This window comes from Bacillus sp. ms-22 (genome assembly GCF_009759805.1).
In the GTDB taxonomy this organism is placed as follows: domain Bacteria; phylum Bacillota; class Bacilli; order Bacillales; family Bacillaceae; genus Bacillus; species Bacillus xiamenensis.
On the sequence record NZ_CP046653.1, the window covers coordinates 288358 to 346028 of the forward strand.

General features: G+C 41.8%; 53 protein-coding genes, 3 pseudogenes and 1 riboswitch (2 of these 57 only partly in view). Of the genes and pseudogenes, 34 read left to right on the forward strand and 22 right to left on the reverse strand.

All coding sequences use genetic code 11. From position 1 onward, the window contains the following. The 5 genes from GPA07_RS01580 to GPA07_RS01600 all read right to left on the reverse strand — a co-directional run. On the reverse strand, positions 1-1025 hold the 5' portion of the coding sequence (locus tag GPA07_RS01580; protein WP_008359933.1) for a Rap family tetratricopeptide repeat protein. The gene continues 154 nt to the left of window position 1, outside the view; the window shows 1025 of its 1179 coding nt (coding positions 1-1025); it begins with the start codon at positions 1023-1025; the stop codon falls past the left edge of the window. A 658-nt stretch (positions 1026-1683) separates the two neighbouring features. Beyond that, entirely contained in the window at positions 1684-2445 is a 762-nt protein-coding gene (locus GPA07_RS01585; RefSeq protein WP_008359929.1) for an ABC transporter ATP-binding protein, read from the reverse strand. A 13-nt stretch (positions 2446-2458) separates the two neighbouring features. Then, positions 2459-4786 (reverse strand): ABC transporter permease, encoded by a 2328-nt coding sequence (locus tag GPA07_RS01590; RefSeq protein WP_157291919.1) that lies wholly within the window; start codon positions 4784-4786, stop codon positions 2459-2461. Further along, positions 4783-6036: an MFS transporter gene (locus GPA07_RS01595; protein ID WP_157291920.1), complete on the reverse strand. Its 1254-nt coding sequence runs from the start codon at positions 6034-6036 to the stop codon at positions 4783-4785. Before GPA07_RS01595 ends, GPA07_RS01590 begins: the two co-directional genes overlap by 4 nt. A 69-nt stretch (positions 6037-6105) precedes the next feature. After that, positions 6106-6756 (reverse strand): TetR/AcrR family transcriptional regulator, encoded by a 651-nt coding sequence (locus GPA07_RS01600; protein WP_157293131.1) that lies wholly within the window; start codon positions 6754-6756, stop codon positions 6106-6108. 133 nt (positions 6757-6889) lie between these two features. On the opposite strand from GPA07_RS01600, the gene GPA07_RS01605 reads away from it, so the two are divergent. The 6 genes from GPA07_RS01605 (at position 6890) to GPA07_RS01630 (ending at position 11307) form a co-directional block, all read left to right on the forward strand. Further along, entirely contained in the window at positions 6890-7081 is a 192-nt protein-coding gene (locus tag GPA07_RS01605) for a sugar diacid recognition domain-containing protein (RefSeq protein WP_232532091.1), read from the forward strand. Continuing rightward, positions 7078-8217: a glycerate kinase gene (locus GPA07_RS01610; RefSeq protein ID WP_157291921.1), complete on the forward strand. Its 1140-nt coding sequence runs from the start codon at positions 7078-7080 to the stop codon at positions 8215-8217. The genes GPA07_RS01605 and GPA07_RS01610 overlap by 4 nt, the downstream gene beginning before the upstream one ends. A gap of 93 nt (positions 8218-8310) precedes the next feature. After that, positions 8311-8649 carry a zinc ribbon domain-containing protein YjdM gene (locus tag GPA07_RS01615; RefSeq protein WP_008359915.1) on the forward strand — a complete coding sequence of 113 codons (339 nt, stop codon included), beginning with the start codon at positions 8311-8313 and terminating at the stop codon, positions 8647-8649. Between the two features lie 328 nt (positions 8650-8977). Continuing rightward, positions 8978-9907 (forward strand): ABC transporter ATP-binding protein, encoded by a 930-nt coding sequence (locus GPA07_RS01620; protein WP_008359913.1) that lies wholly within the window; start codon positions 8978-8980, stop codon positions 9905-9907. Continuing rightward, positions 9904-10854, forward strand: a complete 951-nt coding sequence (locus GPA07_RS01625; protein WP_008359910.1) for an ABC transporter permease — start codon at positions 9904-9906, stop codon at positions 10852-10854. The genes GPA07_RS01620 and GPA07_RS01625 overlap by 4 nt, the downstream gene beginning before the upstream one ends. A 24-nt stretch (positions 10855-10878) precedes the next feature. Further along, positions 10879-11307 (forward strand): DUF4064 domain-containing protein, encoded by a 429-nt coding sequence (locus GPA07_RS01630; RefSeq protein WP_008359908.1) that lies wholly within the window; start codon positions 10879-10881, stop codon positions 11305-11307. A gap of 244 nt (positions 11308-11551) precedes the next feature. On the opposite strand, the gene GPA07_RS01635 is transcribed toward GPA07_RS01630, so the two are convergent. From GPA07_RS01635 to GPA07_RS01665, 7 genes and pseudogenes are all read right to left on the reverse strand, one after another. Beyond that, entirely contained in the window at positions 11552-12880 is a 1329-nt protein-coding gene (locus tag GPA07_RS01635) for a CitMHS family transporter (protein WP_008360745.1), read from the reverse strand. A 296-nt stretch (positions 12881-13176) separates the two neighbouring features. Next, on the reverse strand, positions 13177-15243 hold the full coding sequence (locus tag GPA07_RS01640) for a beta-galactosidase (protein ID WP_157291922.1): 2067 nt from the start codon (positions 15241-15243) through the stop codon (positions 13177-13179). Between the two features lie 23 nt (positions 15244-15266). Beyond that, the gene (locus GPA07_RS01645; protein WP_157291923.1) at positions 15267-16475 is read right to left on the reverse strand and encodes a glycoside hydrolase family 53 protein; all 1209 of its coding nucleotides are present in this window, start codon (positions 16473-16475) and stop codon (positions 15267-15269) included. Between the two features lie 11 nt (positions 16476-16486). Beyond that, a complete protein-coding gene (locus tag GPA07_RS01650; protein WP_008360738.1) occupies positions 16487-17329 on the reverse strand; it encodes a sugar ABC transporter permease in 843 nt (280 codons plus the stop codon). 1 nt (position 17330) lies between these two features. Beyond that, a complete protein-coding gene (locus GPA07_RS01655; RefSeq protein WP_034739720.1) occupies positions 17331-18569 on the reverse strand; it encodes a carbohydrate ABC transporter permease in 1239 nt (412 codons plus the stop codon). 145 nt (positions 18570-18714) lie between these two features. Next, positions 18715-19981: pseudogene (locus GPA07_RS01660) on the reverse strand (extracellular solute-binding protein). A 172-nt stretch (positions 19982-20153) separates the two neighbouring features. Beyond that, positions 20154-21150, reverse strand: a pseudogene (locus GPA07_RS01665) (LacI family DNA-binding transcriptional regulator). Positions 21151-21321: 171 nt separating this feature from the next. Between GPA07_RS01665 and GPA07_RS01670 the strand changes: the two are divergent. Beyond that, positions 21322-22221 carry a LysR family transcriptional regulator gene (locus tag GPA07_RS01670; RefSeq protein ID WP_008360731.1) on the forward strand — a complete coding sequence of 300 codons (900 nt, stop codon included), beginning with the start codon at positions 21322-21324 and terminating at the stop codon, positions 22219-22221. 15 nt (positions 22222-22236) lie between these two features. On the opposite strand, the gene GPA07_RS01675 is transcribed toward GPA07_RS01670, so the two are convergent. From GPA07_RS01675 to GPA07_RS19050, 3 genes and pseudogenes are all read right to left on the reverse strand, one after another. After that, complete coding sequence (locus GPA07_RS01675) at positions 22237-23913, reverse strand: hypothetical protein (protein WP_157291924.1); 1677 nt, start codon at positions 23911-23913, stop codon at positions 22237-22239. Positions 23914-23995: 82 nt separating this feature from the next. Beyond that, entirely contained in the window at positions 23996-24406 is a 411-nt protein-coding gene (locus GPA07_RS01680) for a hypothetical protein (protein ID WP_008360727.1), read from the reverse strand. Positions 24407-24418: 12 nt separating this feature from the next. After that, a pseudogene (locus GPA07_RS19050) lies at positions 24419-25875 on the reverse strand (lipase family protein). A 155-nt stretch (positions 25876-26030) separates the two neighbouring features. On the opposite strand from GPA07_RS19050, the gene GPA07_RS01690 reads away from it, so the two are divergent. From GPA07_RS01690 to GPA07_RS01715, 6 genes are all read left to right on the forward strand, one after another. Beyond that, a complete protein-coding gene (locus tag GPA07_RS01690) occupies positions 26031-26534 on the forward strand; it encodes a DUF1433 domain-containing protein (protein ID WP_157291925.1) in 504 nt (167 codons plus the stop codon). Positions 26535-26631: 97 nt separating this feature from the next. Further along, positions 26632-27567 (forward strand): nucleoside hydrolase, encoded by a 936-nt coding sequence (locus tag GPA07_RS01695; protein WP_008360720.1) that lies wholly within the window; start codon positions 26632-26634, stop codon positions 27565-27567. A gap of 85 nt (positions 27568-27652) precedes the next feature. Next, positions 27653-28510: a MurR/RpiR family transcriptional regulator gene (locus GPA07_RS01700; RefSeq protein WP_157291926.1), complete on the forward strand. Its 858-nt coding sequence runs from the start codon at positions 27653-27655 to the stop codon at positions 28508-28510. Positions 28511-28693: 183 nt separating this feature from the next. Further along, positions 28694-30238: a gluconokinase gene (gene gntK / locus GPA07_RS01705; RefSeq protein WP_157291927.1), complete on the forward strand. Its 1545-nt coding sequence runs from the start codon at positions 28694-28696 to the stop codon at positions 30236-30238. A gap of 24 nt (positions 30239-30262) precedes the next feature. Further along, positions 30263-31591 carry a GntP family permease gene (locus GPA07_RS01710; RefSeq protein WP_008360715.1) on the forward strand — a complete coding sequence of 443 codons (1329 nt, stop codon included), beginning with the start codon at positions 30263-30265 and terminating at the stop codon, positions 31589-31591. Between the two features lie 110 nt (positions 31592-31701). Further along, positions 31702-32799: a DNA alkylation repair protein gene (locus tag GPA07_RS01715; protein ID WP_442859327.1), complete on the forward strand. Its 1098-nt coding sequence runs from the start codon at positions 31702-31704 to the stop codon at positions 32797-32799. A gap of 215 nt (positions 32800-33014) precedes the next feature. Here GPA07_RS01715 and GPA07_RS01720 read toward each other — a convergent pair whose 3' ends face one another. After that, positions 33015-34352 carry an amino acid permease gene (locus GPA07_RS01720; protein ID WP_008355661.1) on the reverse strand — a complete coding sequence of 446 codons (1338 nt, stop codon included), beginning with the start codon at positions 34350-34352 and terminating at the stop codon, positions 33015-33017. A 314-nt stretch (positions 34353-34666) separates the two neighbouring features. Between GPA07_RS01720 and GPA07_RS19085 the strand changes: the two genes are divergently transcribed. Next, positions 34667-35452, forward strand: a complete 786-nt coding sequence (locus GPA07_RS19085) for a PAS domain-containing protein (protein WP_232532095.1) — start codon at positions 34667-34669, stop codon at positions 35450-35452. A gap of 9 nt (positions 35453-35461) precedes the next feature. Next, positions 35462-36184: a methyl-accepting chemotaxis protein gene (locus GPA07_RS19090; RefSeq protein ID WP_232532096.1), complete on the forward strand. Its 723-nt coding sequence runs from the start codon at positions 35462-35464 to the stop codon at positions 36182-36184. Between the two features lie 40 nt (positions 36185-36224). On the opposite strand, the gene GPA07_RS01730 is transcribed toward GPA07_RS19090, so the two are convergent. Then, a complete protein-coding gene (locus tag GPA07_RS01730) occupies positions 36225-37208 on the reverse strand; it encodes a Gfo/Idh/MocA family protein (RefSeq protein WP_008355656.1) in 984 nt (327 codons plus the stop codon). 143 nt (positions 37209-37351) lie between these two features. Continuing rightward, positions 37352-37711 (reverse strand): MerR family transcriptional regulator, encoded by a 360-nt coding sequence (locus GPA07_RS01735; protein WP_008355654.1) that lies wholly within the window; start codon positions 37709-37711, stop codon positions 37352-37354. Positions 37712-38018: 307 nt separating this feature from the next. Between GPA07_RS01735 and yidA the strand changes: the two genes are divergently transcribed. Next, positions 38019-38831 carry a sugar-phosphatase gene (gene yidA / locus GPA07_RS01740; RefSeq protein ID WP_008355652.1) on the forward strand — a complete coding sequence of 271 codons (813 nt, stop codon included), beginning with the start codon at positions 38019-38021 and terminating at the stop codon, positions 38829-38831. 35 nt (positions 38832-38866) lie between these two features. On the opposite strand, the gene GPA07_RS01745 is transcribed toward yidA, so the two are convergent. Then, positions 38867-39874, reverse strand: coding sequence for a helix-turn-helix transcriptional regulator (locus GPA07_RS01745; protein ID WP_071168335.1), 1008 nt, complete (start codon positions 39872-39874; stop codon positions 38867-38869). A 125-nt stretch (positions 39875-39999) separates the two neighbouring features. Here GPA07_RS01745 and GPA07_RS01750 point away from each other — a divergent pair, with 125 nt between their 5' ends. The 7 genes from GPA07_RS01750 to GPA07_RS01780 all read left to right on the forward strand — a co-directional run bounded on the left by GPA07_RS01750 (position 40000) and on the right by GPA07_RS01780 (position 47282). After that, entirely contained in the window at positions 40000-40707 is a 708-nt protein-coding gene (locus GPA07_RS01750; RefSeq protein ID WP_157291928.1) for a class I SAM-dependent methyltransferase, read from the forward strand. Continuing rightward, on the forward strand, positions 40704-41792 hold the full coding sequence (locus GPA07_RS01755; RefSeq protein ID WP_157291929.1) for a saccharopine dehydrogenase family protein: 1089 nt from the start codon (positions 40704-40706) through the stop codon (positions 41790-41792). The genes GPA07_RS01750 and GPA07_RS01755 overlap by 4 nt, the downstream gene beginning before the upstream one ends. A 178-nt stretch (positions 41793-41970) precedes the next feature. Further along, the gene (locus tag GPA07_RS01760) at positions 41971-42846 is read left to right on the forward strand and encodes an aldose 1-epimerase family protein (RefSeq protein ID WP_008355645.1); all 876 of its coding nucleotides are present in this window, start codon (positions 41971-41973) and stop codon (positions 42844-42846) included. 60 nt (positions 42847-42906) lie between these two features. Further along, on the forward strand, positions 42907-43851 hold the full coding sequence (locus tag GPA07_RS01765; protein WP_008355643.1) for a DNA-binding transcriptional repressor DeoR: 945 nt from the start codon (positions 42907-42909) through the stop codon (positions 43849-43851). Positions 43852-43935: 84 nt separating this feature from the next. Beyond that, the gene (gene deoC / locus GPA07_RS01770) at positions 43936-44607 is read left to right on the forward strand and encodes a deoxyribose-phosphate aldolase (RefSeq protein ID WP_008355642.1); all 672 of its coding nucleotides are present in this window, start codon (positions 43936-43938) and stop codon (positions 44605-44607) included. A 167-nt stretch (positions 44608-44774) separates the two neighbouring features. Then, positions 44775-45956 (forward strand): NupC/NupG family nucleoside CNT transporter, encoded by a 1182-nt coding sequence (locus tag GPA07_RS01775; protein WP_008355640.1) that lies wholly within the window; start codon positions 44775-44777, stop codon positions 45954-45956. Positions 45957-45980: 24 nt separating this feature from the next. Beyond that, positions 45981-47282 carry a pyrimidine-nucleoside phosphorylase gene (locus tag GPA07_RS01780; protein ID WP_157291930.1) on the forward strand — a complete coding sequence of 434 codons (1302 nt, stop codon included), beginning with the start codon at positions 45981-45983 and terminating at the stop codon, positions 47280-47282. A 51-nt stretch (positions 47283-47333) separates the two neighbouring features. On the opposite strand, the gene GPA07_RS01785 is transcribed toward GPA07_RS01780, so the two are convergent. Beyond that, positions 47334-47891, reverse strand: coding sequence for a VanZ family protein (locus GPA07_RS01785; protein ID WP_157291931.1), 558 nt, complete (start codon positions 47889-47891; stop codon positions 47334-47336). Between the two features lie 27 nt (positions 47892-47918). Then, positions 47919-48209: a hypothetical protein gene (locus tag GPA07_RS01790; RefSeq protein ID WP_008355635.1), complete on the reverse strand. Its 291-nt coding sequence runs from the start codon at positions 48207-48209 to the stop codon at positions 47919-47921. Positions 48210-48437: 228 nt separating this feature from the next. Here GPA07_RS01790 and GPA07_RS01795 point away from each other — a divergent pair, with 228 nt between their 5' ends. The 6 genes from GPA07_RS01795 (at position 48438) to GPA07_RS01820 (ending at position 53249) form a co-directional block, all read left to right on the forward strand. Next, positions 48438-48881: a MarR family winged helix-turn-helix transcriptional regulator gene (locus tag GPA07_RS01795; protein WP_051009096.1), complete on the forward strand. Its 444-nt coding sequence runs from the start codon at positions 48438-48440 to the stop codon at positions 48879-48881. Between the two features lie 13 nt (positions 48882-48894). Beyond that, positions 48895-49533, forward strand: a complete 639-nt coding sequence (locus GPA07_RS01800; protein WP_008355631.1) for a nitroreductase family protein — start codon at positions 48895-48897, stop codon at positions 49531-49533. A gap of 24 nt (positions 49534-49557) precedes the next feature. Beyond that, a complete protein-coding gene (locus tag GPA07_RS01805; protein ID WP_071168342.1) occupies positions 49558-49851 on the forward strand; it encodes a putative quinol monooxygenase in 294 nt (97 codons plus the stop codon). 179 nt (positions 49852-50030) lie between these two features. Further along, entirely contained in the window at positions 50031-52412 is a 2382-nt protein-coding gene (locus tag GPA07_RS01810; protein ID WP_008355626.1) for an immune inhibitor A domain-containing protein, read from the forward strand. Between the two features lie 206 nt (positions 52413-52618). After that, positions 52619-52876 (forward strand): ORF6C domain-containing protein, encoded by a 258-nt coding sequence (locus GPA07_RS01815; protein WP_157291932.1) that lies wholly within the window; start codon positions 52619-52621, stop codon positions 52874-52876. 1 nt (position 52877) lies between these two features. Beyond that, entirely contained in the window at positions 52878-53249 is a 372-nt protein-coding gene (locus GPA07_RS01820; RefSeq protein WP_008355621.1) for a DUF1304 domain-containing protein, read from the forward strand. A 33-nt stretch (positions 53250-53282) separates the two neighbouring features. Here the strand turns inward: GPA07_RS01820 and GPA07_RS18565 are convergent, their stop codons facing one another. Beyond that, a complete protein-coding gene (locus GPA07_RS18565; RefSeq protein ID WP_186299675.1) occupies positions 53283-53447 on the reverse strand; it encodes a hypothetical protein in 165 nt (54 codons plus the stop codon). 256 nt (positions 53448-53703) lie between these two features. On the opposite strand from GPA07_RS18565, the gene GPA07_RS01825 reads away from it, so the two are divergent. From GPA07_RS01825 to GPA07_RS01845, 5 genes are all read left to right on the forward strand, one after another. Beyond that, a complete protein-coding gene (locus tag GPA07_RS01825) occupies positions 53704-54360 on the forward strand; it encodes a type 1 glutamine amidotransferase domain-containing protein (RefSeq protein WP_157291933.1) in 657 nt (218 codons plus the stop codon). A gap of 142 nt (positions 54361-54502) precedes the next feature. Further along, positions 54503-55627: a hypothetical protein gene (locus GPA07_RS01830; protein ID WP_157291934.1), complete on the forward strand. Its 1125-nt coding sequence runs from the start codon at positions 54503-54505 to the stop codon at positions 55625-55627. Between the two features lie 56 nt (positions 55628-55683). Then, a riboswitch (TPP riboswitch) is annotated at positions 55684-55787 on the forward strand. Between the two features lie 87 nt (positions 55788-55874). Continuing rightward, positions 55875-56561: a thiaminase II gene (tenA, locus tag GPA07_RS01835; RefSeq protein WP_157291935.1), complete on the forward strand. Its 687-nt coding sequence runs from the start codon at positions 55875-55877 to the stop codon at positions 56559-56561. Then, complete coding sequence (locus GPA07_RS01840; protein ID WP_008355611.1) at positions 56558-57157, forward strand: ECF transporter S component; 600 nt, start codon at positions 56558-56560, stop codon at positions 57155-57157. Before tenA ends, GPA07_RS01840 begins: the two co-directional genes overlap by 4 nt. Continuing rightward, positions 57132-57671, forward strand: the start of a protein-coding gene (locus GPA07_RS01845) for an ABC transporter ATP-binding protein (RefSeq protein WP_157291936.1). 1059 nt of this gene lie beyond the right edge of the window; the window shows 540 of its 1599 coding nt (coding positions 1-540); the start codon lies at positions 57132-57134; the stop codon falls past the right edge of the window. The genes GPA07_RS01840 and GPA07_RS01845 overlap by 26 nt, the downstream gene beginning before the upstream one ends.

Here is a 57671-nt window from a genome sequence, read left to right on the forward strand (position 1 = left end):
GAACCCAGATCTTCAAAGTGTTTGGCAGCTAATGCACTCAATTCACGGGCACTTTCAACATCCTTCAATTCTTTTAGAATGCTGATGTCATCGAAACAGGTTTGAGCTTTTTGGGATATGTCTTCAGTGAAATATAGGTGATAGAGAAAATTCATTTTTGCTGTGTAGATGGGGTTTTTCTCCATTTCTTGTTTTTGTTTGACCAATTCAAAATAATAGAGAGCTTGCGACCTTTCATCGATGGAGAGTAGCTCTTTTAGTAACATAAACATGGAGTGTTGGAAATAACAAGATGAAAGGTAGTCATCATCACTAAGAGCCTTTTCTAGGGCATCAATACATTTTTTTGATTCTCCAGCTTCGGCATATAGAATACTGATATTATGATAAAGCTGTGATGTTAGAAAATGATCGTTTAATCGATTTGAGATGTGTAATGCTTTTGTGTAGTAGTTCTCAGCTCTTTTGAAATCGCCAATATCCATGAAGTTGGTGGCGGCGATCACAAAAGCTGCTGCCAGTCTTCTTTCATAGCCATCATGACCTTTGAAAATATCAATAGCATTCTGAATATAGTGAAGTGAAATCAGGCTTTGTCGAAGCAGCATATATAGGTTTGCAACCTTCGTATGGAATTCGGCTACTTCTATTTCATCAGGAATGCTTTGTAGTTTTTTCTCGGCAATTTTAAATAGTCCGATGGCTGATGCATAGTCTCTGTTATATGAAGCGTAAAGGGCTTTGTATAGGTAAAAATAGTATTCAATTAAGTCGTTTGTTTTAGAAGGACATTCTAGCTCTGTCTGTTCATTCAGTTTTTTACCCCTTCGTTCATATAACATGAGCTTAAACTTGCCTTCCAGTAATGAATAGTAAGTCAAGACCTCCTGATTTTCTTCCATTTCTTGAAGTAATTCCTTTAATTCTGTGTAGATTGTCTTTGCATTGTGTACATCATGCTTACGAATGGCAATTCGCCAATCATTTAAACGGTTCCCCACCTGTTCAGCTGAAATGATCGTCATTCAAATTTCACCTCTTTAATATCCTTTCGCCTGTTTCAATAAAAAACGATATCACAATTTTTGGTAAAATATAATCGTTTCTGGGAGGTGATTGACAGGAGGTAATAAAAAGGACCTTATGTCATGAGATATACGATATTGTAATGGTGATTGATTGTTTGTACAAATGACTAAAATCTTTTTTTGAGAGTCTAAAAACGTGGAAGTTACAATTGTTTTTATGTTTATGTTCGAAAATACCATCTGTATATACGAAATAAAGCTATTTTAACTATGGGAGAAGAACAATGAAAGGTCGATCTAGAAGGGAAAATCAGTTATGATGTTGCTAGATCATTTTGGAAAAGAAACTGGTAATTGATGAGAAAGGTGAATAACCAATACAAATGCTAGCCTTTCAGAAAGGATGTTGAAATGAAAAAAAGGTTTCAAATATTAAACTGGAAAATGACAGTTGTGATTACGACGCTTTTACTTGTTTTAGTGACTCTTTATATCTCAAAGAGATACTTTTATAGCAAAGAAATTGAGTTGCTGACAGAATCTTGTCAACAAGCAGACGGCAAAATCATACTAGAAACAAATAGTTTGTCCCTGGATTACTCGTTTGAGTGTAAGGAAAAATAAAACAGGCAGAAAGTTGCCTGTTTTACACCAATTAAAACCCTAAATTTTGTAACCACTTGTTTAACACGGCCTCTCGTTTCTCAGCGTTGAAGCGATCGTATTTTCCTAAATTTAAATGGGATGAAATTTCACCGTCATTCATAAACAGAATTCTCTCAGAGCAAAGGGCGACTTTTGGATCATGTGTGACAAGCAGCAGAGTTGTTCCTTCAGAATGGATTTGAGAAAAAATATCCATGACTTCCTTTGTGGTACTTGAATTAAGAGCACCTGTTGGTTCATCGGCAAAAAGAATGTTTGGTTCATTCATAAGAGCTCGACAGATAGAGGCTCTTTGGAGTTGACCTCCTGATACTTCTGATAAATATCTATCAGCTAAATGATCAATATCAAGTTTCTCCATTAGATATTTAGCTCGTTCATTTACTTCTTTTCTCGGCTTTTTTTTCGCTAAGTAAGCTGCAGCAATAATGTTATCAAATAGATTGAGGTTTTTTAGTAAATGGCTGTGTTGAAAGACGAACCCCATCTCTGTTAAGCGCAAAGCTGTTAACTGTTTGTCTGTCATTTCTGATAGCAGTTGATCTTTATATTTGATCTCTCCTGTTGAGGCTGTCTCTATACCGCTAAGTTGATAAAGCAAAGAGGTTTTTCCGCACCCTGAAGGTCCCATAATGGTGACAAATTCTCCGGGTTTAATCGATAAGTGAATATTTCTAAGAATAGTCTGTTTTTGTCCTTTTAATGAATCAATTTGCAAAGACAATTGCTTCGTTTCAATTAATTGTTCCATGTGAAACATCTCCTTATGAAAGTGTATGACGGCTCATTTTACTAGAAAAAAAGGACTTCAATAACCACGAGATTACAGCTAAATTCACAATAAACAGCCATAGCGGATACACGACCGATACCCATTGCGGGGCTAACCAATGAAGGCTTGATGCTCCTAATGATGCTCCGCCTACACTCATCAACGCCGGACCAATGGTGTGAACAGTGATTGTTCCAATGAAGGCGCCAAAAGAAAGAACGACGATAAAACTTGTTAAGTATTGATATGTTAAATCCTTTTTAGAAAAACCAATCGTTCTTAACATGAGATTACGATTTAAGTCTTTTGCCCTTAACATGTGCAGAAACATCATGAACATTAGGCTGGCTGTTCCAAAAGCTGCGATTGTTGAGTATAATGCAATCACCTTTACTAGAGATGCTGTGCTTCCTATTGTTTGATGAACATATTCTTTCATATCTGTTACTTTTGCAGGAGACATATTTGCTGCAAATGCTGCTTTTTTTTCTGCGATATTTTTTCCTTGTTTTAGTTGTATTTGAATGGTTTTCCAAAGGGATGCTTGAGGAAAAGGCTGAGATAATGCTTTAGCTGTTTTCCCTCCGTTGGTGACATCTTGATAAATGCCGGTGACTAATCTTTGAACTTGCTGTCCATTTGTAGAGAGAGTGACTTTTTCTCCTATCTTTTTCTGAAGTGAGTCAGCACTCAACACCGATAAAGCAATTTCTTCCTCCTTCAACGGTTCCCTTCCTTGTAAATAGGTGAGAGGGAAAGCAGACAGGTCACCTGACTCTAAATAGAGCGTTTCTAATGTATTCTCCATTGTTTTGGACTGTAGAGAAGTTGTTTCATATACAGCAGATGTGCGAATATCTAAATCTTCGCGAATCATAGACTCGATTTTATTTGTATTTTTCTCTAAATCATTTCCTTGCCGTATATCGATTCGAAGATCACTTTTTCCAGAGCCAAGATATGTGATGAAATCCGGTGATTGCAATGTATGCCATAACTGAATCGGCATCAGCATTAAAAATGTACAAAGTGCGATGATACAGATAATCGTTGAATACATTTTCATTCGCGAGAACAGATCTTTCAAACCAAACCAAAGGTTGACAGGGAGGAACATGTTTCTATTGAGATGCATAGGGATTAGTTTTTTATGACTTGGTGAAGAAATGCCACCTTGAAGTGCCTGAGCTGCTGATATTCGGCCAAACTTTCTTAGGACAGCATAGCTGAATGAGATGACGATTATTGCCGTCAAAATAGACACGAAAAGCGGAATCAACTGATGAGTAAAAGATGGATGTTTCCCCATATACCGCTGAATATTGGCCGTAAACAAATCACCAAATATCAGCGTGAACAAATATCCTGCTATACACCCTATACAGGCAAGCACAGCATACTTCCCAACGTATAATTGTTTGATTTTTGATAAAGGGATGCCTAGTACTTTTAAGATCCCAATTTCACGTTCATCCTCTTCTATAGCGGCAGTCATAGCCAGACGGAGAGAGAGGAGGGAAATGCTAATAAGCAGAAAGCAAACAAGAAGGAGAATGGCGATCACCATACCATCTGTCAGAGCATTCAGCATGCGAAGCAGGGGTAATGTGACAGCTGGTCCCTGTTGTGGCAGCTCAGATGATTGATAGAGTGATTGAAAAGCATCTGCTTGCGCAGCATCATGCAGTAAAAATTCAATCAAGTACTCCTTCTTTTGAAACACTTGATTCAGTGCCGCCCAATCCGAATCATGCAGAAGAAATCTCTTTGAGCTGACAAGACTTGGATTCATTTGGGCATCTCGTAAGAACGCTTTGATTTGAAAAGAGAATTGATGAGATCCTTTTGTAATGAGTAATCTTTGGCCAATCTTTAAATGGTATTTTTGTTGAAAATAAATAGGGACTGCTACTTCTCCTTTATTGACCGTTAGCTTTTCATTTTGTTCATTTAAAAGAAAATCAAAAAAGCGATTTTGCTTTACAAATAAATGATCCATCACACCTGCTTGAGCAGGCGTCTGCCCGAACTTGATGCTGACGTGTTCGACCGGAATCATTGGAACAATTTGATGTGCCTTTACCATGGACTGTTTACTTGAAAATGTGTCGACAGCTTGTTCATCTAAGCTGCCATCGTGCATTTGGACAAAATCTGGTGCTTTGGCTGATTGGAGTAAATCTGAAATGGAACCATTCAGCTGTGCCGACATTTGCGCAGCGCTTGTTGCTAAAAATGATGTCATCATGATGCAAATGGTTAAGCCGACTGAAATGAGACGGTGGCGGGTTAAGTCTTTCTTGATAAACGTCATTCTCATGAGGCTGATTCTCCTTCATGTTGAAGCATATTTTTTGTCAAAAAGGCAAGTGCAAACATCAAGGTACTGACTATTAACACGGTCACATACATGTTGGCTGAAAAATTGTTGAACAAGAACCCATACATCATTTGACCGAGCGGAGCGGCACATTGAGAGACCATTGTCAGATTGGCCATGACTTTTCCTAATTGAGCATTTGGTGTTTTCTTTTGTACATGTGAGATGACAACGATCGAAATCATTGTGAGCAGCATGGCAATTGGAAGACATCCTGCTAAAAAGAGAAAATAGGCTGGCCATGTACCAAATTGAAGAGCCATCTTGGATGTTGAGAAAGCGACAGGCAGTAAGATGACGGCAATGATAAGCAGCCAGCGATATAAAGTAGGAATACGCCAATGCTTCGCTACAAGCCCAACTAGCAAGGCACCTGCGATGACGGCAAACTCAATTAAGCCCATTCCTATTCCATACATGATGTCACTGCTTTTCATTGTGACCCTTAAAATAATTGGGCCACCAACGATAAAAAATGGTGTGAGGATGAAATTTAGCAGCGCTGCAAGCAGCATGGCTCTTTTTAAAAATGACTGGCTGCCGATATAGGAAAATCCTTGTTTTATATCTTTCACGAGCACTTTGGTCATCGGCTCTGTGAGAGGGCTAGGTGAGAACGAGATATTTAAACGTAAAAGCAAACATGCTGATAGAAAAAATACGATGCTGCTAACGCCGATAATGGCCTGACTCCCAATGAGTCCGTATAAAACGCCGCCAATGATAGGAGCGACAACACCTGAAAGTGCCTGCACCCCATTAACAATGCCATTCGCTTGTTCTAATCTTTCTTCTTTCACTAGCTGAGGAATGCTGGACATTACAGCAGGAGCATAGAACGTACTCATGACCCCAAGAAGAATCATGACGGCTCCAATGATATATAATGAATCATTTCCTGAGAATAACCAGAAATAAAAAGCCAGAATCATAATGCCAGTAAGAACATCAAATAAGATCATCAAATTTCTTCTGTTAAACCGATCAGCAATGGCTCCTGCTAATGGCGAAAGGAGGAGCGGGATATTGGATAAAGCGAAAAGTAGGGCATATAAATCAACACGGTGTGTCATATCCAGCACATGTAAAGATAGAACAAACCGAATCAAGGAAGACCCAAAAACGGAAATAATCTGTCCGAGAACGAGGTAGATGAAGTGGGTGGAACCTTTTTTGGCTGACAACGACATGAAAATCACTCTCCTTTTAGACCGACCGTCAGTCTATAATGTATGCAGGATTGGTATTGAAGTGACCAATCACTGATTATTGTCTTCCAGCTCTCCAGTTAAACGCTGGAGGAGGAAGGAGAAGCTTCCTTTTTCTGCATGTAATGAGGATTCAAGGATCGAGATAAACGCTAGAGCTCGTTGTGTACTTTCTTCTGCGGTCCATTGGAAAAGACCTTCATCAAAGATGACCTGTGCAGAAGCAAGGAGAAATTCGACCGTCTCTTGCGGATACTCCGTTTGAAATATTCCTTCTTTTACACCTTGTTGAATGACATCTGCCAAAACGGGTGATAGCTCTTTAATGGCTTTGATTAAGCTTTTTTGATGCATTTCAGCATTAGCAGGTTGATGAAATTGTTCGATCATGCCCTCTTTATGACTGCCCTGCTTAGGAGATTGCGCCATGATGATACGAAATAGTTTATCAATCACTGGCAGGTTTGGATCAGTTGCAATGCGCTTTGCCACAATGATATCTGCTTTGATGATCCTGTCGATAATCGCATCCATCACCTCTTCTTTGGAGGTAAAGTAATAATAGAATGTGCCTTTTGCAATCCCAACGGCTTTCAGGATGTCAATAATTGTTGTTTGCTGATAGCCCTTGATTGAAAAAAGCACCTCTGCTGCGTTTAAGATGTCATTTTTGCGTTCTTCAGGATGTTTAACGGTTCTCATAAAGCCATCCTTTCTTTTGACTAGACTGTCGGTCGGTCCCTTGCTTTGATTAAACACTTTTCAGCCCCCATTTGTCAACGGCTGTTTTTTGAGGGCTTTGCATGTATTGTGCAATGACACTATGATACATTGAATGAAAACACCTTCAGGGGAGGTGCTGTGTGACATTTTGACCAATGAATTGGCTCAAGTGATGGTTGAACGTATGATGCATATTTTACATCAAAACATCAATGTCATGAATTCAGATGGTGTCATGATTGGTTCTGGTAAACGAAAAAGGATTGGACAGAAATATAATGAGAAACGAGGGGTGTTTGGATGAAAATTGTGATCGCACCAGATTCATTTAAAGAAAGTTTAACTGCCTATGAGACAGCATGTGCCATTGAACGAGGGTTTCGATCTATTTTGCCACATGCAGAATATATGAAAATTCCTATGGCAGATGGAGGCGAAGGTACGGTTCAATCGTTGGTTGATGCGACTGACGGGTACATTGTCCAGCAAGTGGTCACAGGTCCGCTTGGTCAACCTGTCGATGCCTTTTTTGGCATGCTGGGAGATGGACAGACCGCAGTTATAGAAATGGCAGCAGCATCAGGATTACACCTTGTCCCGCCAGAAAAAAGGAATCCATTATTCACGACGTCTAGAGGGACAGGAGAATTAATGCTTGCGGCGCTGGATAAAGGGGCGAAGCATTTAATCATTGGGCTTGGCGGAAGCGCAACAAATGATGGCGGCGTTGGCATGATGCAAGGGTTAGGCGCTTCTTTTCTCGATAAAGCAGGTCAAGAGCTCACGCCGGGCGGTGGATCACTGAATCAATTAGCTTCTATTGATCTGTCTCGACTCGACCCAAGATTGCAATCGGTCCGTCTGGAAGTAGCGTGTGATGTAGATAATCCTTTAACGGGTGAAAGAGGAGCGTCTGCGGTATTCGGTCCTCAAAAGGGAGCAGATACAGAAATGATTCAAGTGTTGGACAAGAATTTATCTCATTTTGCACAAGTGGCTAAACAGCAGCTTCATGTCCACTTTGGCGATGCAGCAGGTGCAGGAGCGGCAGGAGGACTTGGTGCGAGTTTATTAGGCTTTTTACAGGCCGATCTGCAAAAGGGAATCGATATTGTACTGAAGGCCGTTCACTTTGATGACGTATTAAAGGACGCAGATCTAGTGATTACAGGAGAAGGCCGGATTGATCGGCAGACCATTTACGGCAAAACGCCGATCGGTGTAGCCAACGCTGCGAAACAATATGGACTCCCGGTGATTGGCATCGCTGGCTCCCTTTCAAAAGACAGTGCAGTTGTACATGATCATGGCATTGATGCGCTTTTTAGTATTGTTCCGGGCGTCACCACTCTTGCTGAAGCCATGCAGAATGCTAGTGTTTATGTAGAGAGAACAGCGAGGAATATTGCGGCTGTGATGACATTTGGAAGAGAGAAGTAAATGATGAAAAATGTTTCCTTTTCTATCACATTCCTTTCTATAGAAATGTGGTAAAATTGTTATAAATGAAAAAGAAAGTTGGAGGAAACACAAATGTCTAATCTACCGAATTGTCCTTCGTGCAGTTCACCCTATACATACGAGGATGGCACCATGCTTATTTGTCCCGAATGTGCGCATGAATGGTCGCTAGAACAAGAACAAGTGGCAGAGGAGCAGCTTGTTGTCAAAGATGCGAATGGGAATTTATTAAGTGATGGTGACACGGTCACTGTGATTAAAGATTTAAAAGTCAAAGGTTCTTCTTCGGTCTTAAAAATAGGGACGAAGGTCAAAGGCATTCGTTTAGTGGAAGGCGATCATAACATTGATTGTAAAATTCCTAGCTTTGGCGCGATGAAGTTGAAATCGGAGTTTGTGAAAAAGATATAATGAATGAAAAGAGGCTGATGATCTACAGCCTCTTTTTCATTTCATTATTTATAGGTGAAAGGAATAATCTTAATCAGAATTCCATACATATGTACCTGTTGAACATAATTATTTTTTAAAAAAATCAAGCCTCTTTTCACATAAAAATTCACAGTTTTCTTAACCTCACCTTAAAAAAAGCAGATGATTCTCTAAATTTCGTCTAATCCCCTTCACAACTTTTGGGCATTGCTGTACCATATGGAAGTGTTCTTCTATTTTTGACGGATCATGGTGTTTATCAGGAAATAGATGATAGATGATAATTTGACAAAGAAGGAGAGGTAACGTGACGAACGTTTTAGAACTGCATAATGTATCTAGGCATATTCGCGGGAAAAAGATTGTTCAAGATTTGAGCTTCTCTGTTCAAGCGGGCGAAGTCTTTGGCTTTTTAGGGCCGAATGGCGCAGGAAAAACGACAACCATTCGCATGATGGTCGGTCTTTCTCCCATTACATCTGGTGACATTCTGATTAATGGTCATAGTATTCAAACCTCATATCAGCATGCGATCCAAGATGTCGGTGCGATTATTGAAAACCCAGAAATGTATAATCATTTAACGGCAAGGCAGAACCTTGTTCATTTTGCCAGAATGAATGGAAAAGTGGATGAAGGTCGAATTGATGAGCTGCTAGAGCTAGTCAGTTTGCAGCATGTGAAACATAAGCGTGTCCGTACGTTTTCATTAGGAATGAAGCAGCGTTTGGGCATTGCACAGGCATTGATACATAAACCGAAACTGCTGATTTTAGATGAGCCGACGAATGGACTAGATCCAGAGGGAATTCGAATGATACGAGATTACTTGAGAAGGCTGGCAAAGGAAGAAGGCCTTGCTGTCATTGTTTCAAGTCACCTCATGTCAGAGATGGAATTGATGTGTGATCGTTTTGCTATTATCCAAAAAGGAAAGCTGATTGCGATTGAGGATCAGCGTACGGAGACGAAGCAGGATGATTTGGTCAATTATCGAATGAAAGTAGCATCAAGCGAGCTTGAAGAAGCGCAAAAGCTCATTGAAGCATTTGAGGAAGGTATCACAGTTAGAGAAGAGGAGCAGTACTTATTCTTCTCCATGCCAGAAGAGAACATGCCGCAATTGATTCGTCATTTGAGCGAGGCTTCGATTCATTTGTACGAAATCAAAATAGAAAAACAAACCTTAGAAGATAAGTTCTTAAGCTTAACAGGTAAAAAGGAGGCAGACGTATGATTCGCCTCATTCAAAACGAGTGGATGAAAATCAGTTATCGTGTTGGTACTTGGATTATGGTTGGGCTTCTTGTGTTAGGTATGATTGCGACATTGATTTTTGCAGTTAAGACAAATGACGAAGATCAAGCATCAGGTGATTGGAAACAGCAACTGCGAATGATCAATGATGAAGACAAGAAAGAACTTAAAGAAATGGAAAATGGTTTCTTTAAAAGAAACCTTGAAAAAGAGATAGCTATTAATGAGTATCGCCTGAAGCATAATTTACCGCCAGCTCAACAGTTTAGCGACAATGCTTGGGATTATGTGAAAACAAACGCCAATTTACTTCAGCTTGTCGGTGTGTTTGTGATTATTATTGCTTCTACCATTGTATCTGCAGAATATAAGCAGGGTACAATTAAGTTATTACTCATTCGTCCACCATCAAGGATCAAGATCCTGCTATCTAAATATATTACAGTACAGCTGTATTCTCTGTTACTTGTTGTGGTGCTGTTTATCTTGTCATTCATATTGGGTGCCATCTTCTTTGGACTCAACACTGATTATGTGAATCTGGTATATCAAAATGGTGAAGTGATTGAACGTTCACAGTTTGCAAATATGCTCTTTTATTATCTTGCCCATTGTGCAATGTTTGTCGTTTTGGGGACACTTTCCTTTGCCATTTCAACCGTATTTAGAAGTGAAGCTATATCCATTGCGATTAGTGTGTTAGCTTATGTTGTAGGTGGAACGATTACAAGTATTTTAATGTTCTTCTTTGATTGGGCGAAATACTTGTTATTTGCAAATGATCCATCTCAATACTTTATGGAACAAGTGACTCTTATAGAAGGTATGTCCCTAGGATTCTCATTAACAGTCCTAGTCATCTATTGGGCTATCTTCTTGGCGATCGCCTTCATTGTTTTCCAAAAGCGAGAAGTAAAAACAGGTTAATTTAACTTTTTAGGAGGTTACTATATGATTAAGCGTAAAGGTGAAAAAATTATGGGGATTATTAGTATTGTCCTCAATGTCATTGGTATTGGTTTCGGGGCATTGATGCTCTCTATGGATCAGTCGTTTTATAATCAAATCAATGAAGTGTTACAAGAGGAAGGCGAAACATTGCCAATTGAAACACTTGAGGCTGGGGTGAATGCTTTTGGTATCCAGTTCATGGTGGTTTCCGCCATTGCGGCTGTGTTAACGCTTGTCGGTGTGATTTTCTTGAAAACAGACCGCCGTGCCGTGATCTCTGGTATTCTTTTCTTGGTTTCTGCAGTCACTCTTTTAATTGGAACAGTCGGTCTTGCATTCGTTCCAATGATCTTGTTGATTGTGATTGGATTGATGTCCCTCATTAGAAAGCCGAAAGCAGATGCTTACACAAGCGAATATCCTTCATAAATAAAAGAAAAAGACATGCGCCATATGCGCATGTCTTAGATTGTTGACAAAGGGCTAAAATGATCTTGATTTTAGCCCTTTGTCTTCTTTTCAGCGTGATCTGAAAACCTTTGCAGTCTAGGAAGGACGAGTACCGGAGCGGAGCGAATTTGGCATTCGTGAGCACCGGCACGCAGGACTGACAAAGAATGCGAGGGTTTGTCTACACGCTGAGACATGCGCCATATGCGCATGTCTTTCTTTTTTAAATGATGCCAATTCCCATTGCAATGAACAGGAGGATAATACTGAATCCCCACATCCAGAAGAAAGAGTAGCGGATATGCTTCCCCATATCGACCCCTGCAAGACCGACAGCGAGCCATACAGCAGGCGCAAGAGGACTGACAAAGGTCCCAATGATATTTCCAATCATCATGGCATATGCCGCAGATGTCCCTGGTACGCCCACCTCAGATGTAATCGACTCGACAATTGGAAGCAGTGCATAATAATAGGCGTCTGTACTAGTCAGCATATCAAGCGGCACCCCAAGCATTCCGACAATGATATGTAAAAATGGCAGCAGGAAAGCCGGCAAAATGTGAATGCTGTCAACTGCAATGGCTTTGAGCATTCCCGTTCCTTCGAGAATCCCTAAAAAAGAACCTGCAGAGAAAATAACAGCCGCCATCATGAGCGCACTTGGCGCATGTGCCTTAATTCGCTCCATCTGTAAATTCACATTCGGAAAGTTAATCAGAAGTGCTAGTGAAAGACCAATCATAAACATATAACTAGCAGGTATCACGTTAAGCACAAGAAGGACAACAACAGCTAAAAACAGAATGAGGTTTACCCAGATTAAGTGATAACGCTTTAAAGAGGCGTCTCCTGTTTCGCTAATAGACTGAATGGCACGATCCCAATCGGACCCTTCTAGTTGAACAGCAGCTACTTCGTTTGCAGCAATTTTCACCCGAATTCTCTTTTCTTCTCTTTTTCCTAAGATGAACGCCATTCCCAACACGAGTACGACTCCAATGAGCTGAATGGGAATGAGTGGTACCCAGAGTTCAGATGGGTCCATATTCAAGACACTCGCTGCCCGTCCTGTGGGTCCGGCCCACGGAATCATATTGGTTAATCCGGCACTCGTCCCGATTAATAACAGCAGTAAGTAAGGACTCATATGTAATTTTTTATAAAGCGGAAGCAGTGCAGGTACAGTTAATAAAAAGGTCGTAGCCCCTGCTCCGTCTAAGTGTGCGATCACCCCAATCAAAGCTGTTCCCATCGCAACCGTGACAACATTTCCTTTTGTCAGCTTAATTAATGCTTTAATTACAGGTTCAAAGAACCCTGTATCTTGTAAAATGCCAAAAAATAAAATGGCGAAGATAAACATGGTCGCCACTGGCAATACTTTGATAATCCCTTCTTCAAAAAAGGTTTGAATGTCATTGATACCAAATCCCGCAATGAGCGCCCCTATGAAAGGCACCATGACCATGGCGACAATTGGACTTGCTTTCCCCCAAATCAGCAATACAACAATCGTTAAAATAATCAACAACCCAACAAACGTTAACATAAGCCCCTCCCCCTACAATAAACCGTTTACATTTGATTGTTCTTTGTCCCGCAATGCAGTCCCACATCTGCATTGAAAAAAAGGGTATCAAAAATACGAGTATGAGGCAACCGCTTTCATACCTATAAAATGGTAAAAAAGGATGGTGAAGCCAATCGTGGCGCGGTGTTCAACATGTCAAAAAATTTAGATAAAAAATAACGATTCAAGCGCTTATCTACTGTTATGTGAGTTTATATAGGTATTTAGAATTACTAAAATCAAGAAGCATCCAATCCATGGACGCTTCTTTGACACTATTTTTTCAAGATGACGTATTCGTAAGGATTCAGTTGAAGCTGTTGAGGTATATGCTTTCCAGTCAGCATATTCTCATAGCTATCCGCTGAATCTAGTGAAATGCTCTGCGGCTGTTCTGTAAAATTCATCATAAACACATACTCCTGCGACCCGTCTGTTCGTTTCTGTACACTGACGCCCTCTGGAATCGTCGAGGATAGGACAGGTTTGATGTCCATTCCTGCGATGAGATCTTCGTAAAACTCATCATAAAAAGCTTGCTCATTTTCAGATGCCATATAGTATGCTTTTCCCTCTCCAAATGGACGGACAGTAAGGGCTGGCTGTCCTTCATAGCAGCCATTCTCAAAATGCCCTAACACAGAGGCTGATTCTAGGTGAATGGATTCGCAATATTGACCGACATGGTAAGTGCGTCCATTTCCTGTTGTCATGATGACGTGTTCATCTGGCATCAATGTGTTGATTTCCTCTGCCCAAATGCCAAGTACATGGCGGAGAGGACCAGGGAAGCCGCCGAGGAAACAGAGGTCGTTTTCGTCGACGATGCCGCTCCAGTATGTTGCGACAAAAATGCCGCCTTCTTTGACAAACGCTTCTATCTTTTTTGCCACGCCTGGTTTGATCATGTAGAGCATTGGGCCAACAAGCACTCGATAGGATGAGAAATCCTTTTCCATTCCGACAATATCAACAGGGATGCCCTTTTTCCAGAAACTACGATAGTGAGTTTGACAAGCCTCCACATAGCGCTTGTTTGTATTATTTAAGCCCTGTGCATCATCAATTGCCCAGTGGTTTTCCCAATCATATATGATGGCAACATCTGGTTGAATGGATGTGCCCGCAATCGGCTGGAGCTGCTCCAGCTGTTTCCCTAGCTCAGCCACTTCTTGAAACACACGCGTCTGTTCGTGCCCTGAATGATCAACAACTGCACCGTGGAATTTCTCAGAGGCGCCTCGACCTTGTCTCCACTGGAAATACATCACCGAGTCTGACCCGTGGGCGATCGCTTGCATAGCAGAAAGGTGTGCCATTCCTTTGTGTTTGACCTTATTCACTTCATGCCAGTTCACGAGGCTTGGCGTGCTCTCCATCACAAGAAACGGCTGACCATCCTTTAATGACCGATATAGATCGTGTACGAAGGCAACGTTTGACGCTAATTCAGCAGTGGTTTCTCTGCCGCTATGCCAGGCAGGATAGCTATCCCATGAGATCACATCAACTTCTTTTGCAAATTGATGATAATCCAGTCCAAGGAATGGACGCATATGCGGATAGTCGCCCATAAAGTTGGTGGTCACTGGGACATGTGGCGTTAATTCTCGTAGCGGCTCAATCTCATTTTGATAAAAATTGATCGTTTGTGCGGTAACAAAGCGCTTCCAATCTAGGTTCATGCCGTGAATCATGTGCTCTCCATGCGGTGCGGGTGACTCGATTTGTGACCAATCAGTAAAGGTATGGCTCCAAAATCCTGTCCACCATGCTTGGTTCAAGGCTTCAAGGTCATGGTTGTATTTGTCTTTCAGATAGTGCCTAAATGCCTCTTGGCAAAGATCACAATGACATTCACCGCCGTATTCATTTGAAATGTGCCACATGATCAGCGCTGGATGATCCTTGTAGCGTTCAGCAAGCAAACGGTTGAGTGTATTCGTTTTTTCTCGATATACCGGTGAGGTGAAGCAATGATTATGCCGAAGCCCGTGTAAGTTACGCTGGCGGTTTGCTTCGACGCGTAAGACTTCTGGATATGTTTGTGAGAGCCAAGCAGGTCTTGCCCCGCTTGGTGTGGCGAGAATGGCGTGAGCCCCCTGCGCTGCCAAGCGGTCCATGATATCGTCCAGCCATGCAAAGTCATATTGGCCTTCTTTTGGCTCAAGCTTACTCCATGCAAAAATATTGATGGAGAATGTTTGGCAGTGAGCCAGCTTCATTAATCGGAAATCTTCGTCAATGATCTCCGGCATATGAAGCCATTGATCAGGATTATAGTCGCCACCATGCAAAAAGCCTTTTACATTTGGGTGAACGAGTGGGTAACGCTTTCCCATTTTGTCACGTCCTATCAGTTTAATTACGGTGTCATTTGTTTAAATACATCAAGAGAAGGCAGTGCTTTTCCGTTGAAATCGAACATGGCCTGATTTTCCCAAGCATTCCCGACTGTTCCGGTTGTTTGAATATAAGCGAGCCCGTATTGACTAGACCACGGAGCGCCTTTCGCCGGAATCCAAAGCGGCTCCCAATAAAAGAACCCTTTTCCGCGATTGTTTTTCACTTGTGAAATTTTTTCTGCTAGATCTCGTATAAAAGATGCCTGCCCTTGCGGTGATGCTGGATAACCGGCAGTATTGACAGAATCTTGGTTGAATGAGTTTTCTAGGTTGTCACCATTGGCTGTCGTAAAGCCGTAAGCCGTTTCTACCACGATAACGTCTTTGTTATAGCGGGCGCTAATATCATTCATATTGGTGGAAAGACCGCTGAATCCGCCGTCCCAATATGGATAGTAAGATAAACCGATCGTATCGAATGAGACACCTCGTTTGGTGATTTCATCAAACCACCAGCGGGATGCGCCATTGTCCCCTCCATGTGCTAGGTGAAGCATGACCTTGATGTTTGAGTCGACAGAGCGGACAGCATTTGTGCCAGCCTTTAGTAAAGCAGCGAGCCGGTCGAATTCGCCGCCGCCTTCACCCCAGCTCTTTCCGTTCGGCCACAGCATGCCTGAGTTCAATTCGTTTCCGACCTGTACCATATTTGGCAGGGCATTTTGTGCTCTCATCGCTTTGAGCACATCGCTTGTGTAAGTGCCGACAGTTTTTTCTAAATCGCTTTGGGAGAGATTGGTCCAAGCTTTCGGTTTGAACTGTTTACCGGGATCGGTCCAGAAATCACTATAGTGAAAATCAAGCAGCACTTTCATATTTTGTGCTTTTGCGCGTTTTGATAGAGCGATGGCTGTATTGATATCATTCGTTCCGCCGTTATAGGCACGTCCTTGGTTGTCGTATGGATGGTTCCAGAGTCTGATGCGCACGTAGTTGACGCCTTTTTCCTTTAACAGCTTGAGCGGATCAACCTGCTGTCCGTTCTGATCGAAGTATCTGCCGCCACTTTTCTCGACTTCTGCCAGCATGGAGATATCGGCTCCTTTAATGAAATCACCTTGCAGTCCATTAATCGGTTTCACAGAAATCGTATCGGCTTTTGCTTCAGGCAGAATCCCTAACCCCATCAGAAAGAAAACGACAACCGTGACGAGCACCCATTTTTTCATCAAATCTCCCCTTATCCTTTTGTCCCACCTTGTGTGAGGCCGGATACAAATTGTTTTTGTAAAACAAGAAACAAGAAAGCAACTGGAATCGCAATCAGTAAAGCCCCGGCTGCAAAAGTCGTGTAGCTGGCACCCATTTTGTCTGATACAAGATTGTATAGACCGATTGGGAGCGTATACATATCGGGTGAGCGGACAATGACACTGGAGATGATGAAGTCACCCAGTGGCCCGGTAAATGAGTTAATGGCAACAACGGCTAAAATCGGCTTGGCGAGCGGCATAATAATTTGGATAAAAATCCGAAAATGCCCTGCGCCGTCCATTCTGGCTGATTCATCGAGATCCTTTGGAATCGCATCAAGATAGCCTTTCATTAAATACGTATTCATCGGAATTTGTCCACCTGCATAAATTAAAATCAGTGCGAGGTGGCTGTTAATCAGTCCGAGCATTTGAGCCAATACAAAAATGGCAATCAGCGCTGAAAATTGAGGAATCATCTGCAGCAGCAAAAAGAGCATCAACCCATTTTTCCGTCCTTTGAATCGGAACCTAGAAAAGGCATAGCCTGTAAAGCTGACAAGAATCAGCGTTAAGAGCATAGTCGCAATACTGATCTTCATTGAGTTCCAATACCATTTTGCATAAAGAGCCCCTTGACCAAAGAACAGCTCGGTATAGTGGCTGAACGTTGGGTTCTTCGGAAACATGCTGGTGCTCATCAGACTGTTCCCAGGATTAAAGGAAGCACCGATCGTCCAAAGGAGTGGATATAGAATACAAGCGGAGGCAATGAAAAGGATAAAATAAGTGATACTCAGGCGGATGAGCTTATTCTGTTTTGATCCCATATCACATCATGTCCTCTTCTTTGAATGAATTCGTTCTCTTAAACTGCCAAAGGGCAATGGCAATGACGAAGATTGAAAGTAAGATCGTGACAGCGGCAGCAAGCGCATATTGAGATGACTGCATCGTTAGTTTATAAATCCAAGAAACCAATATGTCCGTCCCCCCAGCTGTTGATCCAGCAACAGGAGGCCCCCCGCCATTAAATAAGTAGATGATATTAAAGTTGTTAAAGTTAAACGTATATTGTGTGATTAATATAGGTGCAATGGAATAGAGGACAAGCGGTAATGTAATGGAACGGAACCTCTGAAAGAAATTGGCCCCATCAATGGTTGCCGCCTCGTATAAATCTTCGGGAATGGCCTGCAAAACACCGGTTGTCATAATGAATACAAAAGGAAATCCAAGCCAAGTCTGCATCGTAATAAGGGCCATTTTGCTCCAAAATGGATCTGTCAGCCAAGGCTTAGGATCAATCCCAATTGATGCAAAAAGGGTATTGTTGATCGCACCAAACGTGTCGTTGAACAATCCTGCAAACACCAAAATGGTCACAAATCCCGGAACAGCCCAAGGCAGAATCAAAATCGTCCTAAAAAAGCGTTTCCCTTTTAAATCCTTCTGATTGAGCAGAACCGCTAGAAAGATGCCGACGGCACATTGAAGGGTTGAAGCCGCCAATGTCCATACAACGGTCCAGCCAAGTACATCAATGAAGGTGTCTCGCCAAATATCGATTGAAAAGATATTTTGAAAGTTCTTGATCCCTACCCAATCAATGAGATTGGCAGGAGGCGAGTGGTATAAATCATAGTTCGTAAAGGCAAGCGCAAAGCTGAACATGATAGGAAAGACAACGGAAAATAGAAGTAAAAAGAAAGCAGGAGTGCTCATTAAGTAAGGAAAGCCTTGGTCGATGAGCTGATGATATTGAGCACGGATGGAATGAAGCGGAACCCCTTGATCACGTTTCTTCCCGTTCATAAATGCATCACGCATCATAAGTACGTAAAAGCCGATTCCAAATCCAGCTGTTAAAAGCGCAATAATTCCCTTTGCTAAAAGGAACACAGAGTTGTCACGAGGCAGCATCGTACCAAGTGTGAACAGCCCCCAGAAGCCAATATTGAATAAATCATAAAACACAATGAGAAAAGAGACGCCGAACAGGAAAAAGAGTGCCCCTTTGCCATACTGTTTGTTGTATAGCTGCCCCATTCCGGGTATAAGGGAGAACATTAACGCCCGTCTCCGGTGTGTCTTTGATTCCACTGTGTGTGTGCGGTCTAGTTCAAGGTTACCCGTCACGTCTAACACCTACTTCATATGAAATGAGATCAAATACGGGCAGCTTGATAAACGATCAGCTACCCGCGCTTGATGTTTATTTGGAGTGATTCGCTTTCATTTGAGAGTCGATTTGTTTGACCGCATCATCAAATGCCTTTTTCACATCGGTACGACCAGTTGCAATCAGCCCTAATGCGCTGTCAATCGGTTTCCACACCTCTGCCATTTCTGGATTGTTCGGTGTCAGTGTGGCATATTTCGTTTGTTTTGAAACAGCATCCGCGTTTGCATTTTCAGTAATGACTGGGTCTTTCATCAGCTTTTTCACTGGTGGAATTTCTTCTGTTACTTCAAAGCGCTTTTTCGAATTTTTTTCGTTCGTGATAAACTCAACAAATTTTTCAGCGAGTTCTTTATTTTTAGAATAAGAGGAGACATTGTAGCTCTTTACACCTAAGAATGAGCTCATATGTTTTCCGTTAGGGAGTGTGGGCAGTTCGGTCACGCCATAGTCAATGCCGGCTTCTTTATATGGTCCGAATGACCACGGACCAGAAATAACAGCCGCTGCTTTTTTCTCTGTGAATAAGGAGTTGAGGACGTTGATTCCTTGTTCACCAATGATACCTTTCGGGAATAGTCCTTCTCTAAAGAATGTCTGAATGTATTTTCCGCCTTCGATGGCACCAGCGTTATTAAGACCAATGTCATTGACATCATAAGAGCCGTCGCTTTTCTGTTTGAAAATATAGCCTCCTGATCCACCTAATACACTTTGTGCGTAATAAATTTCATCCCATTTGGCCACAAAACCGTATTTCCCGTCCTTTGACAGTTTCTTTGAAAGATCATACCAGCCGTCGAGTGTAGTTGGTGCCTTTTTCACAAGATCTTTGTTATAGAAAAGGACAGTGGTTTCGACGGATTTTGGCAGACCATACAGCTTTCCGTTCATTGTTTGTGATTGAATCGATTCGTCTGTGAAGGAATCAATCACTTTTTGATCTGGTTTGATTTCTTGCAGCAGCCCCTCCGTGACAGCTGATCCAATTTGATCGTGAGGCATGGTGATGACATCTGGCCCAGTTCCCCGCTGCTCCATCAAGACGAAGCGCTTCAATTTGGTCGGCATACGCTTTTTCGACCACTTTGATTTTCACGCCGTTTTGTTGTTCAAATTCTTTTACAGCGTCTTGAATCCCATCAGATTTTTTGACATCCTCCCACACTAGCAAGGTCTTTGTCCCTGTAGAAGCCGGCTGTGTACCGCTCGAATTGTCGTCTCCTGGCCCGCATGCTGAAAGCAGCAGCACAGCAGTTCCAACGACTGCCGATAATGTCGCCCATTTTCCCTTTTTCATTGGTAATCCCCTCTCGTTCTTTTTTCACAGATAACAAGAAAACGCTTTCTTAATGTGAGAATATCAACTTAAGTAAAAAAAGTAAACATATTTTATTAAATTTATTAAGTAAACTTTTTTACTCGTGTGAAGCGTAAAGAAGCCCTCCACATGCGGCAGGGCTTCCAGCTGTTTATATGGTGCTTTTTCGAAAGACAGGTTCTGAGGCAATGAGCACGGTTTTTGGTAATGTTCTGCCGTCAACAAGCCTTTCTAAAAGTAAATCGACCGCTGTCTCGCAAAGCAAGGAGGTATGGATTGTGGTAGGTTGTGAGCGGTGGCGAGACATATTGAGAAACGTGAATATCGTTGATACTAAATACACTCACTCGATTTGGTAAAGAAAAACCACGTTCATTTAATGCTTGTAAACAGCCAATGGCAAGCGGATCACTTGCGACGCAAAAAGCAGTGGGCAGGTCATCGCCGAGCTCGTCGATTGCCTTCATCATGAGTGAATAGCCTTCATTTACAGAGAATTGATGCCCGATATAGACCAACCGCTCATCCAGTTTATTGTTTGCTGTCATGTATTGACGGAAGGTTGTTTCACGGATATCTGGAATCCGCCTATTTGTATTGAGATCAAGGTCTGTCCCGCCAATGAACCCAATGGATGTGTGCTGTTTTTCGATAAAAGAATCGATGATCTTTTCAACAATTCGTTTTAGGTTTGGTTTGACAGAATCAAAGCGATCTTCATCTGGTGATGTATCAATAAAGACGATGTGATGTGTGATTGCGTATAATTGGTCAAGCTCTGCTTTTTTAAATCGACCGATGGCAATGATGCCTTCTGTAGAAGGATCAATGGAGTGAAGACCATCAGATGGATTGTAAGCGGAAACATGTAAGCTTCTGGTTTTGGTGAGTTCCTCAATGCCTAGACGAATGGATTTAAAATAAATATCTTCAAGCTCTTCTTTTTCAGTCATCCAATAGAGAAAGGCGATCTTTTTTAATGAATGCTTGAATGTCTTTTTTTGATAGGACAAAGCTTCCGCAGCGGCGTATACTTTCTCGCGTGTTTGATCCGTAACAGAAAGGTTCGGATCTTGGTTTAGTACACGAGACACGGTCGCAATGGATAAGCCAGCTTTTTCCGCAATGTCTTTTATTTTTGCTGCCAAGTCAGCACCTCCTATAGAAAATATCTCCTCTCAGTATAGAGTTTTTAAAAAAATTAGTAAATATTTTATTAAATTGTTTTCGTTTAGGCTGTTCTTTACGAGCTGGAGAGGAATTAGTAAGATATATGTATTGAAGATGTTGGATTAAGATTTCTGATAGGAGAGGGACAGATGTATTACGATGCACTGAAGACATTTGTGACCGTTGTGGAGGAGAAGAACTTTACGAAAGCAGCCCAGAAGCTACGGATTTCTCAGCCGAGTGTCAGTCTTCATATTAAGAACTTGGAGCAGGAATTCCAGACCGTTCTGCTTAATCGTTCGCCAAAGCAATTGACCGTTACACCAACTGGGGATATGCTTTATCATCGATCAAAACAAATCATTCGCTTATATGAACAGGCGAAGCAGGACATTTATGAGCATCATCATCTAGCAAGAGGGAAGCTGACGATTGGAGCGAGTTTTACCATTGGGGAGTACGTGCTGCCGCAAATTTTGGCGGAATTTCACCAGCTCTATCCGCATGTGGATATTGAGGTGGTGATTGATAATACAGAGGCGATTGCCAGACATGTTCGTTTGTTCCATGTCGATATCGGTCTTATTGAAGGTCAGACCAATGACAAAGAACTCTCTGTGGAGACATTTCTAGAGGATGAACTTTACATCGTTGCTCCATTAGATCATCCGTTTGCTAAGAAAAAAGATGTCACAATTGATCAATTGCAAAACGAAACATGGATCACGAGAGAAAAGGGGTCAGGTACAGGTGAATACTTGCAGCACGTGCTGAAATCAAATGGACTGAAAGCAAGGACCTTTGTGACATTTAGCAGCAACCAAGCGATTAAAGAAGCAGTCATTCACGGGATGGGGCTATCAATTTTATCAAAATATGTGCTCCAGCGAGGCAGTATTGGCGGGGAGCTGGCTGTTATTTCTGTGAGAGGAATGGACTTTAAACGGAAATTCTCCTATGTCGAATCACCGATGACAGGCGGGAATAAAAATAAGGAATTGCTTGTTGAATTGTTAAGGAAAGAGAGAAAAGACGCTTCTCCGCAATAGGAGAAACGTCTTTTTTTATAGTCCTTTGATTTTTATTTCATCTACTGGAAGGAAAATTTCACCTGTATCTGTATATTTGATCGTAACCTGATCCCCTTCTTTTAAATAAATCACAAGAGGCTCTTTTTCAGAGGACATGGTGTAGTTTTTCCCGTCGTCGAGCAGGAAGGTGACGGTTGTATAATCACCGGTCTTTTCCTTATACACTCGTTTCACTTTGCCTGACGTATCTTTCTTTTCTTGCTTAGATGAACTGTTGACAGTGCCGCCGCCTTTTTGAAGAGCTGTTTTATAGGCTCGTAGTGCTTCGTTTGGTGTAGAAGCGTATGCAGCGATTTCAGGGTTGGCTGCTGAAACAATAAAGTAGTTTTGCAGGAATCCGTTTGAATCGAGAACAGGTGTAAGCCAGCTGGCTTCTCCATAGAAATTATACAGAATTGGCATGCTGCCTTTCCATTTCTTCTCGATAAATCGCTTCTCAATAATTTGCAATGCTCCTTGAGAATCCATGTAGGATGCTTCAAGATTTCCAGTATAATACGTCGCCTTTCCTGTCCGGGCATTTGTCAGAGCATAGCCGAGCATGGAATCAACGCCCTCTTTTGGACTTGTGAAATCTGTGAAGTAATACATATCTCCTTTAGAATCAAAGACTGGACTCACATTCGCCTCAGTTCCCTCATCTGAAGGCAGCTTCACATCTGATTTTCCAAACATACTGTTCCAGAATCCATGAACATAGTTTCCGAAGTAGCTATTTTGCAGACTGACCGCTTCTGGAGAAACAGCACCATCAATAAAGGCAGGTACTTGATCTAAAGAATATTTCTTCGTTGCGCCAGTTTTGGCATCAACAACGACCACGCCCGAGGCTTTAAAGCCATTTCTTGCAGAGATGAAATCACCATACGTTTGAATGTAATAAGGCTTGCCATCATCATTGATCTCGAGCTGCGTGTCTCCATAGAAAATCAAATCTGGGTACTGAAGACGGATATGCCGCTCAATTTCCTTATTGAAATAGGAAGAAGGCGTATAGACCATCTCGGTTTTCACAAACTTTGGATTGGCAGATGAGTCGGTCGCACTTAATGTAAAGTAACCCGGTGTGCTACCAGAACGAATCCATTTAAAGAAATCGGAGAACTCCACTGGTGCGATGTACACATACTCGCCGTTGACCTTCTGAATTTGCAGGCTGCCAAGCTCATAGTAGCTTGTGTTTGGAACCTGTCCGAACGATTTCTTCATTTTATTGCGCGCAAATTGCGGAGGTACACTCGCGGGTGTTTCCGTCTCATCAAACGCTTTGATTTCTACTTTTTGATCCATTTTAGAGACGTTGAATTTTTCATTTGCATTGAATAGAAAAGCGGTTGCCATATAAACACCGAGCAGCAATAAAATGAGAAATAATACGCCTTTGATCTTCCGCTCTAACCCCACTGATAATAAGGCGCCTGCTGCTGTCACAACAAGTCCAATCAGCCATAATGATGAAGGGTTCCGATCTAAATTGGTGATGTAGTAGAAACCGAAAATTCCGATGATAAATAGCAATGCCAGACCCGCAATCCACGTGAGCGGTACCTGTTGTTCAGTCCCTTTCTTTCTAACGATCAACCTGAGTGGTGTGAGCAAAAGGGTCAAGATAAGACCGATCACAACCGAAAATAGCAAAATATATCCCACAAACAGATCTCCTTTCAAATCAATCACTCTTTTAGTATATACGAGTGAGGCGGGGAAAAGATTCATCGGATGGAAGGTTCATTTAAATGCCGATCGAGTTGATGGCGGAACGAACATCTTCTTTCAGTTCAAAAAACGTCAGCCTTTGCTCGATTTTCTCTGTTAAGGCGTCAATGGCTTGGCCTGACATATGCGATTGGATTTGCTTCTGATGTTTATAGACTTTCATAAGAAGCGTATCGATCTGATCTAAAATGTCTTCCGCTTCTTGCCGATCTTCTGCAAATTCATGTTGAAGCTGATGCCGTATGGCTCTGATCAGCGCTGTTTTCTGTTCTTCTTTGATTTTTGCTTTCAAAGCAGCCAGCTCTGCTGGTGTCATGTCTTTCGTGTCAAAGTTAGCTTGAGAGAAGACGGAGCTTGATGTGTGTGTATCTGTCATTCTTTGCAAAAAACGATCTGCATCTGTTGGTTGTTTTTTTGAAAATTCCATTCTTCGTTCTCCTTACGAAATACCCATATTCTTTGCAAGAGCTGTATCTGCATCGTGGTATTGTTTTCCGAGCTGGCTCATATCATCTGATATTGAGTCGAGCCATCTCTTTAGATTCATCGCGTGATCAATGGCTGTATCATACTTTTTGACTGAGTAGAATTCATTCTCAAGACCTTTTGTTTTTAAGTGGTGAATGACAGCATCAACGTCTCAAGCCGTCAGTTGGTCATACGAACCAAAACCAACAATCTGTTTGTATCTCGAGCGTACTCGTTCTACCGATTGATCCACTTTGTCATCGAGTTTTTCGATTTTGCGAATGATTTGCTGCATATGGTGCTCGGCATATGTCGAGAATTTACGTCCTGTGTTCATGAGCACATGCGACTTAATTAAAATCGCTATCACACTTTGCGGGTGAACATTCGACTGACTCAATTGATGTAACATGGCGGAAGTGAGAGAAGGATTTTTTCTCAACATATCATCAATGGTTTGAACGGAGCCATCTGACGAAAAGGAATAACGATCTAAGCCATGACTGCCAGCGAGGGCTTCAAGGAATAAATTCGCATCCAGTGAAGGATTCACACTCATTGCCCGATTGAGGAGATTTTTTATAAATTGGACGGCTTTTGAGGAGTCCTCGGAGTAATCGACGCCTTCAGGTAGAGCGGCATCATACATCACTTTCACACGACCTATTTCTGTCGTATGTCGATTTAAAAGAGAAAGACCGTCATTGAGATTGATATATTCTGTTAATCTATTGCGATAATCACCTTTTAACGCTTTGGCTTGCAGACCATCCGATAGATTTGGGTAAATATTTGGATTCTCAAATGTGACTCCGCCTTTAATAAAATCATTTTTGACAAGAACATAGGAAGCATTTGACCCGCCAAGTGAATGCCCGGTCACATACATCTTGGCATTTGGCATTTTCTTATGGATCTCTTTCGCATATCGATCTGCTTGAACCATTTGATTTTCCGCACCATGCTCAAAAGGGATATTTTTCATCAAATACTTGGTATCAGAAACCAACCAATCCTGTACAATCTCATTTGTATAGGTAGTTGTCCCCGTTGCCACCTTAGTCGTCACTTCCTTTGACGTCTGTGACTGGTTAAAAGGAGGCAGCTTTGTCAAAATGGTAGAAAGAAGATCATCCGACTCTTTTTTTCCATGTTTTTTAATGGTATCTTTATTTGCCCTGCGCCAATCGGCTCCGACCCGCGATAAGCGATGACGGCGTTTTTGATTTTGGTGAGGTCTTTGCCATTGTTTGAATTACGATAATCTTCTTTTGAGACAAGGGTTAGTGCATTAAGACCTTTTTTCGTTTCTTGAAAATCAACGACATACATTCTTCTACCGTTGCTAATTTCTATCTCTTTTGAATTCTTATAGTTTTCTATACTATAAGATCTTGAAGAAATTAAATTATAGTCCTCATCTGTCATTTTATCTAACCTTAAAGTTTTAGACAAAATCGTCACTCCTGTAATAATATTGATGTTGTAAATTATAATATATAATGGGTTAATTATCTATTTAATGCATAAAAAAGATTGATAGAAAAAATATATATAAATTTAAAAGGTGGATATTATTTATAATGAAAAATACAATTAAAGTTGTGTGTGTGTTATTTCTCATCATAGTTATCGCAGTGATTTTACTCATTTTTCAAAATAAACATCAAAACAATATAAATGATTTAGGAGGAAATGACAGCATGCAAGAAAATGAAAAAAGCGATCAAGAACAAGCAGAAGAGTATGCGGAGAAGATGAAGCCGAAAATTGAGAAACATTTACATAAAAGAGATATCCATCATTTTATCAAAAAAATCACGTTTGAAAATCAAGTGACGATTAATCCGATGGGGCATATCATTATTAGAGGATATATCAATGATAAACCAGAGAGATTTAGTTTCGAAGCATTATTAAGGTACGAATCTGACAAAGTAGATTCGATGAGTTATGACCCTGATTTATCAGACCGTTTCGAGAACTGGGATGATTTTGACCCACAAGTGAAAGAAGATTTTCTAAATAGCCTTTCCAAAAAAGAACGAGAGCAATATCTTAAAGACATTGGGGAAAAAGAGAAGTAACAAGTCGACAAAGCCGATTGATTCCCTAAATCAATTTCAAAAATAATATGCTATCATTCCCCTAACGACACTTTCAAATAAGGGAGAGTTTTCAAACATGGCAAATACAAAGAAATTGATCTTGGATGTTGATACTGGAATAGATGATGCGATTGGCATTTTGCTTGCAGTGAAAAGTAAACGGTTTGATATATTGGGGATTACAACGGTGTGCGGGAATGTGTCTGTTGATGCGGCTACATTGAATACGTGTAAAGTGCTTGAGTTGGTTGAGGCAGATGAAATCCCTGTCATGAAAGGTTCGGCGACTCCTCTTTTAAGAGCACCTCATTATGAACATCGGGTGCATGGTGAGGATGGAATTGGCGGTGCTTTGAAGGATGTCCAGCCTAAGAAGACCGCAGATGCTGGTTTTGCACCTGATTTTATCATTGAACAGGTGTTGCAGTATTCGCAGCAGGTCACGCTGGTGTTGACAGGGCCTTTAACGAATTTAGCCCTTGCGGTGAAAAAATGCCCTGAGCTGATTCATCACGTGAAAGAAGTTATTTTTATGGGTGGTGTCGTGAAGGGACAGGGGAACGTCACACCGGTAGCAGAATTTAATACATATGCAGACCCAGAAGCAGCGAAAGTGGTGCTGGAAGCTGGCTTCCCTTCATTGACTCAAGTTGGATTAGATGTCACGAGACAAGTCTTGTTAACGGATGAGAGAATTGATGCGATTCAAAATGAAACGTTGGCAGATTATATCAGAGAGAGTACAAACATTTACCGCCAGCGCTATTTTGAACGGAATGGGGTGTGGGCGTGCGCCATGCATGATCCGCTTGCTGTGAGTCTTGCAATTGACAATCAGCTTGTGAAAACAGAGGCTTTTCATGTAGAAGTGGAGACGAAAAGTGAGTTTTGTGATGGTCAAATGATATGTGATTTTCAGCATCAATGGGGAAAAGAACGTAATGTCCAAGTGTGTATGGATGTCGATGATGAAGCCTTTTTTGATTTATTGATCAAAGTCATGAATTCTTAAAAAGAAGTCTGTGCAAACAGGCTTCTTTTTTATAAGATGGGGACATGAGGAAATGTATGCGTTCACATGGAAGGAGTGAAGTCGAATGGCTTCTGTCAGTTTAAGTAGTATTGAAAAGATACGGGCATCAAGCAGAGGATTACCGCCAAAACTGAAAGCAATTGCGGAACATATTACGAGTGAACCCCGCGACATCATCCATTTGTCTATTATCGAGCTTGCCAAAAAGACAGCGAGCTCAGAAGCAACCATTTTTCGTCTCTGTAAAAGGCTTGGATTTGAGGGTTATCAAGATTTAAAGATTGCTATTGCCCAGGAAATAGATCAAACAAAGCGTGATTATGTAGATGAAGAGATGAGTCTTGATGATGATACAGCTGTTTTTATGCAAAAGGTATTCCAAGCGAATATATCTGCATTAAAGGATAGTTTTCAATTGTTGAATCCAGAAGATGTAGAAAAGGCTATACAATTAATCCATGAGGCTGAACGCTTAGAGTTTTATGGCAGCGGCGGGTCTGGCCTTATTGCTACAGATGCTTTTCACAAATTTATGAGGACAGGCATCAATTGTATTGTTCATACAGATTCTCACTTTCAAGCGATGTCTGCAGGGCTTCTTGATCATCACAGTACAGTGATTGGTATATCTCATTCTGGCCGAAACAAGGATTTACTCGATGCGATGAGAACAGCAAAGGAAAAAGGAGCGAAAACCATTGGCATTACAAGCTATCAGCGTTCCCCATTGAGTCAGCTTGCAGATGTCACGCTATATACATCGACGCAAGAAACAGCTTTCCGAACAGAAGCGATGTCTGCAAGACTTGCTCAGCTCACTGTAATTGATGTCCTTTATTTTGCACTTGCTCATTTAAGACAGCAGGAAACATTAACCAATTTGAAGAAAATGAGAGAAACCATTTCGCAAAAAAGGGTGTAATGGTTTCAAAAATAAATTTTTCTAATAGGGAAAAATGCTGTTGTGGTAACGATTGTGAGGTTTTGAATGAAAATAATTTTCTTTTGGTCATTGAATGCCGAAAAAAATATTCCTATAATGGGATTTATCAGGTACATCAACACCATGAATTTTATTTCAAATCAATGATTGGGCGTGATACAGATGAAGGGAAACCAAGCAGTAATTGGTTTGGATATTGGGACAACAAGTACAAAGGCGGTTCTGTTTGGACCACAGGGGAAAGTGTTATCAAAACATTCTGTTCCTTATGAACTCATTCACCCGCAGCCGGCATGGGTTGAGCAGAACCCTGAACATATATTAGATGCTGTCATTGCGAGTGTAAGAGGCGCATTGACGAAAGCCGCATTTGATGCAAAAAATCTCATAGGCGTGGGGATTAGTACAGCGATGCATTCCTTGATCGTCATGGATGAGTATGGTAAGGCATTAACGAACAGTATCATTTGGGCTGATAACAGAAGTGCAGAACAAGCGAACCGCATTATCACGGACATGGATGGCTTTCAAATTTATAAAAGAACGGGTACACCGATCCATCCAATGTCACCGCTTTCAAAAATACGATGGATCAAGGAAATGGCACCTGATGTCTTCAAGAAGGCTGCAAAATTCATTTCCATAAAAGAGTATGTTCTTTATCATTTCTTCGGTCAGTATGTGGTCGATTATTCCATCGCTTCAGCAACGGGACTGTTCCAATTGAAAACGCTTCAATGGGACGAAGAGGCACTTCGCATTGCTGGAATTCAAGCCAATCAGCTGTCTGAACTTGTCCCAACGACGCATCAGCTGAGAGGGCTTCAGCCAGAGATTGCGCTGCGAATGGGTATTGCAGAAGAGACGCCTTTTGTTGTTGGGGCAAATGATGGTGTTCTAGCAAATCTAGGTGTCGGCGCGATTGGAAAAGGAGAGGTGGCTGTCACGATCGGGACAAGCGGCGCAGTCCGTACAGTCGTAGAAAAGCCAGTCACAGATGAGCAATCAAGGACGTTTTGCTATGCGCTGACGGACAAGCATTGGGTGGTAGGAGGACCGACCAATAATGGCGGAATTATGCTGAGATGGCTTAAAGATGAATTTGCTTCTTCAGAGGTGGAGGTTGCAAAGCGTCTTGGCGTGGACCCTTACGATTTGATGATTGATATTGCAGAAAAGGTTCCGGCTGGCTCAGAGGGACTGCTATTTCTACCATTTTTAACAGGTGAACGTGCACCTTATTGGAATCCAAATGCGAGAGGCACTTTCTTTGGTATTGGTCTCCAGCATAAGCGTGAGCATTTTATTAGAGCCGTCTTAGAAGGCGTCATTATGAGTGTGTTCTCGATCGGTGTGGCACTAAGAGATTTAACTGGTTCAGCGAAGGATGTTCGGGCTTCAGGCGGATTTGCGAGATCTCCAATATGGCGACAAATTTTAGCGGATACGATGGGCAGAGAAGTGCTTGTTCCAGAAAGCTATGAGGCTTCGGCACTTGGAGCAGCTGTCCTCGCTCTTCATAGTTTAGGTCATATGGGTGAGATAGAAGAGGTTAAAGAATGGATACGAATTTCGGCCCGTCATGAACCAAATATGGAGAACAATGAGACATACATAGAGCTGTTTTATTTATACGAGCGCCTCTATGACAAATTGAAGGATGAATTTGATGTCATTAGTGCGCTGCAATTAAAACAAAATCGTTAAACATCAGGAGAAAGGTGGGAGAGCATGCTCTTATTCATTGTGATTGCGGCGATTGTCCTTTTACTCATTCTCATTACAATCGCTAAGTTGAATCCGTTTGTGAGTTTAATTATTACCTCTATGCTAGTAGGCTTTGCTACAGGTATGGATTTGCAGGAAATCATTCAATCGATTAAAACGGGGTTAGGGAACACGTTATCATTACTGGCGATTGTTCTAGCGCTTGGGACCATGCTTGGGAAAATGATGGCTGAGTCAGGGGGAGCTGAGCGGATAGCTCAAACATTAATTGGCCGATTTGGGACGAAGAATGTGCATTGGGCGATGATGTTCGTTGCCTTTATCGTAGGTATACCTGTCTTTTTCCAGGTCGGATTCGTTCTTCTGATTCCTTTACTGTTTACCATTGCGATTGAAACGGGTATATCGCTCGTGACGATTGGGATTTCTTTAATCGCTGGATTGTCTGTTGTGCATGGGCTTGTGCCGCCTCATCCAGCTGCAATGGCAGCAGTAGGGATTTACCAAGCCAATGTGGGGAAAACCATCTTCTTATCAATTATCGTCGGTTTGCCGACAGCTATCATTGCTGGACCACTGTATGGAAAGTGGATTGGAAAACGGATACATAAACCAGTTCCAGAGATGCTCAAAAAGCAATTCACTGAACGAAATGTAGACCGTAAGCTTCCAGGCTTTGCGAATACGATGTTTACCATTTTGGTACCGGTCATTCTTATGCTTCTTGCCACACTGGCAGATATTATTTTGCCAGAGAACAGTTTTTGGTTTCAGCTGTTTAAATACATCGGAGATCCAATTACAGCCCTGCTGATTGCAACAGTGTATTCTTTCTTCAGCCTTGGCTTTATTCAGGGAATGAGCCGTGACCGGGTACTGTCGTTTAGTAATGAGTGCTTAGGGCCGATCGCTTCTATTCTGCTTGTCATTGGAGCAGGCGGGGCCTTCAATCATATACTGATCGATTCGGGTGTTGGTGAATATATTGCCGATTTAGCCAAACATTCTCCGATTTCACCGATTTTACTTAGCTGGCTGATTGCTGCGGTCATTCGTGTGGCAACGGGATCTGCTACGGTATCCATGATGACGGCCGCTGGTATTGTAGCTCCGATTGCTGCATCCATGCCGGATGTGAGCAGAGAGCTTCTAGTGTTGGCAACAGGAGCGGGTTCGTTGATTTTGTCTCATGTCAATGACTCTGGTTTTTGGCTGATCAAAGAGTATTTTGGCATGACCATTAAAGAGACGTTCTTAACGTGGACGGCTATGGAAACGATCATTTCCGTTAGTGCTCTTGCATTTATTATGATCATTAATATGTTTTTATAGGTTGTATCAAAGTCCAGTTCTGCGGAATTGGGCTTTTTTCAGCTGTTGACGCTGCCACTTTTGAATGATTGGGTTAGAATGATGATATTGAGATGTAGGAGGCGGATAAGATCGAACCATTAAAAAATGTATATCATGAGTCGTTTATTCAAAAGTTAGCGGAGACACTTGCACAAGAGTCCGCTGTATTTGATGCCGGTCATTTTCAACAGCTCGTGTTTCAAGAGGATTGGCAGGAGCTTGAGTTAAAAGGGCGAATGAGAAGAGTTACTGAATCAATGCATGCCTGTCTGCCAGAGGAGTATGAGCAAGCAATCAAGGTACTGCGTCAGGCGGCGCCGCATTTTACAGGGCTCAGTGCGCTCGTATTTCCAGACTACGTCGAGACGTATGGTCTTGACCATTGGGATATCTCGATCAAGGCGCTTGAATTCTTTACCCCGTTTTCCACTGCTGAATTTGCCGTTCGGCCTTTTCTCATTCTAGATCAAGAGAGAATGCTTGCGCAGATGCTCGTGTGGTCAAAGGATCAAAATGAGCATATTCGCCGGCTGGCGAGTGAAGGATGCAGACCTCGTTTGCCATGGGGATTATCAGTTCCTTCGCTTAAAAAGGATCCTTCGGTCACGCTGCCCATTTTGGAAAACTTGAAGTCTGATTCGGCCAAGTATGTGCAAAAAAGTGTAGCGAATCATTTAAATGATATTTCTGCGATTCAGCCTGATTTGATGAAGCAAACGGTCAAAAGGTGGTACGGGGACAATCCACATACGAATTGGATTGTCAAACATGCATCCCGTACGTTATTGAAAAAAGGTGATCCAGATATCTTGGCTATGTTTAGCTATGGAGATGATCCGTCTATTCAAGTAATGGATTTGAAGGTCACGCAAGACCCCATTCGTATCGGAGAAAAAATGACCTTTCAATTTACTCTTCAGGCGGATAAGCCGTTAAAGCTGCGCGTTGAATATGCCATTGATTACGTGAAAGCTCGGGGCACCCGCAATCAAAAGGTATTTAAAATCACAGAATTTGAAACAGGCTCAGCGATACATAAAGAATTCGTCAGGTCCCAGTCGTTTCAATACATGACGACGAGAAAGCACTATGAGGGAACGCATACATTAACAATCATCATCAACGGCATCCCAAAAGCGTCAATTGATTTTGAGGTCGCAGCAGCTCATGAAGAAACCCGCCACTGAGGCGGGTTTCAGCGTATAGACAAACCCTCGCCTTCTTTGTCAGTCCTGCGTGCCGGTGCTCACGAATGTTAAATTCGCTCCGCGCCGGTACTTGTCCTTCCTAGACTGCAAAGGTTTTCATGTCACGCTGAAAAGAAGACAAAGGGCTAAAATAAAAATCATTTTAGCCCTTTGTCAACAATCTGAAACCCGCCCATTGAGGCGGGTTTTGGTGGTTAAGCCTTCTTTTTCATTAAGAATGAAGCAATGATGGCAGCTACTAAGAAACCGATGCTGATAATGGAACTAGGTAAGTTCTCATGTCTGAATAGGAACATTACAAAACTGACACTGAGCACAAGACCAGCAAATAACGTCAAATACGGGAACAGCCAAACTTTGAAATACGGTTCCTGTGAATATGTTGGACGCAGTTTCAAATGTGCCAGGCAGATGCTGATCCAAATAAGAGAAACAGCAAAACCAGGAATAGCCAGCATATAGCTGAAAATTTGGTCTGGATACAAGTAAGCAAAGAATGTTCCGATTAAGAGAAACAGAACAGTCACCCATAAACTTAAAATAGGTACACCTCTTTGATTGACCTGTGCCAGCTTTTTCGGACCGCCGTCTGATTTAGAAAGAGAATGAATCATTCGTGTTGTTCCGTAAATTCCAGAATTGGCAGCAGATAGAACGGCTGTAATTAATACGAAATTAATGAAGTGAGAGGCGCCTTGCATGCCAGCTGCTGAAAAGACTTGAACAAAAGGACTGTTATTGGGATCGATTTGATTCCAAGGAATCAGTCCGCAAATAATTAAAATCGGCAATGTGTAAAATAAAATAATACGCCACATCATACTTTTGACAACACCAGGTAATACCTTCTCCGCATCCTTTGTTTCTGTAATGGTCAGCCCGATCAATTCAGAGCCCCCATAAGAGAAAATAACCACTAATAATGAGGCGAAGACAGCGCCCCATCCGTTCGGGACGAAGTTTTGATAATTGGTGAGGACAGGTGTGCTTTGTTCGTTTGGAATAACCCCAAATAATAGTGCTGCACCAAGAAAAATAAAGACAATAATAACAAAAATCTTCATTCCAGCAAACCAAAACTCAATTTCACCGAAGTATTTTACATTATTTAAGTTAATCCCGATCACTAAGAGTGAGCAAAGTAAACATAGGGACCACAAAGGGACATTCGGCATCCAATATTGAAGTAAACTGCCCGCTGCAATGATTTCAATGACACATACAGTGAGCCACATAAAACAGTACACCCATCCGACAACGAATGAAAAACGTTGACCAAGCGCAATTTGTACGAGGTCGCGAAGGTTATTTCCCGGATAGACGATCGCCATTTCAGCTAAAGCTGCCATGACAATGAGAAGAAGCAATCCAGCAAATACATAGGAAAAGATCACCCCAGGACCTGCTAAGCCGATGGTATCGGCGCTTCCTTTAAAGATTCCTGTACCAATGACACCGCCCATTGCAATCATGCGAATGTGACGCGGCGATAAAAGCTTTTTTAATTCATGTTGTTCCTGACTCGCGCTCATGACGTTCTCCTTTTTTAAAATGCTTATGTTCCATTTTCTTTTTTCGAGACGTCAGTGTCAATATAAAAAAAGAGATTTTTCAGACAGAACAGCCGGTTGATTTTATCAAAAAACCTATTTTTATCCATATATTGCGCCCTATCTCCAAAAATAAAAATCATTTATTGAACGTTACGAAAAAAAAGAAGATTTGCCTTATGGATGACATAAACAATTGTCTGTTGTTGTCGATATATCGTTTGTGATGCTAAAGTCCTAAAAAAGAATGATTTATAAATATAAAATATTTCAATAAATAAAGATTAAAAGGAGTTATGGAAGATGTTTATGAGAAAAGCAAGTGTTTCATCGTCGGGGACCCTTCTAAGAGAAAGCAGTCAATTAGTAGAACGAATAAGGGAGATTTTTCAGCAAGAATAGATACTGCTGCATTTTCTTCTAGTCAAACAATAGAAGCAGTGGTTCAAATAAATGAAGCTTTGCAAAAGATGCAAGAAGCGTATGAAGATATTCAGATGCGCATGAATTTAGTGACAAAAGCCATTAAAGTAGGCTTATGGGATATGACGGTTGTAGCAGGTGATCCTGTGAATCCGAAAAATGAATTCACATGGACGGATGATTTCCGCAGAATGCTTGGCTTTCAAAATGAAAACGATTTTCTGAATGTCCTAGACAGCTGGGCATCTCGAATTCATCCAGATGAGTACGAAGACACCTTGAATGCATTCTCTACGCACTTATTGGATCATTCTGGCCGTACACCGTATGATATTGAGTATCGTTTGAAATTGAAAAACGGGGATTATCGCTGGTTCAAGGCAACTGGCACGACCATTCGAGATCGTCATGGTGTACCTCTTCGTGTGGCAGGGGCTCTTTTTGATATTCATGATCAGAAATTGAAAGAAGAAGAGCTGCAAGCATTCGTGACAAGGTTTGATTTGATCAACCTTGCGCTTGTGGAAGCGCCTTGGGACATGGTGGTAGAGGCGGGCGACCCTGTGAATCCAGACAATGAATTCTGGTGGTCTCCACAGTTCAGAAAAACACTTGGCTTTACGGATGAAAATGACTTCTCAAACATTTTGAGCAGCTAGAGCGATCGTTTGCATCCTGAAGATAAAGAAAGGGCTCTTCAAGCCTTTGCGGAGCATTTAAATGACCACTCTGGCCGCACACCATTTGACACTGATTACAGATTACAGCGTAAAGATGACGAGTACCGCTGGTATCATGCAGGCGGTGAAACCATTCGTGATGAAAAAGGTGTACCTCTTCGTGTAGCAGGCACCATTCGTGACATCACGCTAGAAAAAAATAAAGAGAAAACAGCCAATGAAATGGCTTCCCAAGTAGAGCAACTTTCAAGCTCTATTAGTGAGATGGTTTCGGGCATCAGCTCTGTGACAAACCAAGCGCAGGAGCTTGCTGTCGCTCAAGAGCAGTCAACGTCTGCCGCAAATCTTGCGAAAAACAGTGCAGATGAGACGAAGAACATTTCAGACTTGATCAAAGAAGTGGCAAACCAAACGAATTTGCTTGGTTTGAATGCCGCCATCGAAGCAGCTAGAGCTGGTGAGCAGGGACGCGAATTCTCCGTCGTTGCAGATGAAGTACGCAAACTGGCGCTCCATAGTGCCAATGCCACGGAAAATATCGAATCTAGTTTAACTGAAATGAAAACACAGATTGATCAAATCCTTGAAAATATCTCGAATATGACAGCTCTTACACAAACACAGGCTGCTTTAACCGAGCAAGTGAACGCTTCAGTTGATGAAGTGAATCATATGTCTCAACGTCTTGTGGCGTATTCAAAGAGTATATAATGTAAAAACCGCCTTTTTTTATCAGAAGGCGGTTTTTTGCTTAAGCATGGTCTGCTGGGAACACAATGCCGGCGTCTTTTCTTGCGGCTTCAAGAACTTTCATGACAGAAAGACTTTCTTCAAGCCATGCATAACACTGCTTGTGATTTTCTGTTTCAATGATGTGCTGGAACGCTTCTGCTTCATAAAACAGTCGGTTTGCATTCGTTTGTGCATTCAGTGAGATCACTTGGCCATCCATATGCAACAGCACTTCCTCACATCCATTTGCCCCATTTTTCACATGCATGAATCCTTTTTCTCCTTGAATCAATGCGAAGTTCATGCTGCTTGTATCCTTACTGCCGACACTTGTCGCAATGAAATCATTGTAAGTGAAGGTCAAAACACCAGATGTATCGATACCGTTTGGATGACGGTTCGCCTGATAGCGAATCTGCTCCGGTGGTCCAAAGAGATTCATGATGAAATGGACATTGTAGATGTTAATATCCATGAGAGCGCCGCCTGAAAATTCTGGGTTAAAGACATTCGGTGTTTCGCCGGCTAGCAGCTGATTATATTTACTTGAATATTGACTATAGTTGCATTGAACCAGTTTGATTCTGCCTAATTGATGAAGGTGCTTTTTGATTAAATGATAGTTGGGCATATGAACGGTCGTAATCGCTTCAAATAAGAGGAGCTGCTTTTCCTTTGCGAGAGCGATTAAGGCTTCTAGCTCTTTCACAGTAGAGGTAAAAGGCTTTTCGCAAATCACATGTTTTCCGTGCTTCAATGCAGCTTCGGCATGCTCGCTATGTAAACGATTCGGTGATGCGATATACACCGCTTCGATGTGTGGGTCCTCTAACATAGCGGTTAAATCTGTATAAGTCGTTTGCACCCCAAATTGATCTGCGAGTTTCTTTGCCGTTGCTTCCTTTCTTGAATAGACAGCGTGGCAAGAAGCGCCTTCGAGCTGTTCAATTGCTTGCAGAAAGCCTTCTACAATCACACCTGTCCCTATGGTTGCAATTCTCATTCTACTCAAAACCCCTTCCAAACGTTTGATGTCAAGTAAAGCTGTCTCTAGTATACCTGATGTTTTCATAGAACGTGCATTGGCAACTGGGGGCAGAGGGGTGCCGGTCAAGAATACCGGCACAACTTTGGCAGCCCTTCCAATTAGCTGATGTTGGCTAATGTTTGTTTTGTTAACAATTGAATGGCTGCTTTCCTCTTTTTTAACTCTTGAATGGAGTTTTGAATATCTTCTATTTTTTGTTCGAGCAGCTGTTCAGCTTCGGTTTTGGACTGTTTCTCGAATAGTAACGTGATAATTTCACGAATTTCTTTAAGTGAGAAATCTAGCTTTCTCGCTTCAGTGATAAATGATAGCATCAGTACATATTTTTTATCATATAAACGATAGCCGTTACGAGCTCTCTTAGGCTCAGGGAGCACACCCTCATTTTCATAAAAACGAATGGTTTCAATATGCACACCAGACATTTTTGACAATTTTCCTCTTGTAAATGTCATCATTACCTTCACCTCCTTTCTTTGCTATCCATCATACAATTAGATTTGCTAGTTTCAAAATATTCTCCGATGAACATTTGTTCTTTTCAATTCAGTTAAAGAGAGCAGATCTATTCACAGCAGATTTCATAGAATACGTTATAATAGATGAGGAGAAAGTGATGTTTTGTTACAGATATGAACAAGTAGACAGCTTGAGAAAAAAACGATAGGCTAAAATAGGTAAATAGTATGATGGAACATCATGTGATCATAGAAATGATCGCTTAAATAGTGACAGCACGTTTTGCTGAGAAAAGGGGAGCAGTAAATGTATAAATTAGTCGCAATTGATATGGATGGTACGTTATTAAATGATCAGCATATGGTGCCGGATGAAGTGTTTGAAGCTATTCAACAGGCAAAGGCAGCAGGCGTGAAAATTGTTTTATGTACAGGCCGGCCGATTGGTGGGGTGAACCGCTACTTAAAAGAGCTTCAGCTCGATCAAGAGGGAGATTATGTGATTGCTTACAATGGAGCGCTTGTACAAAACAGCCATACAAATGAAGTGGTGTCAGAATTAACTTTATCCTATGATGATTTGACTTCTTTATATGAACTGAGCCGTCAGCTCGATACACCTATGCATTATTTCGATTCAGCTCATTTGTACACACCGAATCGTGATATTAGTGAATACACGGTGCTTGAATCGTACTTAACGAAATTGCCGCTTAAGTATTTACCTGTTGAAGAGGCAGAGCCATCAATGAGGCTTCCGAAGATGATGTATATTGATCAGCCGGAACGTTTGGAAAAGACGATACAAGCTATCCCGTCTGAAGTGAAGGATAAATATATGATGGTGAAAAGTACAGATTTCTTCCTAGAAATCCTTCATCCTGATGTGAGCAAAGGGAATGCTGTGAAGCTTTTAGCTCATGAACTGGGGATTTCTCGTGAAGAAGTGATGGCGATTGGTGACAATGGGAACGACGTGTCGATGCTTGAGTTTGCAGGCTGTGGCGTTGCCATGGGAAATGCCATTGATGATGTCAAAGCAGTTGCGGATGTTGTGACAAAATCCAATAATGAAGCTGGAGTAGCACATATTCTGCATGAGCGAGTCATCGGAAAATAAAGAAAGAGCGGTCTACCAATGAGGTAGCCGCTTTTTTAAATGTGTGAGAAAAAGTAAACGAGCATACGTCTGCTGCTCAAATTCGTTTTTTGCAGCATCGCCTTTACATGATCATGCACAGTATGGGGCGAGATAAATAACGTACTGGCAATTTCCTTCGTGGATTGCCCTTTTATTAAGCAGTCAAGGACGTTCATTTCTCTTTCTGTCAGGCGATATGTTTTCGCTGCGTAAGGAAGAATGTCACTTGTTTGCGCTCGTTTAATATGAATCATAACTGCTTCTTCTTGCTCTGTTGCCTGCGTTAATCGAAAGGCCTGAAGAGAGAGAAAAAGTCCTGTCGGCATTCTGGATATGCTGACCGCTGTTTGGTCACCGCCACCATATAAAAGCTTAGCGCCTAATGCTCTGAACGGACGGGGCATGACGGCATCGTCGTGAATTTGTTCAAAGGTTTGGAAGGTGTGAAGCCAATGAAGTCCAGCTTCGTTTCCATAAAGAAGATGGTAATCGTGTGAAAGAATGAGGAAGCCTTGATGTTCCTCCGTTTCATCTGCTTCCGTTTCTCTTTTTTTGAAAAGCTCATCCCTCAGATTGGCTGCAAGTGCTGGTGATTGGCGGCTAACCGCTTGTATGTCTTGTTCATGAAAAGGTTCCTTTCCCTTTTTCCGATAAAGGCTTGCGATTCCCCAGCATTCACCTTGGATCACAAGGGCCACCCGCAATTCATCTGCCCATCCGTTAGGTAACAAAATGTGCTGGTATCGACCGCTATTGAGATATTCTCCGCTTTGGACGAGACTCGCAGTGTGTACAGGACCTTTAGCCAGATCCTCATGCTGGTGCACATCCTTTTTTAAAAATTCATTTTGAAACAGCTGGTTATGTATGGATTCAATCGGTTCATCTGTGAAAGAACCCGTCGAGAGGAGGGTCGCTGGATCAATGGTTGTGATACAGGCAGCATCAAAATCACAGATATCGGCAAGTTCGTCTCGAATGTTTTTTCTCAGCTGCTGAAAATGAAGGGCTGGATTGGTCATTTGATCTCCTCCTCAATATCCCCACTTTTAGGGATCGTTTTTTCTCATCTATCTTCTTACAATGAAGATAACATACCGTTAGTGTAAAGGAAACGAAGCAAAGCGAAAACTGGAGGAGAAGACATATGAGTGTAAATCAACATTGGCATGATCCTGTTGCTGAATCTTATGCAGCAACAATTGCGCATAAAGTACCGGGCTATCATCTTTTGCATGAGCTGACAGTGGATAGAGTAGAAATCGAATTAATGGGGGCGGCATCTCGCATTTTGACAGTCGGAGCAGGTGGGGGCGAAGAGATCATCAACATGCTTCAAAGAAATAAAGACTGGCATCTCACAGGGGTTGATCCATCTCAGGCTATGCTTGATATGGCCAAGCGCAGAGTGGCACAGCTTCATATGCAGGGCCGCGTCACTTGGTATGAGATTGCCTTAGACAATGTGCCGGTTGAAAAGTTGTACGATGTAGCGGTGAGTTTGCTTGTCATTCATTTTGTAAAAGATCAGATGACCTTTTTAAAGGAGATCGCCCGCCGGCTTGAGCCAGGTGCACCGCTCATGATGGCGTTTATTCAAGGAGACCCGGAATCGCCTGCATTTCGGCAGGAGCTTCATATGCTTTCTCTATTCATGAAACGTCAAGGTTTGGGAAAAGACGTGTTTACGTCCTTTCAAGAAAGGCTGGGTGTAACAACACATCCCGTGTCTGAAGAAGAGATGACAGGACAATTAACCGAAGCAGGATTTCAAGACATCAGACCTTATTTTCAAGCGGGGATGATCAAAGGGCTTGTCTGCAAGCGAGGCCGTAGAAAGGCGGATGAGAGATGAAGTCAAAGATTATGGTGATAGGCGGCTATGGACATGTTGGACAGCAAATATGTCTTCAATTAAGTGAACAGTATCCTGGTCAAGTCTTTGCGGCAGGCAGGAGCTATGAGAAGGCTGACCAATTTTCACGTCTAACAAAGGGGCGTGTACGTCCCTTTCAAATAGATGTCAAACACCCTTTAAATACGGACTGGATGGATGAAACGAAACTCGTGATCATGTGCCTTGATCAAGAAGACACGTCATTTGCTGAAGCATGTTTGCGATCAGGTGTTGATTATCTCGATATTTCGGCAAAGGGCGCGTATATTGAGCAGGTGGCAAAGCTGGATCACCAGCACATGAACGCAACGGCTTTGCTCAGTGTAGGGCTTGCGCCTGGCCTAACAAATTTACTTGCAGCAAAGGCGGTATCTGAGCTGACATCCGTAGAGCAAATCGATATTAGCATCATGCTTGGGATTGGCGATCAGCATGGAAAAGCCGCCATTGAATGGACAATTGATCATGTGCATACGGATTATGAGTTGACGGAGAATCATCAGCAAAAGAGAGTCAAAAGCTTTACTGGAGGTAAGCCAATAGACTTTGGTGGTAGGCTTGGAAAGCGGTATGCTTACCGATTCCCTTTTTCTGATCAACAGACATTGCCTTTCACACTCCAAGTGCCTTCTGTAACGACAAGACTTTGTTTTGATTCCCGCGTGGCAACGCGTGCACTGGCATTGACAAGAACCCTTGGAATGACGTCATTTCTCACCTCAACGAAGATGAAGGATCGAGTCATTTCATTGATTCAATCCTCTCAAATGGGAACAGATCAATATGCGGTCAAAGTGGATGTGACAGGGAAGGATGGGAGGCAGCATGCAGCGATTGGAATCGAGGGGCATGATGAGTCTCAAGCAACGGCTCAGGTTGCCTGTGCCGCAGCTCTGCACTTATTGAACAGACGATTTCAAGCAGGCGTCTTTCATATGGAAGAATTATTTTCACTAGCGTATTCGAATGGCGTCTTCGCTTTGGTGGATCAAAAAACGCAAGAAGAGTGGGCGTTAGCGATGAGAGCAAGCGTGTTGACATGACAAAAAGAAGACTAGCGACCCTGCTAGTCTCAGCTTGTAGACAAACCCTCGCATTCTTTGTCAACAATCTGAGGCTTCTCCTGTTAACGGAGAAGCTTTTTTCGTTGTAACGAACTCTTTTATACTCAAACCGAAAATCCCTGTCATAATAAAAGAAGAAGGAAAGGGGATGTGTTGAATGAGAACGATTGAAAATGATCTGTTATTGGTCCAAATCAATGAGCGAGGCGCCGAGGTGAGAGCGGTGCTTCATAAAGAAAGCGGACGTCACTATATGTGGTCTGGTGATCCTGCTTATTGGGGCAGGGTGTCGCCCGTCTTATTTCCGATTGTCGGACGGTTGAAGGATGATCAATATAAGATAGGAGACCAAACATATGAACTCTCTCAGCATGGATTTTTGCGTGATGTTGATTTCGATCTATTGAAAGAAGCAAAAGATGATGTGGTTTTTCAATATCAATCAAATGGCCGCCACACTGCACAATATCCGTATGAATTTACAGCACGTATTCGTTATGAGCTGTCGGAAAATGGTCTGACGATTTCCTGGGAAATTGTTCACGACGGTGATGACACGATGTATTTCTCTATTGGCGGGCATCCGGCATTTCATGTCCCGCTTGTTGAAGGGGAGAAGCCTGCGGATTATTCACTCACATTGACACCTTCTACCGAACATGATCCAGTCCAATATGAACTTCAGGATTCACTTGTAAGAGAGAAGAAAAAAGGTGTTCAACTTGAGCCGATTCAGCTTCGCCCAGAGCTTTTTCAGAACGATGCGATGATCTTTAGCCATATCAATCGAGTATCATTGACTTCACAGGCGGGTCACGGGGTTGAGGTCGATCTCAGTGGCTTTCCGTTCGTTGGTATTTGGTCTCCATATGATCAAGAAAAGGGAACGATGGCACCTTTTGTTTGTATTGAGCCTTGGTATGGGATCGCTGATATGGAAGGGACGAATGGGCAGTATAAGGAGAAATTCGGCATTCAAACTTTAGAGAAGAATGAGACCTTTCACGCAGCCTATACCATTTTCTTTAAATGAACATTTGTGCATGATGAGATGAACAATTTGTTATGATAGAAGAAAAAAGGAGGCGTACGAATGGATCGGGAGAAACAGCAATTAAGTATTGAAGCAGCAAGGCTCTATTACTTATCTGATTACAGTCAGCAGGAAATCGCCAAACAGCTTGACCTGTCGCGACCAACTGTGTCTCGGCTGCTTCAATATGCGAAGGAAAAAGGGTACGTCCAAATTTCGGTGATGGACCCGTTTGAGGATTTAAATGAGTTGTCCTCTTTGCTGAAAGAAAAATATGATCTGCTTGAGGCCCATGTGGTATTTTCGCCAAAGGACGACTATCCAACCATCACCGATTACTTGAGCCGGTTTGGTGCTGATTACCTGCAAGACAAGGTAAAAGACGGCGATATCGTTGGGGTGAGCTGGGGAACCACGATGTATCAAATTGCACAAAAGATGCAACCTAAACAAGTAAAGGGTGTAGAGGTGGTCCAGCTAAAAGGCGGGATCAGCCACTCACATGTGAATACATATTCTGCGGAAACAATCCAGCTGTTTGCTGAGGCTTTTCAAACAGCCCCACGCTATTTACCGCTGCCTGTTGTGTTTGATAGTGCAACCGTCAAAGAGATGGTCGAACAGGATAGACATATTCAGCGCATCATTGAAATGGGCAGACAGGCGAATATCGCTGTGTTTACTGTGGGGACGGTAAGAGATGAGGCACTTTTGTTTAGGCTCGGTTATTTCCGTGAAGAAGAAAAGGCACTGCTCAAGGCATCCAGCGTGGGAGATATTTGTTCTCGTTTTTATGATCAAGAAGGACGCATTTGCAGTGAAGCCATTAACAATCGAACAATCGGCGTGGAGCTTGATGATTTAAGAACAAAAGAACGCTCCATTCTTGTCGCTGGCGGACATCGAAAGGTTGCCTCCATCCATGGGGCGCTTAGAGGAAAATATGCGAACGTATTAATTATTGACCAGCACACAGCAAGGGCTCTTTTAAATGTCACAAAATAGTTGAACAAAATTTCATAACTATGTTTACAATTGTTCAATGGTGATTTAAGATGAAAGTATCATAATTAAAAGGAAGTGTGAAGCATGACGATAGCAAAGCTCATTGATCATACAGCACTAAAACCAGATACATCTAAAGCTGCGATCATGCAGTTAATTGAAGAAGCCAAGACCTATCAGTTTGCCTCCGTTTGTGTCAATCCAACATGGGTGTCTCTTGCAGCAAAAGAGCTGGCAGGAACAGGCGTTGATGTGTGTACAGTCATTGGTTTCCCGTTAGGCGCAAGCACAACGGCGGTCAAAGCATTCGAAACAAAGGATGCGATTGAAAACGGTGCAACAGAAGTGGACATGGTCATCAACATTGCCGCATTAAAAGATGGCGACAATGATGTCGTTGAACAAGATATTCGTGCCGTTGTAGAAGCTGCAAAAGGCAAGGCGCTTGTGAAAGTCATTATTGAAACATGTTTACTGACAGATGAAGAAAAAGTACGTGCATGTGAGCTTTCAGTAAAAGCTGGCGCTGACTTTGTGAAAACATCAACTGGTTTTAGTACAGGCGGTGCAACAGCTGAGGACATCGCATTAATGCGTAAAACAGTAGGACCTGACATCGGTGTCAAAGCATCAGGCGGTGTGAGAACAAAAGAAGACGTTGAAGCGATGACAGCTGCAGGCGCTACCCGCATTGGTGCCAGTGCAGGCGTTTCCATTATTAAAGGGGATCAATCAGCTCCTTCGAAAGACTATTAATTCATACGATCCTATGGTAGGATAACATTCATGACTCATTAAATGATGAAAAAGTCATATGCGGAAGAATCTCATTTATGGTAATTTCTTCCGCGCTTTGTTTGCGAAATAGGGTTTGCATCATACAAGCGCATTAATGTAAACGAATTCATTCAAGGAGGAAAAACATGAAATACGTCATTGGTATCTTCGGTTTGCTGGTGATTCTCGCCATTGCATGGCTGGCAAGTAACGGGAAAAAGCGAGTGAAATTCCGTCCAGTCATTGTCATGATTGTACTGCAATTTATTTTAGGTTATATTCTGCTCAATACAGGTGTTGGAAACTTCCTAGTTGGAGGCTTTGCAAAAGGGTTCCAAATGCTTCTAGGCTATGCCGGTGAAGGGATCAACTTCGTATTTGGCGGATTAATGAATGATAATGCATCAACTTTCTTCATCAATGTCTTGCTGCCGATCGTCTTTATTTCTGCATTGATTGGTATTCTGCAGCATTGGCGTATCCTTCCGCTTATCGTACGCGGAATTGGATATTTGCTTAGTAAAGTCAATGGAATGGGGAAACTAGAATCTTACAACGCCGTAGCGTCAGCGATTTTAGGTCAATCAGAAGTTTTCATTTCCATTAAGAAACAGCTCGGATTATTACCTCAACAGCGTCTTTATACATTGTGTGCATCTGCGATGTCGACTGTATCAATGTCTATTGTCGGTGCGTACATGCAAATGATTAAACCAGAGTACGTTGTCACAGCACTTGTGCTGAACCTATTTGGTGGATTTATTATTGCGTCTATCATCAATCCATATGAAGTGTCTAAGGACGAAGATATGCTCGAAGTTGTAGAAGAAGAAAGGCAATCCTTCTTCGAAATGCTTGGCGAATATATTATGGATGGTTTCAAAGTAGCCATTGTTGTTGCTGCGATGTTGATTGGATTCGTTGCATTAATTGCGATGATTAATGGTATTTTCACAGCAACGATTGGCATCTCTTTCCAAGATATACTTGGATATGTGTTTGCACCATTTGCTTTCCTTGTCGGTGTACCTTGGAGCGAAGCGGTACAAGCAGGAAGTATTATGGCGACGAAAATGGTGTCTAATGAATTTGTGGCGATGCTGGCTCTTTCTGGGGACGGTCTCCATTTCACTGCTCGTACAGAAGCAATCATTTCTGTATTCCTTGTGTCATTTGCCAACTTCTCGTCTATCGGCATCATTGCTGGAGCAGTCAAAGGCTTAAACGAAAAACAAGGAAACGTTGTCGCACGCTTTGGATTAAAGCTGTTATTCGGTGCAACACTCGTCAGCTTCTTAACAGCAGTCGTTGTCGGTTTGATTTACTAATTTAAAAAAGGAATGGTGAAAACAATGAGAATGGTAGATATCATTGCGAAAAAACGTGACGGAAAAGAATTATCTTCAGAGGAAATTTCTTTCTTTGTCAAAGGATATACGGACGGAACAATTCCTGACTACCAAGCAAGTGCTTTGGCGATGGCGATTTTCTTCCAAGATATGACGGATCAAGAACGTGCAGATTTAACACTCGCTATGGCAAACTCAGGGGACACAATTGACTTGTCTGCTATCGACGGCATTAAAGTAGACAAGCATTCAACAGGCGGTGTAGGCGATACAACAACGCTTGTACTCGCTCCTCTTGTTGCAGCACTTGATGTACCTGTTGCGAAAATGTCTGGACGCGGCCTTGGGCATACAGGTGGAACAGTGGATAAGCTTGAGGCGGTCAAAGACTTCCACGTTGAAATATCAAAAGACGAGTTCATCGAGCTGGTGAACCGCCATAAAGTTGCGGTTATTGGACAATCAGGCAACCTGACACCTGCGGATAAAAAGCTATATGCTCTTCGTGATGTGACAGGAACTGTTAACTCCATCCCGCTGATCGCAAGCTCTATTATGAGTAAGAAAATCGCTGCTGGTGCAGATGCCATTGTATTAGATGTGAAAACAGGTGCAGGTGCTTTCATGAAAACACCTGAAGACTCTGAAAAGCTCGCAAAAGCAATGGTTCGCATCGGGAACAATGTTGGCAGACAAACAATGGCTGTTATCTCTGATATGTCTCAGCCGCTTGGCTTAGCGATTGGAAATGCTTTAGAAGTGAAAGAAGCCATCGACACACTGCGTGGTGAAGGTCCTGAAGATCTAAATGAACTTGTGCTCACATTAGGAAGTCAGATGGTCGTTCTTGCGAAAAAAGCAAGCACACTTGATGAAGCAAGAGAAAAGCTGATTGAAGTGATGAAAAACGGCAAAGCACTAGAGAAATTCAAAGAATTCTTAGAAAACCAAGGTGGAGACAGCTCCATTGTGGATCAGCCTGAAAAACTGCCGCAAGCACCTTACCAAATCGAAGTACCTGCAAAAGAATCAGGTGTGGTTGCTGAAATCGTCGCAGACGAAATTGGTGTCGCAGCGATGATTCTTGGAGCGGGACGTGCAACAAAAGAAGACGATATTGATCTATCTGTCGGCATCATGCTGAACAAAAAAGTAGGCGATCGTGTAGAAAAAGGCGAATCTCTCGTGACGCTGCATGCAAATCGTGAAGATGTGGCGAATGTGATCGAGAAAATTTATGACAACATCCGCATTGCTGACCATGCCGATGCACCGACTTTGATTCATACGGTTATTACTGAATAAAGAAAAAGGACAAAAGTGATTCGTCGCTTTTGTCCTTTTTTACTAAAAATATTAACGTAGTGTTAAGTTGTACTTATCTAATAAATTCTTTGAATACTTATAAATTATGACTCCAATTAAAGTACCTAAAGTATTTGTTATGATGTCATCAACATCAAAACTTCTATAATTGTAGCCTACAATCAAATCTAAAACAAATTGTATCAATTCAATACTCAGGCTCACTAGGAAACCTATATAAGTAACCTTTCGTAATTGATAAAATGAGAAAAGAATAGGCAGAATAAATCCAAGTGGTATGAATAGAATAACGTTTCCAATGATTTGTTTTATAAATGATGTCAGGCCTAATTCAAGTGTGACAATGATTGTTTTAAAAGGTATTAAATTATGAATAGTACCTAAATTGTCTTCTATCATGAGTTCTATTAACTTCTTTTGATAAGGAAATGGGAAAAAAGTTAGTGAAACAAGACTAGCAATATATAAAGAAAATAATACATAGTATAGAAATAAGATTTTACTTGTAGTACCGCGCATTAATTTATATATGAAGATCACTAAACTAGTACCGCATATAATGAAATAGGGTAGAGAAGGATTTAACATATGAGACTCTCCTTGAATCTAAGATTATCAGTAACTTAGAGAACCTTTACTAGATTTTTCAAATCCTAGACGAGTAACTAACTCATTACTCCACCAATTCTGTTCATATACATGAATGGTGAAATAGGTATCTCCGCCCCAACTTGTCATGTTTATCTTTCCGGTTACAGAATTTTTAGTTGACTTGTATTTACCAATATATAATTGGTGGGTCATATCAAATTTGAAATCTTTAGTGGCTGCTTGAGCTACTATTGGCGTAATCATAATGAAACAAATCATAATAACTGTTAAAAACTTAAGAAAATTCTTTTTCAAAATTATCATCCTTTATTAAATTTTTACTTACTTTTGAAATAATTACATTTTATAGTAATTAAGTCAATATTTTTTGAGTGAAATTTAATACTATCCTTTTTATTTATTTTGGTAGAGTTGAGTTACCTTATGAAACAAACCTCTTGCAATCATGAAACAATGGGTGTATATTAGTTGACGAGTCAATGATTGATATATCAAATAATTGATCTGAATAGAAAAGAGGGGATGGCATTGACTGCATTTTGCTCTGAAGAAGCAGAGGTATTATATCGTTTGCAGTGCGTGAGCCGTATGATGGGTGTGAAGTTCGAAGCATGCACGGGCATCAGCCAATCAAGACTGGAATTGCTATCACTGTTATTCAAGGCCGACGAAATCAGCCAATCAGATTTGCAGAAAAAAGTGAATATTGATAGTGCGGCTGTGACGCGTCACTTAAAGCAGTTAGAAACAAAAGGAATGGTCACGCGCAGAAGAAAGCCAGAAGATAATCGAGTCACACTTGTTCGTCTCACAGATGAAGGCAGAACAAGAATCGAAGCTTCTAAAAAAGAAAAAGAACGATTTATCTCAGAAATGCTTGAAAACGTAAGTGATGAAGAACGAAAGCTTCTCACTGATGTGCTCATCCGTATACAACAAAACATCGAAAAGATTCAAACAACCTGAAGGAGTGTTACACATGGCTACAACATTAAAAACAAACGATTTTATGGACATTATGAAAGGGCGCCGCTCGATTCGTAACTATGATCCATCTGTGAAAATTAGCAAAGAAGAAATGACAGAGATTTTAGAAGAGGCAACTACAGCACCATCATCAGTGAATGCACAGCCTTGGCGCTTCATGGTCATTGACAGCCCAGAAGGAAAAGAAAAGCTTGCACCACTCGCAAAATTCAACCAAACACAAGTGGCAACATCATCAGCTGTCATCGCAGTGTTCGCAGATATGAAAAACAATGAATACTTAGAAGAAATTTATTCAAAAGCAGTAGAAAATGGCTACATGCCGCAGGAAGTAAAAGAAAGACAAATTGCTGCATTAACTGCACATTTTGACGCTCTTCCAGAGCAAGTGAATCGTGAAACGATCTTAATTGACGGTGGACTTGTGTCTATGCAGCTCATGCTTGTTGCTCGTGCTCATGGCTATGATACAAACCCAATTGGCGGATATGACAAAGAGGTCATCGCTGAAACGTTTGGCTGGGATAAAGAACGCTATGTACCAGTCATGCTTCTATCCATTGGGAAAGCGGCTGACGAAGGTTATGCATCTTACCGCTTACCGATCGATCGTATAGCGGAGTGGAAATAATTTTTGAAAAAGGGAGACGATCACATGATCATTATTCATGCAGGGATGACCATTCATCCAGAAAAGGAAAACGTATTTCTAGAAGAGATCAATGGGTTAATGAAAGCTTCACAGGCAGAAGAAGGCAATATATCCTACAAGCTGTTCAAGGATACTGAAAAGGAAAATGCCTTTCTAATGGTAGAAGTGTGGAAAGATGAAACAGCGGTTCAGAGTCATAATGCCAGTGCACATTTCCAAGCTTTCGTAGCAAAGGCAAAAGAATTTTTAGCAGCTCCGCTTGATGTTGTAGCATTTCAAGGAGAGCAGCTTTCATAGAAAAACAACAAACACCCTAGGCGTTTATTGCCTAGGGTTCGTTTATTTTCGATATCTATTTCACTCCCGTATTGTGCATTTTCCACAAAGTTTCTGAAAACAAAATGTTTTTCGGCTTAAGTATATTGGAATATGCTAGAATAAGATATTATTTATTACCAAATTAGGGAGGAAATAATATGAAAAAAAGAAAATGGACGAGCATAGCACTAACGGCTGTCCTCAGTTTAGGCACATTGACAGCTTTCAGCACCCCTCTATCTGCCCACACCTCGGAAAAGTCAACATCCTCAGATGGCGGTCATTATTCAGGTATTCCATTTGACGCAAGTGTTGTGAATGAAGACCGTCTCATCAAAGCCTTGAAAAAGCAAGGGAAAATCAAAAAGAATGCCAATGAAGCAGAATCCCAAAAAGCATTAAAGAAATATCTCAAGAAAAAAGAAGAAGCGGCGATGAAACAAAGCGCAAGCACCTTAACAGAAGAACCTGAATTCCTGAAAGAATACAAACAAAAAGTACATAACAAACTAGCCAAAAAGAAAAAATTAAAGAAGCATCAAGGACAAGTAGAAAATGAAGTGAAACCGGTTAAAAAGGAAAAGTATAAAGGTGAAGTTCGCAATGATAAAGTATTGGTTTTATTAATAGATTTTAAAGATTATAAGCATAATAGTATTAAAAAAGAAGAGACTGATATGTACTATGATAAGTACGATCAGCAGCACTATCAAGATATGATTTTCGGAGAAAATGGCTACATCGGTCCAGATGGTAAACGCAAAGTATCCATGAAGCAATATTATGAAAATCAGTCTGGTGGTAGCTATACCATTAGTGGAACAGTTGCTGGATGGTATACGGCTAAGCATGATGCTGCTTATTATGGTGGGAACGGACCTGACGAAGAAGGCAGTGATGTCAGACCGCGTGAATTGGTGCAAGAAGCATTAGAAGAAGCGGCAAAAGACCCAAATATTGACCTTGGTGAATATGATCAATGGGATCGTTATGATATTGATGAGGACGGTGTTTATCATGAGCCGGACGGCATTATTGACCATCTCATGGTCGTTCACGCTGGCATAGGTGAAGAAGCAGGCGGCGGACAGCTTGGCTCTGATGCTATTTGGTCGCACCGCTGGTCACTTGGTGATGTATTTGAGATTCCAAACACTGAATCTGAAGTGGGTCAAGGTGGAAAGTTAGGCGCTCTAGATTATACCATTGAGCCTGAAGATGGCGCAGCGGGCGTTTTCACACATGAATTTGGACATGATCTTGGTCTTCCTGATGAGTACGATACACAATACACAGGCAGAGGAGAGCCCGTTTCTTATTGGTCTATCATGTCAAGCGGGAGCTGGGCAGGTAGAATACCTGGTACGGAACCAACAGGCTTTAGTCCATATGCGAAAGAAATGCTTCAAAATCTGCATGGCGGCAACTGGCTTTCTGGAAAAACCATTGATGGTACAACTTTAAAGAAAAGTAAAACAGTATTAATCGATGAAGCAGCCACAAAAGGAACCAATTATGATGCGGTTCGGGTCGATTTACCAGATAAAGAGATTGTCGTTACGCAGCCTGCCCAAGGGAAATACGCATACTTTAGCGGAACAGGTGACAATTTGAACGCAACCATGACGACAACAGGGATTGATTTGTCGAAGGGAAGCAAAGCAGAGCTTACTTTTAAAGCATGGTACGATATCGAAGAGGATTTTGATTATGCGTATGTAGAAGTTCGTGAAACTGGGACAGATAAGTGGACAACCATTGCTGGTAATATCACGAATGATCGAAATGAAGAAGGGGCTAATGAAGGCAATGGCATCGACGGAACATCAGACGGCTGGGTAGACGCATCCTTTGATCTGTCGGCTTATGCAGGGAAGAAGATCGATCTGCAATTCCGCTATACAACTGATGCAGGCTATTCACTGCCAGGTTTATTTGTAGATGATCTAAAGATAACAGCTGATGGATCGGAAGTGTGGTCAGATGATGCGGAGGGAACGCCCACGTTCACCTTCAATGGATTCTCTCAATCTAATGGAAAACAATTTGCAGGGCAGTACTATTTACTAGAATGGCGCTCTTATGCTGAAGTCGATAAAGGCTTGAAGCATATCAAACGTGGAGCGAGTCTGATGAGCTATAATAACGGTTTGGTCGTGTGGTATGTTGATCAATCGTATAGTGATAACTGGGTTGGAAAACATCCAGGTAACGGCTTCCTTGGTGTCGTAGATGCGGATCAACAAGTGTTGAAATGGAGTGACGGCACTATCGCAACAACAGGTTTCCAAGTACATGATGCAGCATTCTCTTTGAATCCAAGTACGAAGTTGAATATTGATTATACAGCGACAACAGGCTTAACTTTAGAAGATCGCTATATTCGACCGACCCGTACATTTAGTGACAAAAAGAACTATGTGAATCCAGATAATCCAGATGCAGGACGTGATGTACCAACATATGGTCTATCCTTTAAAGTCGTCGGACAAAGTAAGGATCGTTCTGTTGGAAAGGTATTAATTTCTAAAAGTAACTAAACAAAAAGCCGGTTTCTATCACTGAATCCGGCTTTTTCCTATGTGAAGTCGAGAATTTTTACCCCAAGATCGCTCTTTGATCGAATGTCTGTTCTTTTTTATTTTGATATCCGAATGAAATCATTATATAATAGAGACTGGAAGGTTTTTCTTTCATGCGTAGTTCTTTTTAGCTGTTAAAAAACAGGAAAGGATGAGCGTTACCAATGAGTTGTGTCACTGACAAGCAATTAAGGGTGATTCGAGGGACAATGCAGACTTTTTGCAGCCATTTAGAATATGATGGCCACGGGAAGCTTCATATCAATACCATCATGGCTTTTATTAAAAAGGAATTTGGTGTAAGAAAAATGAAAGATATTCCACAAAGTCGGTTTACTGAAGCGTTAGAACTCATCCAAGACTTTGATTTATACACGGACAAAATACAGATTCATGATCGTCTGCAGAAAGGAATTAACTAAATTGAATATTTTAGCAATGATTTTAGTAGGAATTGTCGCTTTAGAACACATTGTCATCATGTTACTAGAAATGTTTTTTATGGAATCAAACATGGCGAAAAGATCTTTCCGACTGCCTGAACACTTACAAAAGGATCCAAATGTGAAAGTGATGTTTGCTAATCAAGGGCTTTATAACGGTTTTCTAGCTGCAGGACTCATTTGGGGGCTCATTCTTGGATCAAATACTGTTGGATATATGATTCAGCTATTTTTCATTCTTTGTGTGTTGATCGCAGCGATATTTGGCGGTGTGACTTCTAATAAATCCATTTTAATTAAACAAGGTTTACCAGCCTTGCTCGCATTAATTGCGCTCATGCTGGCTATTTAATTCGAAAGAAAGCCGCCCTAGTCGGGGCGGCTTTTATCTTTTTCGAAGACCTATCAAACGAATAATGGATGTGAGACACAGTGCAACAGCAACAGCCAAAATGATTTTTCCGTACATGACCCCAGTTAGGTTCATCAAAAAGACGGCTAATATGATACAGAGCGTGATGATAATCATCACAATCGAATAGGTTTTCATCTCTTTTTCCACTCCTTTAAAAGTCTCTCTAGCACAAGAGGTCTGTCATTCGTTTCTCATATTATATATCACTCCATAACAATTTTACATGAAATTCCCTGCCAATAGAATGTGACAGAATCATTAGATTGAAAGTGATGCCATATTTTTTAGAAAATCGGGTATAACATAAATAGTTGCACCCAAGTATGATTGCTTGAAATTTAATTGCACAAAATATAAAATAGCCACATGATGAATGGAAAGGATGATGAAGTTGAGTAAGAAAGTTTTATTAGTATCAACAAGCAGCTCAGAAATGAACGGACACCCAACAGGCTTATGGTTAGAAGAATTGGCCGAGCCATTTCATATTTTTAAAGAAAATGAACTAGACGTACAAATTGTTTCTATACGGGGCGGAACAGTACCGATTGATAAAAATTCGATTCCCGACGGTGTCCCAGCGCAATATCAAGATGTGTATGAATTACTTCAAGACACAAAGGCACTAACAGATGTGAACCCAGCTGATTATGATGGGATCTTCTTTGCAGGAGGACATGGCCCAATGATCGACTTTGCGTCTAATCAACTGGTAGCCGATGCGATCTTAGCGATTTCAGACAAAAATGGCGCGGTTGGAGCAGTTTGCCACGGTGTTTCTGCCTTTGTTGATGTGAAGGGTCGTGATGGAAAGTCGTTTATCGAGGGGAAGAAAATAACTGGCTTCACGAACGAGGAAGAGGACGCTGTTCAGCTGACATCTAAGGTTCCATTTTTATTAGAAACAAAGCTTCGTGAGCAAGGTGCAGCATTTGAAAAAGGCGAAGCATTTGAGCCATTTGCTGTTGTAGATGGACAAATCATTACGGGACAAAATCCAGGATCAAGTGCAGAAACAGCACGCTTATTTGTCAAAACCATTTCATAAATCACTAAAAACCAGTCGTGACTCATCTCATGCGGCTGGTTTTTTGTTATAAAAATTTTCCAAAAAGACCAAAACAAGTATTGAAAAATGGTAAAATGATCACAGGGTAAAAAACCCAAATAAGGGAAAAGGGGATGTTCCTGTGAGAGCATTTTACGTAAAAATCACCGCTGCCTTACTATCTATTTTATTGGTAACAGGCTTATTTTCACCAGCCATAAAAGCGGAAGATACACCAAAACCAAATGGAAAAATGTCGCCGCTTACAGAAAAAGCCATTCAGCAAGTGCAAGAGTCATTTGTCAAGCAAGATAAAGGAACGGCGATTCAACAAAAGCAAGTGAAAAAATCGTTTAAAGTAGATAAGAAAAACGGGGTGAGTATTAAACGAAAAGCCGCTGCCGATGGAAAGTTGCGTACGTCTGCTGTTCGCTCGATTGATGGACTAGCCATCAATCAATCGTCTGTTTTAAACGAGGAAGATCCAGTTGATTTATGGTTTTTAAGCACATCGTCACCTCAGGCGCTTATTAGCCGGATTACTTCTCCAAATGCTGATTATTTCGTCCAATTATTTGTGGTTGATTTTGAAGCAGATCAAGCCTATCCGACGGATCTCATTCAGCCGGCAGGCAGCCTGCTTGGATTAACCAATTTACCGGCTGGTGATTACGCATTCGGTATCACCAGCGGAGGAGACTTCGGAGACTCCTACACGTTGCAGGTTAATGCGAAAAATCCACCCAATTTCACAGGTGCTGTATCCCTATCGTCAACCTTGCAATACTTTGTCGCTGAGTATGAAAATGGAGACGTCTTTGCGAACGGTGCAAAAGTGTATAACAACCAATCAAAGACGGCCGATTATCAATGGGAGCGTGTATTTTATTTCTCCTATGATGGAAAATATGAACAGAGAACCCATTCTATTTCAAGCGTGAAAGTGAAAAGCATTTCGGCACCAGTGTCGTACTCAGCCCCTTATGCGAGCTCATCTGAGGCCATTCTCGTTTACTTAGATGTGGAGACATTGTTTATGTACCATCAATCTTCGTTTGCTAGCGGACAATACTACCATGATACCTTTGTGGATACACTCGGGAAGACAACGCCAAGGCGTTTAGACATTGATGATCTGACAAATTACGGTGATCATATATTGGCTGTTGATTTAAAAACAGGAAAGCCAATTGATTTCTTCAGTGTCCTGAATTTCTACTATGCTGCAGGAATCGAGAAGCTACCAACAATCAAAACATTGAATTAAGATAGGCGGTTGACATCAAATCGCCACATGTGTAGAGTAAAGATAATTAAATGACAAAAGTCCACTAGGGGAGTCATGTATGACTGAGACAAGAGAAAATCTTGGACCCTTTGAACCTGATCTAGTTTGTACTAGCGGAGGGAAGTGGAGCTGGACCTTGTCTTATTCATGATTGAATCGATAAGAAGGCCGCTCCATTTGGGGTGGCTTTTTCATTTATTCAACTGAAGAAGAGGAGGCTTTTTTTATGACATTTTCAACGCAATTAAGGCAAGAAGCAGAACTATTATTTGAAGCCATTTATCAGCATCCGTTTGTCAGAGGACTTGCAGCAGGAAAGCTGGAAATGGAGCAGATCATTCATTACGTTAAACAAGATGCAGAATATTTAAATGCTTTTATTAAAATTTATGCGGCGGCAATCAGCCGGTGTACAGACAGAGAGGACATTCGCTTTTTCCACCAACAGATGGCGTTTGTACTCGATAGTGAGACGCATCCTCATCAAAACCTTTGCCGAGTAGCAGGTGTAGCATATGATGAGCTTCAGGGTGCTTCTTTGGCGCCAAGCGCTCACCATTATATTCATCACATGCTGCAAGTCGCTCAGGAAGGCACACTTGGAGAAATCATTGCAGTGCTGCTCCCGTGCCCTTGGACTTATTGGGAAATAGGCAAACGAATGCTCTCAGATGTGCAGCCTGACACAGCCCATCCGTTTTATGAGTGGATCACGTTTTATGGCGGGTTAACGGACTCTGTCACAGTGGAGCTTTGCAAACGACTTGATCAGTGTGCAGAAGAAGCAAGTGAGAAAGAAAAAGAGAAAATGAAACAGCACTTCATCTTAAGCTGTCAACTTGAGTATCAATTTTGGGAAATGGCCTTTACTGTGGAAGAGTGGCCAGTCCAAATGGAGGTTCATTCTTCATGACGTGGAAAATGAAAGAAGTCGTTCTTGCTGTCATTTTATCTGTAGCGTGCGGTGTCATCTATTTAGGGTGGTCGACTCTTTATTTACCGATTACAGCACTTGTTGGCCCAGCAGGGGGCAGCATCATGTTCGGAATTTGGGTCATTGCCAGTCCAATCGTTGCTTACATTATCCAAAAGCCAGGAGCTGCACTCATCGCAGAAACAGCTGCCGCCGCCGTAGAATTACTGACAGGCAGCCACTTTGGTCTTTCTGCGCTGCTGATTGGTATATGTCAAGGCTTTGGGGCAGAAATCGCCTTCGCGCTTTTTGGCTATCAGCGATATCGCATGTGGACACTCATGCTGTCTGGTGCCTTTGCAGCAGTAGGAGCGATGGTATATAGCCTGATTGCCAATGGCTTTGGTTATTACACCCCTCAAGTGCTACTCATGACACTTGTCACTCAAATCATCAGTGGCATGCTACTCGGTGGATGCTTAGCAAAGGTTGTAGTGGATGCCTTATCTAAAACTGGTGTATTGAATCAATATGCCATTATGAAAGAAAAACGAAATAAGGGTGAACAGCATGGATTCATTTCTCGCGTGCAGTAACCTTACTGTCCGTTTTTATGAACAGCCGAACCCCGTGCTCCATCAAGTATCTCTTTCTATTCAAAAGGGGGAAAAGGTGCTGATTTTAGGACCAAGCGGAAGCGGAAAATCCACGCTCATTTCGGTGCTTGCTGGAATCATTCCAGAACATATGGAAGCTGATGTACAGGGAGAAGTGATGTTGCAAAGACATACAGGTGTCATGTTTCAAGACCCAGACGCCCAGTTTTGTATGCACCGAGTCAATGAAGAAATTGCGTTTAGCCTAGAGAACCGCTCTGTACCTCGTGAAGAAATGGATGACATCATTCAACATCTCATGCAAAAGGTACAGCTGGATGTCGCTCCAAATACAGATATTCATACATTATCTGGCGGCATGAAGCAGCGGCTGGCGCTTGCTTGTTTACTAGCGCTAGAGCCAGATGTCCTGTTCTTTGATGAACCGACTGCACAGCTTGACCCAGCAGGACGAATGGAGGTATTTCAACTGCTTCAGCAGCTTTCTGTTGAT

What these genes read in the sequence shown, in the direction of transcription:
- GPA07_RS01585 (WP_008359929.1), bottom strand. Translation starts at nt 2,445, where the DNA reads ATGGAACAATTAATTGAAACGAAGCAATTGTCTTTGCAAATTGATTCA.
- GPA07_RS01590 (WP_157291919.1), bottom strand. Translation starts at nt 4,786, where the DNA reads ATGAGAATGACGTTTATCAAGAAAGACTTAACCCGCCACCGTCTCATT.
- GPA07_RS01595 (WP_157291920.1), bottom strand. Translation starts at nt 6,036, where the DNA reads ATGTCGTTGTCAGCCAAAAAAGGTTCCACCCACTTCATCTACCTCGTT.
- GPA07_RS01600 (WP_157293131.1), bottom strand. Translation starts at nt 6,756, where the DNA reads ATGAGAACCGTTAAACATCCTGAAGAACGCAAAAATGACATCTTAAAC.
- GPA07_RS01605 (WP_232532091.1), top strand. Translation starts at nt 6,890, where the DNA reads ATGAAAACACCTTCAGGGGAGGTGCTGTGTGACATTTTGACCAATGAA.
- GPA07_RS01610 (WP_157291921.1), top strand. Translation starts at nt 7,078, where the DNA reads ATGAAAATTGTGATCGCACCAGATTCATTTAAAGAAAGTTTAACTGCC.
- GPA07_RS01615 (WP_008359915.1), top strand. Translation starts at nt 8,311, where the DNA reads ATGTCTAATCTACCGAATTGTCCTTCGTGCAGTTCACCCTATACATAC.
- GPA07_RS01625 (WP_008359910.1), top strand. Translation starts at nt 9,904, where the DNA reads ATGATTCGCCTCATTCAAAACGAGTGGATGAAAATCAGTTATCGTGTT.
- GPA07_RS01630 (WP_008359908.1), top strand. Translation starts at nt 10,879, where the DNA reads ATGATTAAGCGTAAAGGTGAAAAAATTATGGGGATTATTAGTATTGTC.
- GPA07_RS01635 (WP_008360745.1), bottom strand. Translation starts at nt 12,880, where the DNA reads ATGTTAACGTTTGTTGGGTTGTTGATTATTTTAACGATTGTTGTATTG.
- GPA07_RS01640 (WP_157291922.1), bottom strand. Translation starts at nt 15,243, where the DNA reads ATGGGAAAGCGTTACCCACTCGTTCACCCAAATGTAAAAGGCTTTTTG.
- GPA07_RS01645 (WP_157291923.1), bottom strand. Translation starts at nt 16,475, where the DNA reads ATGAAAAAATGGGTGCTCGTCACGGTTGTCGTTTTCTTTCTGATGGGG.
- GPA07_RS01650 (WP_008360738.1), bottom strand. Translation starts at nt 17,329, where the DNA reads ATGGGATCAAAACAGAATAAGCTCATCCGCCTGAGTATCACTTATTTT.
- GPA07_RS01655 (WP_034739720.1), bottom strand. Translation starts at nt 18,569, where the DNA reads ATGTTCTCCCTTATACCCGGAATGGGGCAGCTATACAACAAACAGTAT.
- GPA07_RS01670 (WP_008360731.1), top strand. Translation starts at nt 21,322, where the DNA reads ATGTATTACGATGCACTGAAGACATTTGTGACCGTTGTGGAGGAGAAG.
- GPA07_RS01680 (WP_008360727.1), bottom strand. Translation starts at nt 24,406, where the DNA reads ATGGAATTTTCAAAAAAACAACCAACAGATGCAGATCGTTTTTTGCAA.
- GPA07_RS01690 (WP_157291925.1), top strand. Translation starts at nt 26,031, where the DNA reads ATGAAAAATACAATTAAAGTTGTGTGTGTGTTATTTCTCATCATAGTT.
- GPA07_RS01695 (WP_008360720.1), top strand. Translation starts at nt 26,632, where the DNA reads ATGGCAAATACAAAGAAATTGATCTTGGATGTTGATACTGGAATAGAT.
- GPA07_RS01700 (WP_157291926.1), top strand. Translation starts at nt 27,653, where the DNA reads ATGGCTTCTGTCAGTTTAAGTAGTATTGAAAAGATACGGGCATCAAGC.
- gntK (WP_157291927.1), top strand. Translation starts at nt 28,694, where the DNA reads ATGAAGGGAAACCAAGCAGTAATTGGTTTGGATATTGGGACAACAAGT.
- GPA07_RS01710 (WP_008360715.1), top strand. Translation starts at nt 30,263, where the DNA reads ATGCTCTTATTCATTGTGATTGCGGCGATTGTCCTTTTACTCATTCTC.
- GPA07_RS01720 (WP_008355661.1), bottom strand. Translation starts at nt 34,352, where the DNA reads ATGAGCGCGAGTCAGGAACAACATGAATTAAAAAAGCTTTTATCGCCG.
- GPA07_RS19085 (WP_232532095.1), top strand. Translation starts at nt 34,667, where the DNA reads ATGGAAGATGTTTATGAGAAAAGCAAGTGTTTCATCGTCGGGGACCCT.
- GPA07_RS01730 (WP_008355656.1), bottom strand. Translation starts at nt 37,208, where the DNA reads ATGAGAATTGCAACCATAGGGACAGGTGTGATTGTAGAAGGCTTTCTG.
- GPA07_RS01735 (WP_008355654.1), bottom strand. Translation starts at nt 37,711, where the DNA reads ATGATGACATTTACAAGAGGAAAATTGTCAAAAATGTCTGGTGTGCAT.
- yidA (WP_008355652.1), top strand. Translation starts at nt 38,019, where the DNA reads ATGTATAAATTAGTCGCAATTGATATGGATGGTACGTTATTAAATGAT.
- GPA07_RS01745 (WP_071168335.1), bottom strand. Translation starts at nt 39,874, where the DNA reads ATGACCAATCCAGCCCTTCATTTTCAGCAGCTGAGAAAAAACATTCGA.
- GPA07_RS01750 (WP_157291928.1), top strand. Translation starts at nt 40,000, where the DNA reads ATGAGTGTAAATCAACATTGGCATGATCCTGTTGCTGAATCTTATGCA.
- GPA07_RS01755 (WP_157291929.1), top strand. Translation starts at nt 40,704, where the DNA reads ATGAAGTCAAAGATTATGGTGATAGGCGGCTATGGACATGTTGGACAG.
- GPA07_RS01760 (WP_008355645.1), top strand. Translation starts at nt 41,971, where the DNA reads ATGAGAACGATTGAAAATGATCTGTTATTGGTCCAAATCAATGAGCGA.
- GPA07_RS01765 (WP_008355643.1), top strand. Translation starts at nt 42,907, where the DNA reads ATGGATCGGGAGAAACAGCAATTAAGTATTGAAGCAGCAAGGCTCTAT.
- deoC (WP_008355642.1), top strand. Translation starts at nt 43,936, where the DNA reads ATGACGATAGCAAAGCTCATTGATCATACAGCACTAAAACCAGATACA.
- GPA07_RS01775 (WP_008355640.1), top strand. Translation starts at nt 44,775, where the DNA reads ATGAAATACGTCATTGGTATCTTCGGTTTGCTGGTGATTCTCGCCATT.
- GPA07_RS01780 (WP_157291930.1), top strand. Translation starts at nt 45,981, where the DNA reads ATGAGAATGGTAGATATCATTGCGAAAAAACGTGACGGAAAAGAATTA.
- GPA07_RS01785 (WP_157291931.1), bottom strand. Translation starts at nt 47,891, where the DNA reads ATGTTAAATCCTTCTCTACCCTATTTCATTATATGCGGTACTAGTTTA.
- GPA07_RS01795 (WP_051009096.1), top strand. Translation starts at nt 48,438, where the DNA reads ATGGCATTGACTGCATTTTGCTCTGAAGAAGCAGAGGTATTATATCGT.
- GPA07_RS01800 (WP_008355631.1), top strand. Translation starts at nt 48,895, where the DNA reads ATGGCTACAACATTAAAAACAAACGATTTTATGGACATTATGAAAGGG.
- GPA07_RS01805 (WP_071168342.1), top strand. Translation starts at nt 49,558, where the DNA reads ATGATCATTATTCATGCAGGGATGACCATTCATCCAGAAAAGGAAAAC.
- GPA07_RS01810 (WP_008355626.1), top strand. Translation starts at nt 50,031, where the DNA reads ATGAAAAAAAGAAAATGGACGAGCATAGCACTAACGGCTGTCCTCAGT.
- GPA07_RS01815 (WP_157291932.1), top strand. Translation starts at nt 52,619, where the DNA reads ATGAGTTGTGTCACTGACAAGCAATTAAGGGTGATTCGAGGGACAATG.
- GPA07_RS18565 (WP_186299675.1), bottom strand. Translation starts at nt 53,447, where the DNA reads ATGAAAACCTATTCGATTGTGATGATTATCATCACGCTCTGTATCATA.
- tenA (WP_157291935.1), top strand. Translation starts at nt 55,875, where the DNA reads ATGACATTTTCAACGCAATTAAGGCAAGAAGCAGAACTATTATTTGAA.
- GPA07_RS01840 (WP_008355611.1), top strand. Translation starts at nt 56,558, where the DNA reads ATGACGTGGAAAATGAAAGAAGTCGTTCTTGCTGTCATTTTATCTGTA.